Below are 57,671 nucleotides of genomic sequence, written 5' to 3' on the forward strand. Positions count from 1 at the left end.
TATTATTGAGTTCGAAGACAGAATTGTGAAGCATATTAACTAAATTGCAGTTACACAGAATCTGTTACACCCTCAATTACCAAGCATTATGCTTCCAAAAGTGTTTTGATGCGTTGACCATAATCGCTATCAGCTTTTAAGAAATGCTCAACCATTCTCAATTGCACATCTTCACTTGCTTGGCTCAATGTACCTGCAATGGTTTCAACTAAACGCTGCTTTTCTTCTTCACTAAAGATGCGGTACAAATTACCCGCCTGAGTATAGTCATCTTGGTCATAACGGCTATATCTTGCAGCCTCGCCATCAAGTCTTAGTGGCGGCTCAATAAATTGAGACGACTCTTGAAGTGCTGCCGTTGCAGTGCTTGGGCCGTAATTAGCACTTGAATCTGCACCAGTTTGACTGCCGTTATATGGGCATTGTGTCCCTGCCATAGCCCCTGCACGTTGATGATGGTTAGCTTTAGCGGCATGAGGACAATTTACCGGTAATTGGTTGTAATTAGTCCCAATACGGTAACGCTGAGCATCTGCATAAGAGAACAAACGCGCTTGCAACATTTTATCAGGTGAAGCGCCGACACCAGGAACCAAGTTACTTGGTGCTAATGCAACTTGCTCAACTTCAGCAAAGTAGTTGTCTGGCATACGATTTAACTCAAGTTCGCCAATTTCAATTAATGGATAATCTGCATGTGGCCATACTTTGGTTAAATCGAATGGGTTTATTGCATAATCATTGGCGTCTGCTTCAGGCATTATCTGCACTTTTACAGCCCACTTAGGGAAATTACCATCGGCGATAGCCGCCACCATGTCACGTTGTGACGAGTCAGGATCAATACCTTTTAAAATATCAGCTTGTTCTGAGGTTAAGTTCACCACACCTTGCTGTGATTTAAAATGGAACTTCACCCAGTAACGCTCACCTTTGGCATTCCATAATGAGAAAGTATGTGAACCATAGCCGTGCATTTGACGGTAATTAGCTGGGATACCGCGATCTGACATTAAAATAGTCACTTGATGCATGGCTTCTGGGTTTAATGACCAGAAATCCCACATTGCTTGCGGATCTTTCAAATTAGTCTGCGGGTTACGCTTTTGGGTATGAATAAAGTCAGGGAATTTAATGCCGTCACGTAAGAAGAATGTCGGGGTGTTATTCCCCACAATGTCATGATTACCGCGGGCAGTATAAAAACGTAAACCAAAACCACGAGGATCACGCTCTGCATCGGCACTACCCATCTCGCCGCCAACAGTTGAGAAGCGAATAAAGGTCTCAGTTTGCTTGCCCACACCATTAAAGTGATCAGCCAAGGTGAAATCACTTAGGTCTTTAGTTAAGGTAAAAGTACCATAAACACCGGTACCTTTTGCATGTACTACTCGCTCAGGAATACGCTCACGGTTAAAGTGGGCTAATTTTTCAATTAAGTGCCAATCTTGTAATAATAATGGACCACGCTCACCTGCTGATAATGAATTTTGGTCATCAGCTATTGGGGCACCATTTTGGCTAGTTAAGTAATTGCTATTATCCATTTGTTACTCCTGATTTGCGGCATCTAGCCACTGCTCAATTAAATCAAATACTGTCGCCACGATATTTCTCCTGGCTGCGTTTCATTGAAATCATAATAACCGCAGCGAAAATAAAGTAAAAACGATTAAGATGAATTGCTACAATCTATTTTTACGATTCACCAGCAAAAAAAATGGCGAAGCATTCGCCTCACCATTTAATGATATTTAAATACAATTGAGTCATTACTGATCTCACACCAAATTAAGTGTAAATATTGCATCAATAGTTTACAAGCTGATTACCTGTGCAACTAAAAGGCAACTATATACGTAGATAAAACGACAAATACTCTCCACCAAAGAAAAAGTAAAGGGTTTATTCTGCGCTAGCTTCAGGTTCTTTATACAGTTTTATTAAATAATAAATATCAATCAATACAATAAAAAAATTCACTAATGCCACTGGGATGGCACCTATCGCCAAACCATAAGCGACAAAAAGCGCTGCACCAATAAGGTTCCACCAGCGTAATTTTTTTATATTAGCCATCATCAATGAAATAGCCACCACGGCAGAGGCTAAATAACCCACCCATTCCCATAGTGTTGCAGCTTCCATTTATGATTCCTTTTAAGGGGTTTGACTTTATTCAGTGTAGTTAATAATTGCCTATTAAGCGCTGACTTTTCTAGCTACTACAGCCGCAGTCATCCGAGAAATACAACATAACTCACCTGCAGAATTATTGATTAGCACTTCCCATACCGAGCTACGTTTACCGATATGCACTGCTCTTGCCGTCGCAATTAACTCACCATTTCGTGACGCTTTTAAGTGATTGGCATTAATTTCTTGGCCAACACAATAAAAATGCTTAAAGTCGACCACAAAGTTAGCCGCATAACTGGCAACGGTTTCGGCCAGTGCCACATTAGCGCCGCCATGAACTATGCCTAAAGGGTTATGTACTGAAGGGTTAGCTGGCATAGTCGCCACCATATAATCTGCGCCAATTTCAGTGATTTTAATACCAAGGGTTTTCATTAATGTGCCCTTCCCATGGAGCCCACTATCCATTTTAGCGCAATCTTCAAGGGTGACTTCTCTAAACCAAATACTCATTTATCAACTTCCAGTAATACGTAATTAATTCAGTCTACTGCCAAGCTATTTAACTTTAAAGGATTTCCATAAAAAAGGGATGGCAGCTGCCATCCCTTTTTAAACTTCGTTTTAATTTTTTAGGTTAACACTACTAAAAAATAGCTACGATTGGGTCTGAACATAATGTTGTGTCTGTTTCACAGATTTTATAAGTCACCTCTGCTGGTGCATTAGTGAAACGATCTCGGTAACGGCCATCATTCGACGTTGTTGATACCATTACATCATCACGGTAAATATTAACACTTTCACCGTTTGCACCGCTCCATGATAAGTCCACCGCCGCACTACCACGACGTGAAACCATAGTACGTGTAACTGCAGCGTCTATGCTGTAATCAAATACTTCGATATCCATAGCAGTTGTATCAGTTAAACCTTCACTGTCTGTTACCACCAATGTCACAGAGTAAATTCCACCTGCCGCATAAGCGTATGTAGGATTCATATCTGAAGAGGTAGAACCGTCACCAAAGCTCCATTCATAGCTAACAATGTCATCATTAACGTCTGAACTTAAGTCGGTAAAATCAACCGTTAAGCCATCAATAGCATATTCAAAGCCTGCCACCGGTGCTGTAGGACTCGCATCCCCCAGAGCCGATAAAAGTAAGCCCCAATGATTTAATGAGCCACTATCTCCACCCGCTAAATCACTAACCGTTAATGTCCAAGTACCCAATGCTATTTCACCATTGAATTGCTCAGTTGCCCATGTCTGTACAATATCATCAGCACTGCCACCAGTTTGATTGTGCAACATAGCTTCTGTGCCATTTGGTGATGTTAGTGTTACGACTAAATCTCCTATCCATGTATGGGTAATATCAACATTCACATCAAGGCCAAAGATTTGTAATTCATCCCCGATTTCAATGGTGCTGGTGATAGTAGTATTATCCGAAATATCCACAGGAGTATCATTGCTATAACCAAAATCATTCAATCCCGCAGGATAGACTTCTAGGCTAACAGCTTTACTTTTCGAAGTGATGCCGTCATCAGCATGAACGGTAATGACATAATCTCCCCAAATAGCAGACTCAAGCGTCGCAACATCAAGCGTAAAACTGTCACCGACTACTGCAGTGTTAGCAGAAAGACTAATGCCTTCTAATGCTGGTGATACATCAAATGACAGCGTGACTTGATCATCCCAACCAGCAATACTGCCCAGACTAAAGTCATAACTAACGGCACTGCCAGCTTCAACTGATTGTGAAGATGGCGTGACACTTAACGCAAATGATGGATCTGGATCTGCATCTGCCAGTGCGTTTGCGACATTTAAACGTGTTCCAGCCACTGTTAGGCCAGTCAATGCTGCATTAGCATCACCAGAATCCATTAGTAACTGCTTCATAGTGACAGGGTCAATATCAGGTGCTATTGACCACACAAGTGCTGCAGCGCCGGTGATATGTGGTGTAGCCATTGAAGTACCTGAATAGGTACCATAACTATTTCCAGGAAGGGTTGATAAAATCGCAGAACCAGGCGCGCCCATATCGACACTTGTTAATCCCCATTGAGAAAAACTAGACATATCGTCATTGTGATCGGTACTGGCAATCGACAAAACAACATCAGAGTCATAACTTGATGGATAGTGTGGATTTGCATCATTATCAACAGCGCTATTACCTGCTGCTGCAACAAATAAAATTCCTTCATCACCAGCCGATTCAATAGAATCTTTTAATGCTTGGCTAAATCCGCCGCCGCCCCAAGAATTATTGGTCGCTTTAACATCAACACCATGGTTCACTTTTAAATTAGTGAAATAATCAATACAAGCTATCGCAGCTTCTGTAGAGCCTGTTCCACTATCACTTAAAAATTTACAACCAATGATAGTGACATCCCAGTTAACCCCAACAACACCTACGCCATCATTACCTTGTGCGCCAATAGTTCCTGAGACATGGGTACCATGACCATTGCCATCCATTGGATCACCAGTTCCGGTAATAGCGTTAAAGCCGTTAACATCATCAATGACACCATTGTTATCATCATCAATACCATTTCCGGGTATTTCATTAGGGTTAACCCAAAGGTTTGCAACTAGATCTGGATGATTATAATCAACACCAGTATCAATTACGCCAATAACCACATTTTCACTACCTGTAGTAGTGTCCCAAGCGGTAACGGCATCGATATCAGCACCAGAAACACCACCAGTTTGACCGGTATTATTTAAGCCCCATAACTCCACGAAATTTGGATCGTCTGGCATACCAATTGCCGTATAAGTATAATTAGGTTCGGCATATTTTACTGCTGGATGCTTACTAATTAACTTAATTGCACTTTCAACATTACTACCGCTTTTAAGTGATAACTTAGCCAATCGTCCAGATAATAGGTATTTAAACTTATCATCTATACCATCAGCATTTTTATCTGTGACTGTTCCTGCGACTAGATTTTGCGCTGACAACCGTTCAAAGATTGACACATTTTCTTTATAAACAACGAGAATTTCATCTTTTTTATACTTTACACTTTCTTGAGCAATAACAGGGCTTGCGTTTAACGCAAATAGAGATGTTACTGCTAATGCAATTGGGGACATTTTGTTAATCATGATGTGGCTTCCTATCTTCCATTAATAATTCCCGGAACCGGTAATGCAGCACCTGTAGCTTTTCCATTAGCTATTTTTAAAAGCGAGTTGATTTTCCACGAAGTGAAACCCGGAATTTGTTGTTGCCATCAAATTGTTGCCACAAGCTGTATAACAATAAAAGCACTGAAACTTTAATTAGTAAGTAACTACTAGGCTTATTCGACTAGTCAATATTAGTGGTAAGCGAAAATAGCCAAATATAAGCATGATATTCAGTAACTTAAACCTTTGTAGCACTAAAGGTTTAATCTTAACCCCCTAAAAAAACTAACCTTTTATACGATTGAGAAAAATCAATGGGCACCGTAAGTTAATCTTGTAACGCGCTGCATCAGCAGAATCATTTGAAATTCTACCAACCTAAAACCAAACAGTTTTAGGGTTAATAATCATAAACTTAAAAGCAAACCCTGCTCTTAAGTTATTGGTGTTTATTGAGGGTTTATAGTGCTTCAAATACTGTTAGATCTTTAAAAGTTCACGCTGAAGTTACTTCTTGATCGCATATTAGTACTCAGTTACCTAAAGCTAAATTATGCACTTTGGCGACACAATGAGTTAACTAGGAAGCGAAATACTTTATCAAACGATTATTTTCTAATAATCAGATAAATCTATATTTAAACAGGGAGCGTAGAATGAAATCGCAAAAGAAATTATCGTTAGTATCACTTGCTATTGCAGCAAGCTTAGCATTACCCGTTTCAGCAGCAGGACTTTCATTACCAGAGGTGACAGCTGCAGAGAAATCGGCATTCGCTTCGAATACTAACGCAACAGTAACTCAAACGGGCATGGAGCAGGATGCCACAGTAAGCCAAACTGGCACGCGTCATATTTCAACCGTGACACAAATTGGTGATTTACAGTTTGCCGAGGTAACCCAGCAAGGGGACTGGCAAGAATCTTATATTAGCTCTGAAGGTAATGGAAACTCTGTCATTACTAACCAGGTTGATGATTGGCATATTTCAAACGTTGGCATCATAGGTGACCAAAACCAAGTTACTATTCAGCAGGCTGACTTTTATAACACTAGTGACGTATCGCTAACGGGTAATAGTAACACTGCTGATGTTATTCAAGATGGAGCTCAAAACGAAAGTATCATCGAAGTTATTGGTAATGAAAACGCTGCAGAAGTAACCCAGTACGGTGCGATTAACTTAGCGGTATTCGCTGTTGAAGGTAATAGTAATAGTGCAACCATAATGCAAGATGGTGTAAATAACCAAGCAGGTATCGTTTCCGATTCAGGCAGCCTAAATGCTGGCGATGGTAATGAACTATTTGTAAACCAACTTGGTGATAACAACTTTGGTGCTGCTTTAGGTGTATTTGGTGATAATAATACATTCGATTTTAGCCAAACAGGCGATGATAACACTGCTGTAGTAGCAAGCTTATCAGGCTCTTTAAATGATATTACTATCGACCAAACTGGCATTAATAACGGCGCAACAATAGAGTTTTCTTTTGGAGACGATAATGACGTTACTATTAGTCAAGATGGTTTTGGTAACCAAGTGGGCGGCGCTAATATTGCTATTTTAAATGGCTCGCTTAACGATATTGAAGTCGTACAAACTGGTGATGCCAATTTAACTGAGTTTATTGTTTATGGTGATGAGAATGTTATATCTGTAGATCAAAGTGGTGCAGATAACTACACTGCTTTTGTAGCTGATGGCTTCTATAATGAGGTCACTATCACTTCCTCAGGTGAACTTAACTTTGCATATTCAGAAACCGTTGGAGATAACAATACAGTTGATATGAGCCAAACAGGCAATGATAACGAAGCCGTTATTTCAAATGTCGGTTCAAATCAGACTGTTGATATCAGCCAAGAAGGTGATTTTAACTTAACTGATATAGTCGCCTTTGGTGATGACCACTCAATTACCGTTTCTCAGCTAGGCGACGGTAACTGGGTTGGTGGAGATGATGGTTACTTTGCAATTGATGGTACTATGAATACATTAAATGTAACCCAAATTGGTAATGATAATACGGTTACAGGCATGCAAATTGGCACTAATGATATTGCCACTGTAGTCCAAACCGGAAACTTTAATTCTGCAGCAATTTACCAGAATTAATTTATAGAAAATTTTCTTACTGAATATAGGGAGCACATTGCTCCCTATATATTTACTTTAATATCTCCTCCACTGGCAAAGCTTATTGTTTTCATTACGTTAAGCTAATTCTGTGCAATTTTATGACATAAGCTCATAAATTAATTTTACACGATGAAATAATTGCCGAAACAAACAAAAAAACCAGTTACAGCTAGCAACTGGCTTAATAACATCTCTAAATTATTTTAAAGCGGGTAAATAACCTAAGTTAAGCGAACTCAAAATGGGCTTGATAAGTTTGTGCCCAACGCAGTAACTCGACCCGATTGCGAGATTGGGTTTTCCTAAAGATGGAAGAGATATGTGCCTTTACCGTGTGCTCACTAATGCAAAGCCTGTGGGCTATTTCTTTATTCCTTGCACCGCTTGAAACTAGCTGAATAATGGTTCTTTCACGATTAGTGAGCATTTGCAGCATTGCGATAGTATCTGGGGGGATTTCTGTATTAGCATCAAGTTTTTGTACTAGTCGGCGGAAAATTTTGCTAATTAGCGGTCGATCATACCAAAGCTCATCAGCTACCATTTTACGTAACCCGGTCAACATTAAATCCATACGTTGGTCGGCATAAAGTAAGCCTCTTACACCTAACAATAGTGCAGACTCCTGATCTAACGAGCCCCGTTCAACTTGATATAAAGCGACAGGGACATGATTAACTAGCCGTGATACCAACAACGGAATGCCTTTGCTATCCAGCGCGGCCCCCTTTTGGGCGATCAAATAGAAACAATTAGTATTATGTTCTACTTCAAGTTCACTAGGGTGTTTCACTACCCTGGTTTTTAACCCTATCGACTCAGCTAAAATAGCCAAGTTGCAAGGCGCTGCAACCTGGTGTAAGAAGACTAATTCATCAATATTCGAATTCATCACTTTTCTCCCTGAAAAGTATTCTGTATCTCTCGGCTATACGAGTTTCTTCCTGAAACATTGATAACATAATAACAACATAATGCAATAATAGTACATTTTAACTAGCCCATAAGGCATTTTAGCTAGTCCATAAAGTATTTCTGCAATACTTAAGTACTCATTAATAGATTAAGTGCTCGCAAACCAAGCCGTTACCAAAAATAAAACAAGTAAAAATAAACTTAACAGTCACAAGATCTATAAATGTAGCTGATTAAAGTGATGCTAACTGCTTATTATGTACCTTTGTGAGCAAGACTAATGCACTAATACCACCTATAAGTGCCATAAACATATCTGACTGTGTATCCCACACATAGCCTTGAGTGCCTAAAAACGCCTCCGCATTCTCACCTGTTGCAGCTGCAACCCACCACTCAATAAGTTCGTAAAAAGCAGAAAATGCCAATACAAAACAAACTGATAGAAACTGACACCAATAGCCCGGTTGCAAGACGTGATTTCTTAGCATCACCTCTCTTGCCAGTATGACCGGAATAAACCCCTGAGCAAGATGGCCGATTTTGTCATAATTATTACGTTCGCTACCCATCACATCAGCCAACCAATCAAACAGTGGTACTTCGGCATAGGTATATTTAGCTCCGACCATGAGCACGCAGCAATGTAACAAAATCAATAAGTAAGCTAAGGGTGTTAGGGGGAATTTATTACGGGTAAAAAATAAGATGGGTAAGGCGATTAATGCTGGCAGTGCTTCTAACCACCAAGTAAACATATCTTTAGGTGAACTCACCGACCAAACGAGCACGACAGCAAAAATAACCACCCATATAACTTTCTTATTCACTATACATTCCCTTTAGATGATATTGTTCTAAACCAAGATCACAGTCTTTAGCCATCTAGCCCTCTACAATGGCAATAAATAATGCTATTTTGGTTGCGCATTAATGTCAGCATAACATAAGCATAACTATTGATAAGAGGGTACCCACACCATGGCAAAACACTCGCTTGACAAGGATAAGATTAAAATCCTGCTGTTGGAGGGCGTCCACCAAACTGCAGTCGATGTACTTAAGCGTGCAGGTTATACCAATATTGAATATCACAAAGCTTCCCTTCCTGAAGACCAGTTGCTGCGCTCAATTAAAGATGCTCACTTTGTCGGCCTGCGCTCGCGCACCCAATTAACCGCTGAAGTGTTGAACCATGCTGAAAAACTAGTCGCGATTGGCTGTTTCTGTATTGGTACTAACCAAGTTGATATTGCCGCTGCTGAGAAGTTAGGCGTACCCGTTTTTAATGCGCCATTCTCAAACACTCGCAGTGTTGCTGAGCTAGTGTTAGGTGAGATCATCATGCTGATGCGCGGTATTCCTCAGCGTAACGCCCTTGCCCACCGTGGCGGTTGGTTAAAAAGTGCCAATGGTAGCTATGAAGTGCGCGGTAAAACCTTAGGGGTCATTGGTTACGGCCATATAGGTACTCAGCTGGGTATTTTGGCTGAAACCCTCGGTATGCGGGTGGTATTTTTCGATATTGAAGACAAGTTGCCACTGGGTAATGCCAGCCAAATCCATTCAATGGAAACACTATTGAATGAAGCAGACGTTATCAGCTTGCATGTACCAGAAACTGCGCAAACTAAAAATATGATTGGTGCGACAGAGTTTGAACAAATGCGTTCAAAAAGCTTTTTTATCAATGCATCACGGGGCACTGTGGTTGATATTGATGCGCTTTCTGATGCCCTAAAGTCAGGCCATATTGCAGGCGCTGCAATTGATGTATTCCCAGTTGAGCCTAAGTCAAATGATGACGAATTTATTAGCCCACTACGTGGACAAGATAACGTCATTATTACCCCGCATATTGGTGGTAGTACTGCTGAAGCTCAAGAAAATATCGGTATTGAAGTCGCGGGTAAGCTGGCTAAATATTCTGATAATGGCTCAACTGTGTCTGCGGTTAACTTCCCTGAAGTGTCATTGCCACAACATAAAGGCACCTCGCGCTTATTGCATGTTCACCACAACCGTCCAGGTGTGTTGATTAAAATTAACCAAGCGTTTTCAGAAAAAGGCATTAACATTGCTGCGCAATATCTACAAACGACTGCAGATATTGGTTACGTGGTCATGGAAGTCAATTCAAACCAAGCCGAACAAGCGCTGGGCGAGTTAAAAGCAATTGAAGGTACTATTCGTACCCGCGTATTGTTTTAATTCAAGCTAAGTCGGTGAACGATTTAACCTTAGGCTTATCTCGCAGTTAAATTGTGAATTAAAGCTATCTTCAATTAATTGAAGATAGCTTTTTCTTTTGAGCCTCACTGAATTCCGTTACACTCAAAGCTTATCTTTGTTGCTCACCTTAGGGATCATTTTATGACACTCGCAACCACACAGCCAAACTGGGATTACTTAACTTCAACGCCCGACTTACTGGTTTCAAACTTAAGCCACTTAGGTTTAATTGAAGTGACCGGTGAGCAAGGTAAAACCTTTATTCACGGCCAAGTCACTACCGATATCGTATCGCTGACAGAAACTCAGTGGCGCTGGGGCGCACATTGCGATCCTAAGGGTAAGATGATTGCTAGCTTTAGAACCTACACAATTGCTGAAAGCCTTTTTATTTTAATGCCAGCATCAGTATTACCGCTAAGTTTGGCCTCATGGCAGAAATATGCGGTGTTCAGTAAAGCGGAATTAACTGATGTCACTGCTAAGCAAGTTATTTTAGGCTTTGCTGGTACGAAGGCTGCAGAGTTTATTGAGCAGCAATTTGGACGGATTGAACATGAAGTTACTCACGCTGAAGGCGCTATTATTTTAAAAGATGCTGAGCGCTTCATAGTGATTACATCAGCTGAAAAAGCGCAGCAATTAGTCACAGCTTCAAATCAACCACTATCTAGCCACCAAGCTTGGCAAGCATTAGAAATTCAAGCCGGTTACGCCAATATTGACGACAACCACAGCAGTGAGTTTGTACCACAAATGTGTAATATACAGGCGGTAAACGGTATTAGTTTTGAAAAAGGCTGCTACATGGGCCAAGAAACCATTGCCAGAATGAAGTACCGCGGTGGTAATAAACGCGCCCTGTATATTCTATCCGGTAGTGCCTCTGAAACTGTCAGCAGTGAAACTCAAATTGAAATTGCCTCAGAAGATGGCTTTCTTCGAGCGGGTAAAGTTATCGAAGCGGTTGAATTTAATGGCCAAGTGCTATTAACCGCAGTATTGGCTAACGATACGCCAAATGATGCAAAACTAAGAGTAAAAAATGACAACCAAAGTGAGCTAGTGGTGAAGCCGCTACCTTATTCGTTAGAAGATTAACTTAAACGGTTATATGGGTTAAAGCCAACAAAGGCTGCTAACCGTAACATTAAATAAAGGCTGATGGATGAGGTTACTTCTCATTCTTCAGCCTTTTTTATTATTTCAAAATCAACATATAAACGGGTTATTTCAATGAAAAGTCGATCTAAGTAATTTTATTTGTCGTATGATGATGTAATTACAAGTAATACCAGAGACGCTAATGACAGCAGTGATCACCCAACTATCGCAAGTATCCAAAGGCTTTAACGATGGCGATAGACTCCATCAGGTGCTTAACTGTGTCGATTTATCCCTGCATCGTGGTGATACTATTGCCCTAACCGGCCCCAGCGGCACGGGCAAAAGCACCCTACTTAATATCATTGCCGGTTTTGAGAAAATTGATTCTGGTCAGTTACAACTCATGAACCAACAAGCAGCGCAGTGGCAAGATAGTCAATGGAGCCAGTTTAGGCGCGCCCAACTTGGTATTGTCTTCCAACAATTCAACTTACTCACCCCGCTTAATGTTATCGATAATATCCGTTTTGTATTACAGCTTAATAATCAAAAGTGGAGTGATTGGGGCGATGAGCTTATTACGCAGCTTGGGATTAGTGACATTATAACAAGACCTGTTGAAACCTTATCGGGTGGTCAGCAGCAACGCGTTGCCATTGCCAGAGCGTTAATCCACAAACCGGCATTATTACTAGCAGACGAGCCAACCGGTAATTTAGATGAAGCTGCAGGTCAGCAAGTAATGGAGCTAATGTGCCAGCTTACCATGGCTGCAAATACCACGGTGTTGATGGTAACCCACAGTGAAACCTGTGCGGGCTATATGAAACGCAGGTGGCATTTAGAAAAAGGCCATATTCATGAGTAATCAGGCTCAAGACATCACTGTCAAACAATGGCTGTTGTCACTAAAAATCTTCTTTGCCCACTACCGCCATTCGCCATTACAAGCTGGTGCCATTCTTCTCGGTATCCTCCTCGCAGTCACCTTGCTAATAGGCGTCAAGTCTACCAATGAAAATGCAGTAAGAAGTTACAGCGAAGCCACCGAACTATTAAGTCAACGGGCAAGCTTGCTGATCACCCCAGCCGCAGGGCAACAACTCATTAATGAGCAGGTCTATTTCCGATTGCGTCAAAGCGGGATCAGTAATGCTTTAGCTGTGATTAATGGCCTTGCAGTCGACGATAAGGGGCGGCGCTGGCAAATTCAAGGCAGCGATTTATTTGCTGCAGTTAACTTACAAAACCATTCATCTGAAGCTCAAACGAATACCAAGAGCAAAACGCCCATTAATATTCCACTGGATAAGCTATTAGCAGGCAGCAATGTGTTGTTAATGAGCCAATCCCTAGCGGATAACATAGCAAAAGACGGGTGGTTTTATTTAAAAAACCCACAAGATAAAGCCGCTAACACTATCAAGCTCGAAGTGATCAGTGTCGATGATGATTATGGCTTAGGTAATGCCATTGTCGCTGATATCTCTTTAGCGCAAATCCTATTAGACCAACCCAATAAGCTGTCTTATATTGCTTTGTTTGATCCTGCTGAGCCACTGATTGAGCAAATCAATAGTCAAAATCTATTACAGCAACAGGCGAGTATTACAGAACAAGATCAAGGCCAGGCGCTACAAGAGCTTACCCGTAGTTTTCACTTAAACCTTAACGCCATGAGTATGCTGGCTTTTGTGGTAGGGCTATTTATCGCTTATAACGGCGTGCGCTACAGTTTGATGAAGCGGCAAAAATTATTAGTACAATTACTGCAATTAGGGATTAATAAGCATAATGTGATGCTAGCACTGGTCGCTGAGCTCATTGTGCTGGTGATCATTGGTGCAAGCTTAGGCTTTATTCTGGGGCTGCAACTCAGCGTCTGGCTACAACCTATGGTCGCCATGACACTAGAGCAGCTTTATGGCGCTCGGCTAATGCCCGGCAACTGGCAATGGCAGTGGTTTGCCCAAGCCATAGTGTTAACCTTGTTTGCCGGTTTACTCGCCTGCCTGCCACTGTATCGACAATTAACGCAACAACCCCTCGCCCGAGCTGGCACCAAACATAATCAAGCAAGCAGTTTGCTGGTCACCCAACGCTGGTTGTTTGCCATCGCGATAGTGGCATTAACCATTTGCGCTGCACTGTTTCCGTTTACTGAGCAATATCAATTTAGCCTCGCACTGATGGGGATTGTTATTGTCGCTATCCCACTATTGCTGCCATTAACACTGCATTATGTCAGTAGTAGTTTGGCTAAGTATTTTCCGGCAGGATTATGGCAATACATGATGGCAGAAACCAAAGAGTTAATCGGGCCGTTATCGTTAGCCATGATGGCGATGCTATTGGCGCTAACCGCGAACATTTCGATGAATACCCTAGTGGGCAGTTTTGAAGTCACCTTAAAAACCTGGCTTGAAAGCCGCCTTCATGCAGATTTATACATGCGCCCGTCAAGCGAAAACATCACTGATATTGCGTCTTTCTTAGAGAAGCAGCCTAAGGTCACTGGTATATATTCACAGTGGACAGTAAATAGCAGTTATCAAAATATGCCCGTTGAACTTGTGAGTCGCGATTTGTATTCAACTAAGATTGTCAGTTCGCTAAAACAGCAATCAGATGACTTCTGGGCTGAATTTACTCAGGGTAATCAGTTGATGATAAGTGAGCCCATTGCGATTAAATACAAGTTACAAATTGGCGATAGCTTTACATTGCCAATCATGTCAGCAAAAACGAATCAACACCCCGTGACCATTGGCGCTATCTTCTTTGATTATGGTAACCCTAAGGGTCAGGTCGTAATTGGTAATACACTATGGCAACAATTACAATTGCCTAAACAAGCTAAAAGTATCGCTGCCAGCTATGATGGCGATATAAACGAGCTTGAACAATCACTCGTTAATAGCAAGCTAATTTCAACAGCGCAAATGTATAACCAAGCCAAAATTAAGCAGCAAGCCATAGCCATGTTTAAGCAAACCTTTTCTATCACCATGGTGCTCAATAGCCTCACCTTAATGGTGGCTGCCATTGGATTATTCAGTGCATGCTTAATGCTAACTCAAGTAAGGCAAGCACCACTAGCCAAACTATATGCCCTTGGGGTGAGCAAAGCACGCTTGCGATTTATGATGTTCATTCAAATGCAGTTTATTGTATTACTCACCTGTTTAGTGGCGCTGCCAACAGGTGCTGTACTGGGTTACTTACTTATCAACAAAGTCACTTTACAAGCCTTTGGTTGGAGTATTGCCATGCTATGGGATTGGCAAGCTTATGCCCGAGTGGTGTTAATTGCGCTGTCTACCAGCGCCGTTGCCATCGCGATCCCACTTTACTGGCAAACCCGTAAATCACTTATTCATAACCTTCAGCAAGAGGCTTTATAATGTATAACGCCCCGATAACCAGCGCCAACATAAAGCGACAGATTGACCCAGTGCTAAAGCTACGACAGTCAGCTTTTATCGCAATATGGTTACTGTTAGCTTGTCTGAGCCAAATGGGTTGTCAGCCTAATTCAACAGCAGAGTCAGATAACAAAGCCAGTATGGGCAGCCTATTAACGCAAGACGCTGACAGCCTTGAGCAATACGCCAAAGTACTGCCAGATCATCAACTCAATTTCCCGCAAGATCATTTAAGCCATGATAAATTTAGGCAAGAGTGGTGGTATTTAACGGCCAATATGACCACTGAGGCGGGTGAAGAGCTAGGGCTTCAATGGACTCAATTCAGAATTGCGTTGTCTGCTGCTGATACTGCCGCGCCAAACAACTGGGCTACTAATCAAATGTTTATGTCACACGCTGCATTAACCTCAGCATCCAAGCATCAAGCCAAAGAGAAATGGTCTCGCGCCCATCCACAACTGGCTCATGTTAGCTCTAACCCTCTCACCATCGTGTTAGATGACTGGCAGTGGCGCAGTGAAACAAATGCGTTATTTCCGGCAAATTTAACGGTTAACACTGAAAAATTTGGCTACCAATTATCATTAACCAGTAACGCGCCAATGAACCTACAAGGCGATAACGGCTACAGTATTAAAAGCCCTAACGGCGAAGTTGCTTCTTACTATTACAGCCAGCCTTTTATTGATTTAACAGGTTCTATTAACCGTGATGGTAAAACTGAAATAGTCACAGGAAAGGCTTGGCTTGATAGGGAGTGGAGCTCGCAATTCCTTACTAAAAGCCAGCAAGGCTGGGACTGGTTTTCTATTCGCTTAGATGATGGCTCTGCGCTAATGCTTTTTCAACTAAGAAACAGTAATAGTGAGGCCTTTTTTAGTGCCCGCAGAATGTTTTTCGACGGTAACGGCAGAAATATTAATAGTAAGTCACACCCAAACGACATAAAAGTTACCCCGCTTAGCTGGCAACAAACTGACAGTGGTCGCTATCCAATTAGTTGGCAGGTTAGCATTACTAGCGAAGATATTGATGTCACCGTTAAAGCACTTAACCCCAACAGTGATATGCCACTGACAATCTCTTATTGGGAAGGCCCGATCAGCGTATCAGGCAGTCATTCTGGTAATGGATATATGGAGCTAACGGGCTATTAGCACCATTGATGTTCAAAGTTAATTTTGCCTCTTCCTCGCTTTTTAAAGCCTATAGAAGCTTCTACTTCTATAGGACGGATTTATCTATATCTGTCCTATACTTTTACCATTAACTATCAATAATCCGTAAGAATTAAATTTACATTTGCTAATTAAGTAATTGAGCAAATTGAAAAATGTGCTTTAGATCACACTTACTAGTGTGATCTACAGCAATAAACAGCCCGTATACTCAGTCTGGGGTATACCCATGAAAAATGCGCGGTTTAGACTCAATGATAGTTAAGTTTTTTGTTAATAAAAACCTTGGTAAATAAAAACAAAGATAGTTTTAAAAATACTGTCTACATACATTTAAGAGTGAGGAAACACCATGAGCATAAGCCGTCGCGAGTTTCTAAAAGCCAATGCAGCTACCGCAGCCGCTTCGGCAGTTGGACTTGCTTTACCAATAAAAATGGTTCAAGCAGAAGAGCAGTCTGCAGAAATAAAATGGGACAAAGCCCCTTGTCGTTTCTGTGGTGTGGGTTGTAGTGTTTTAGTGGGTACCAAAGGTGGCAAAGTTGTTGCGACTCAGGGCGACCCAGAAAGCCCTGTCAACAAAGGTCTTAACTGTGTTAAGGGCTACTTCCTCTCTAAAATTATGTACGGCAAAGACCGCCTTACGTCGCCATTATTAAGAATGAAAGATGGCAAGTATGACAAAGAAGGTGAATTTACCCCAGTAAGCTGGGATGTTGCCCTTGATACCATGGCTGACAAGTGGAAAGCCAGTATTGCCAAAAAAGGCCCTACATCGGTAGGTATGTTTGGCTCGGGCCAATGGACTATCTGGGAAGGCTACGCGGCATCTAAATTACACAAAGCGGGCTTCCTTACCAACAACATCGATCCTAATGCCCGTCACTGTATGGCATCTGCGGTAGGTGGATTCATGCGTACCTTTGGTATTGATGAGCCAATGGGTAGCTATGATGACTTCGAAGCTGCAGATCACTTCGTGCTTTGGGGCGCCAATATGGCAGAAATGCACCCTATTCTATGGTCACGCTTAACTGACCGTCGTTTAAGCCATGAAGGCAGTAAAGTCCATGTGTTATCGACATTTGAAAACCGCAGCTTCGAACTTGCCGACAACCCTATGGTATTTAAGCCGCAATCTGACTTAGTTATCTTGAACTTCATTGCCAATTATATCATCCAAAACGATGCGGTTAATAAAGACTTCGTCAGCAAGCATACTAACTTCGCAGAAGGTGTGACTGATATCGGTTACGGTCTTCGCCCTGAGCATCCTCTAGAGCAGAAAGCGAAAAACCCAGGTAACGGCAAATCTAAGCCTATCTCTTTTGAAGAATACGCAAAATTTGTCAGTACTTATACTGCTGAATACGCATCTGAAATGAGTGGCGTACCAGTTGAAAACCTTATCGAAATGGCAAAAGCGTATGCTGATCCTAACATCAAGATCATGAGCTTATGGACTATGGGTATTAACCAACATACTCGTGGTGTGTGGGCAAACAACATGCTTTATAACATTCACTTGTTAACAGGTAAAATTGCCACGCCAGGTAACAGCCCGTTCTCATTAACAGGTCAACCTTCAGCTTGTGGTACAGCACGTGAAGTGGGTACTTTCTCGCATCGTTTGCCTGCAGACATGGTTGTAGCAAACCCTAAACATCGCGCAATCACTGAAAAGTTATGGCAGCTACCTGAAGGCACGATTCCGCCAAAACCTGGCTACCATGCTGTACTTCAAAGCCGTATGCTGAAAGATGGCAAACTAAACTGTTACTGGACTATGTGCACCAATAACATGCAAGCAGGTCCAAACATTAACGATGAAATTTACCCAGGTTTCCGCAACCCAGAAAACTTCATTGTGGTATCAGACCCATACCCAACAGTGACAGCAACAGCTGCTGACTTGATTCTTCCTACTGCGATGTGGGTAGAAAAAGAAGGTGCTTACGGTAACGCTGAGCGCCGTACTCATATGTGGCATCAACAAGTTAAAGCCCCTGAAGGCGCTAAGTCTGACTTATGGCAGCTTGTTGAGTTCTCTAAGCGCTTCAAAGTTTCTGAAGTTTGGCCTGCAGAGTTAATTGCTAAAAAGCCTGAGTATGCAGAAAAAACCTTATATGACATCTTATTCGCTAACGGTGTCGTTGATAAATTCCCGTCATCAGAGTGTAAAGGTGACTACAACGATGAAAACGATGCATTCGGCTTCTACCTGCAAAAAGGGTTATTTGAAGAGTATGCTCAATTTGGTCGTGGACACGGTCATGATTTAGATGCATTTGACAACTATCATGAAAACCGCGGTAAACGTTGGCCTGTAGTCAATGGTACCGAGACGGTTCGTCGTTTCGTTGAAGGAAGCGACCCTTACGTTAAAGCTGGTGAAGGTTATAACTTCTACGGTAAGCCTGATGGACGCGCGGTTATTTTTGCACTGCCATTTGAGCCCGCTGCTGAAGAGCCAAATGAAGAGTTTGACCTATGGATGTCTACAGGTCGCGTACTTGAGCATTGGCATACAGCAAGTATGACAGCTCGTGTACCAGAGCTGCATAAGTCTTACCCTGATGCACAGGTATTCATGCACCCTAAAGACGCGAGTAGTCGTGGCCTGAAAAATGGTGATGAAGTGAAAGTGATTTCTCCACGTGGTGAAGTGAAAACGCGTGTTGAAACTAAAGGCCGTAACAAGCCACCTGTCGGCGTGGTGTTTATGCCATTCTTTGATGCTAGACAGCTGGTCAACAAATTATTACTTGATGCTACTGATCCGTTATCGAAAGAAACAGATTTCAAGAAGTGTCCAGTGAAGATTGTTAAAGCCTAATTTGACTTACAGTGATGCTGAAAACAAATTTAGCATCACTGAATCACTATTTATCTCTATCCATTTAATCAAAAAATAATGGATATGAAGGAGTGTAAACCATGAAGAAATTACTTAGCCTTGCTGCGATAGTGCTCAGTCTTAGCGCATGCTCAGGTCAACAAGCAGCAGAAACTGCTGCACCAGTAAATGTAAAATCACTAGCTGGTGATGTACAGATTACTGACACCATTCCTGCAGATGCAAAAGCGACTTACCCAAGCCGCGGAACTGCGATTGAAAGAACATTTGTGCATCAACCACCTATGATCCCCCATAGAGATAGTTATCCTATCACTATGAAAAAGAATGGTTGTTTAACGTGTCACAGTACTGAAAAGGCAGCGCGCATGAAAGCCACGCCAATCGACAAGTCACACGTAAAAGCCGATGGAAAATTTGACGATAAATATTATTTTTGTGTTCAGTGCCATGTTGCACAAGCAGATAATAAAGAAGCATTAGTTGAGAATTACCACACAAACTAAGCTTCTACATCCAGCTTGATATCGATGTAAAATAAAAATGCCACTGGATCTCAGTGGCATTTTAGTTTGTCGCTAACATGACAACATTAGCTAAGGCTCAAAGTCTAAAGCCTTTACGGCGTCACAATATTAAACCAGAAGTTATATTCATCAAGCATGCCTAAAAACGCAGTGAATAAGCTTTCATCGCCACTAATTTTTACATCGCCTTTTTTAATGGCCTCATCAAAGGTTATCTCTTTTAGCTGGATGCTATTCATGGTTTCCATGCTCATAACTAAGCCGACATCCGGGTCTTCAACTTGATTTGAGCTGTGGTGTAATACCGCATTCTCAACTGTTAAGCTGTAACCCTTTTTAAGATCAGTGAAATCAATATTGATATCAAACTGTTTACCCGCCGCTTTGGCAGAATCCAATCTTACCGCTAAATAATCAAACAGCAATTCAGGTGTCATCGCGCGAATAGTATCAGGTGTTGCGGTTTGAGTTCCCCCTGCCGACGGAATACCATTTCGCAGCTCATAAGCACCTTGTAAATATACTGAACGCCAAGGCCCTGACTCAGCTTGATAACCTAATTGCTCAAAGGCATCGGCCAATAACTCTTTAGCCTCAGTAGATTGAGGGTTAGCAAAAACAGCATGTTTCATCACCTCAGCAACCCAGCGATATTCACCATCAGCGAAAGAGTTTTTGGCTTTTTTAACCACTTCAGCTTCGCCACCCATGTACTGCATATACTTTTTAGCAACCACTTCTGGCGGCAGATTATCAAGGTTAGATGGATTACCGTTATACCAGCCCATATAACGTTGGTACACTGCGCGGCTATTATGTTTCAGCGTACCGTAATAGCCTCTGGTAGCCCAGTTCTGCTCTAATTCAGGTGGCAGTGTGATCATTTCAGAAATCTCTTCGCCTGTGTAACCTTGGTTCATCAGTCTTACTGATTGGTCATGGGTGAATTTGTAGATATCACGCTGCTTTTTGAAATAAGGAATAATGTTGTCACTGCCCCATAAAGGCCAATGATGACTTTGGAACTTAACTTTTGCTTCTTGGCCCCACAGGCTAATAGTCTCGTCAAGGAAACTGGCCCAAATCAGCGCATCTCGCACTTGCGCCCCACGAAGGGTTAAGATGTTATGCATGGTATTAGTCGTGTTTTCCGCCATCCACAAGGCTTTATATTGTGGAAACCAAGTGTTCATCTCAGCTGGTGCTTCAGTGCCGGGGGTTAACTGAAACTCCATTTCAACACCATCAATAGTTAATTTAGTCCCCGTCTGTTTGATTTCCTTATTAGGCACTAATAAACCCGCAAGCCCGGTCGATACTGTCATACCTAGACCGCCATTTACACCGCCCTGGGCATTTCTAGGCAGTAATGCGCCGTACATAAATACCGCACGGCGACCCATGGCATTACCGGCAATGACATTTTCTGACACCGCATGCTCAGTGAAATGCTCCGGCGCTATCACCTGCACTTTACCGCTGGCGACATCTTCAGCTGTGGCTAAGCCGGTTGCACCGCCATAATGGTCAATATGGCTATGACTATAAACAATCGCCACCACTGGACGCTCTCCAATATGCTTATTAATTAAGTCTAATGAGGCTTTAGCTGTTTCAGGGGAGATTAATGGGTCAAATACAATCCAGCCCTTGTCGCCTTTAATGAAAGTGATGTTACTTAAGTCAAATCCACGTACTTGGTAAATATTATCAGTCACTTCAAATAAACCATGATGAAGTACCAATTGGCTATTACGCCATAAACTGGGGTTGACCGTATCTGGGGAGGCTTTGTCATCACTAATATAAGTTTTGTATTGCTCTAAATCCCATACCACATTGCCATTGGCATCTTTAATGGTCACCACATCAGGCTTAGCAATAAAACCCCGTTTAGCATTGTCAAAATCTTGCTTGTCGTTAAAGGGAAGCGCCTTTAGCACTGCGGCATTGGCTTTTTGAGTATGTTCAGTAGCAGGTTTAGATTGAGTAGCGGCGACACTATTAAAACACACCGCGACAGAAAAAGCCGCGGCAAGCAGATAAAGCGGTTTCATATAAGCTCCTTTTAAACACGATTAAATACTTAATTCGTTATCCTAGGAGTAAAGTTAGCTGCTTATTTAACCAAGCGCTAGCGCTATTAGTTTTATATTTATTAATAATTTTTATTTTTTATCCTCAAATTTAAAGCATAAAAAAACCGCTGTAAGCATTAGCTTGCAGCGGTTTTTATTAAAGCTTAAACGCTAGAATTACTTCTTAGCAGCAGCTTCACGTTCTTTAACGTCAGCAATTACTTTTTCAGCAACACTGTTAGGACATGGGTTGTAGTGAGCGAATTCCATAGAGAATTGGCCACGACCTGATGTCATAGTACGTAGTGAACCGATGTAACCGAACATTTCTGATAACGGTACGTCAGCTTTAATACGAACGCCAGTAACACCAGCCATTTGGTCTTTAATCATGCCACGACGACGGTTAAGGTCACCAATAACATCACCAACGTTGTCATCTGGGCTGAATACGTCAACGTTCATGATAGGCTCAAGAAGTTGTGCGCCAGCTTTAGGCATAGATTGACGGAATGCGCCTTTAGCAGCGATTTCGAACGCGATAGCTGACGAATCAACTGCGTGGAAAGCACCATCTGTAAGTTCTAGTTCAACGTCTAACACAGGGAAACCAGCAACAGTACCGGTATTCATCATGCTAGCAAAGCCCTTCTCAACTGCAGGCCAGAATTCCTTAGGAACGTTACCACCAACAACTGAAGACTTGAAAGTAAAGCCAGTATTTTGCTCGCCAGGACGGATAACATAGTCAATTTTACCAAACTGACCAGAACCACCAGACTGTTTCTTATGCGTGTAGCTATCTTCTGTAACCTTAGTGATAGTTTCACGGTAAGCAACTTGAGGTTCACCAACGATTAAGTCAACACCGTAAGTACGCTTAAGGATGTCTACTTTAATGTCTAAGTGAAGCTCACCCATACCTTTAAGGATGGTTTCGCCTGAGTCTTCGTCAGTTTCTACGCGGAAAGATGGATCTTCTGCAATCATTTTACCGATAGCGATACCCATTTTCTCACTGCCGCCTTTATCTTTTGGCGCTACAGCGATAGAGATAACTGGCTCTGGGAATACCATTGCTTCAAGAGTACAAGGATGTTTAACATCACATAAAGTGTGACCAGTTTGAACATTCTTCATACCAACGATAGCGATAATGTCACCAGCTTGCGCTGAATCTAATTCGTTACGCTCATCAGCTTGCATTTCAACCATACGACCAACACGCTCAGTTTTACCTGTAAACGAGTTAAGGATGGTGTCACCTTTGTTGATCTTACCAGAGTAGATACGTACGAAGGTTAGTGCACCAAAACGGTCATCCATGATTTTGAATGCTAACGCTTTGAATGGCTCGTCAACTGAAACTAAAGCGTGTTCGCCAGTTTCGTTACCTTCTTCATCAGTAAGAGGTTGTGGGTCAACTTCAACTGGGTTAGGTAGGTAGTCAACAACAGCATCAAGAAGAAGCTGCATACCTTTGTTCTTGAACGCAGAACCACAGTATGTAGGGAAGAATGACATATCACGGGTACCCTGACGGATACAACGCTTGATTTCTTCCATAGATGGCTCTTCGCCTTCCATGTAAGCTTCCATTAGGTCATCGTCTTGCTCTACAGCAGTTTCGATTAGCATTTCACGGTATTCTTCTACCATGTCTACCATGTCAGCTGGAACGTCTTCGATTTTGTAGTTCTCAGCTTCGCCAGTTTCGTCCCATACCCAAGCTTTACGAGTTAGTAGGTCAACAACACCACTAAACTCATCTTCGATACCAATAGGAAGAACCATAACTAGTGGGTTAGCAGCTAGAACATCTTTAGTTTGCTTAACAACACGTAAGAAATCAGCACCCATACGGTCTAATTTGTTTACGAAGATGATACGAGCAACTTCTGATTCGTTAGCATAACGCCAGTTAGTTTCTGACTGAGGCTCAACACCACCAGATCCACAGAATACACCAACACCGCCATCAAGCACTTTTAGTGAACGATAAACTTCAACAGTGAAGTCAACGTGACCAGGAGTGTCAATAACGTTAAAACGGTGGTCATTCCAGAAACAGCTTACTGCTGCTGACTGAATAGTAATACCGCGCTCAGCTTCCTGTTCCATGAAGTCAGTAGTAGATTCACCATCATGAACTTCACCGATCTTATGGATCTTACCGGTTAGCTTTAGGATACGCTCGGTGGTCGTGGTTTTACCCGCGTCAACGTGAGCGAAGATACCAATGTTTCTGTATTTGGATAATTCGGTCATGATTCAACTTTAATGATTAGTTAAGAGGTAGACGGAGCGTGTAAAAACTTAGACACACCGCACATCAGGTTATTTAAGGCGCATATTGTAAGTTGGAACCTGCAATAGCGCAAATAGGACTTGCAATTTTTATCGCATTTTACGTAAATAAATTCGATAAAAATACACATTTCTTATATAAAACAGAGAAATAAAACTTATCGTTTATTTTTCGAACAATAGTGTTTTTTTACTTCTAAGCTGTTTAAATTGACCTTAGGTTACTACAACAAGGTTAATATTGACTTAATAGCCTTCATTTAGGTGAATTTAAGTTGTTCTTCGTCGACTGATGCAAAAGTATTTAATTCGCTGTCGGACATAAAAAAATCCCTAAAAAAGCTTTAGGGATTTTTGTGTCATCAAGCAATCAAGCGTTAAGCTTATTCGCCATCAAGGGGCAAAATCACAAACAGTAAGTCACCTTGAGAAACTTGCTGACCATTACCGTTTAGAATGCGCTCAATGCGATACTTTTTATCTTCAGGGTACAGCACTGCATTTTGACGGTTAAAGCCGGCTAAGCTTACTTGAGAGAACATCTTCATCGCTTCAGTTAGCGCTAATGTTTGCTCTACTGTGACTATGTCACCTTCTTTAACAAAGTCAGGCTCACCCGGTGCTGGTGAGGTATAGAAAATACCAGCGCCTTGGGCTAACACTTTAAGCTCGTTACTTTCAGCAACCCGTAAAGACTCGGTATCTAAACCAACAGTTTCGGCCGCCGCTTCCATTTCAGCAATCAAGGCAGGTACATCTAACTCAGCCATCAAGCGTGGTAGATAGTTAGTATCGTAAACACCTTGATTGAAGGTCGCATCCTTAAGGATAAGCTTCAATAATGGAATGTTAGTGGCAATACCTTTGATGTAAGCTTCATCTAAGTAAGCAGACATCTTAGTGATCACATCTTCACGAGACTCACCGCGAATAATAATTTGCGCGATTAAGCTGTCGTAATATGGCGATACTTCTTTACCCGTTTCAGCAATTGAGATGATTTCAACATCGTCTCTTTCAGGCATGAAGCACTCACTGATCTTGCCAGGGTTTGGCAACAACTGCAGTACACCATCACTATCAAGGGCTGCTTTTTCAGCAGTAATACGCACTTCCATGGCGTAACCTTGTTCAACTGGCTCTAGATCTTCAATTGAGCGACCCGCAGCAATATCAAACTGGGCACTAACAATATCGATTCCTGAGGTTGCTTCAGTCACTGGATGCTCAACTTGCAGACGGGTATTCATTTCCATGAAGTACACTTCGTTAGCATCAAGGTTGTAGATAAACTCAACCGTACCCGCACCCATGTAATCAGTGGCATCACCTAATGCACGAGTGTATTCAAGTACCCGTTGCTTAAGCTCTTCAGGCAACATGGTTGAACCCGATTCTTCAATCACTTTTTGGTTATTACGTTGCACTGAACAGTCACGAATACCCAACACTTTGGTGTTACCAAACTTATCACGCAGTAACTGCACTTCGATATGACGCAATGAGGTGACGTATTTCTCAAGGTAAAGGTCACCGTTACCAAATGCTGCAGCCGCTTCAGTTGAAGTCTTTTGGAACAAACCAATCATGTCCTCAGCTTTAGTTACCACTTGGATGCCTTTACCACCACCACCTTGTACCGCTTTAAGCAATACAGGGTAACCAATTTCAAGCGCTACGTTTACCGCTTGCTCGGCGTTGGTCAAAATACCGTGGCTACCCGGCACAACAGGCACGTTTTGGCCTTGTGAGGTTTTAATCGCGTTTGATTTGTTACCCATAGTCGTCATCGAATGCACGCTTGGGCCAACAAAGTTTACGCCATTGTTAACACATAAAGCAGCAAATTGCGGGCTTTCTGACAAGAAGCCAATACCAGGGTGAAGCGCATCAACGTTTTCGTAATCTGCCACTTTCAGGACAGAGTAGGCATTTAAGTAACTCTCATCAGAGGTGTTACCACCAATACAAACCAGCTTATCGTTCACTTTAAGCATGTCTGCAGGCACTGAGGTCATATCAGGATCTGATGCCACCAAAACAACATTAATTTTGTTGTCATGGGCTTTACGGATCAACTTAACCGCAGTACAACCACGTGCATGGATAAGCACTTTATCAATCGGCTTCATTAACGCACGAGGATCGTCTTGAACAATCTTCTCTTCAATGGCTTTAACTTCAGGCACTAAGGTTGATACCGCTTTAGCAATGATCTCTTGGGCATGCAATGTTGGCAGTGGCATTAACGGATCAATACTTGATAATTGGCTATCAAGAGTATCGGTGAATGGGTTATGCACTAAGCCCGTCATCGCACCCGGTACTTTAGATAAGTAGTTAGATAGCGTTGCTGTTGATGGCAAGTATGCAGGCACCACCATTTGACCAGCAAATGGCATATTAGTGCCTGATAGGTAATAAGTTTGCACTAACGGATGGGTCACAAAACTTGCCTGTGCGCCACCGGTACAATCACCAAAACCAAACATCAATACCGGTAATTCATTATCACGTACAAAACGGGTGATACGGTCATTAACCACAGCCATTGAGAATAGTGCCGCTGCACCTTCTTTGGTTTGCATACCACCAGAACTGATAAAACAAACCACTGGCAATTTACGCTTAGCACATTCAATTAATAGCGCGCTGAACTTCTCAGCACTGGCCATATCAAACGCACCAGCCTGGAAGGCAATGTTTGATACCGCAACACCGACACGCAGTGTTTGACCGTTATTATCAAAGTCAGCTAAACCGGTAATTAAACCACATGGGCGAATGCCTTTGTCTAATGCATCTTCAATAGATAAACGGAAACCTGGGAAGTTGAGCAAGTTGGCAGACATCTTATCGCCATTAAGCTCTTCAAATTCGGTGAAGAACTTACCAATAATATTTTCCCAACCCATTTTCCCTTGGCGCTTTTCATCACGAAGGACTTTTTGGATCAGTAGATCTTGGTAGCCCATGGTGAGGCGGTTCCAGAAATCTTTACGACGACCAATACGCACAGGGTTGATAGCACCTGTGTACTTAGATTGATCTTCTTCACTGTCGAAATACTCTGGCAATAAACGCTCAAAGAAGTAGGTTAAGATAACAAATAAACTGTCGTTTAATTGCGGGAAACCGACACTCTTCCATTGCTCTACACGGGTTAACAGTTCTGCACGGTTAGATTGCGCCATGAAGAATTTAAGCCATTTATAGAACTTGCTCTTATCGTTGGCTTCATCATTATTTGATAACGCAGTATCGATGGCGTTATGCAATAACTTATCAACTGATTCACGTGACAAGCTCTTAGACATCATCGCTTCTTTGGAAATCGACGCTAAGTTAACCACCACATTGTCGTATAGTGCATTAAAGATTAATACGTTATGACATTGCCAAATGAAGTCTTCACGCAACTCATCATTGACCACAATATCAAGTACAGTCAGTTGATTCAGCTCAGGCCAAGGCGCTTGAGTAGTAGATGATGGCAATGATTCAAGGTGCTTAATTAAGCCTTTGAAGTTGTTAGCTGAGTTACCTTTCCAGCGATGATACAAAGACCAGCCGATGTTAAAGAGCAATGCCTTACGGGCTTTCTTATAGTTCTCTTTCGGCTCACCTAAGATGAAACGAGTGATCACGTTACGTTCAGCTGAAATCTCGCTACGTTTGGCATCAAAAGTGCCCCAAAGCTTATTCAACTCTTCGTCGTAAACTAATTTATCAGGCGTCGCTAACCAAGATTGAAATACACTGTCTTGCTCTTGCTGAATACGCGCCAGTAAATCACCTTCAGGTACACTCACTTTCGACAAACGGCCATACTGTTCAACCGAAATTGAATGAATACGACTGCGCACAGTGAGATAACGCAAATAACGATAGGCACTACCAAACACATTGTGGTGCATGGTTGGACTGTTCGCCACAGCTAAACCTTGGTTATTTTCTAAGGCTGAAAGGTTTTTAGAGGGATCTAAATAGCGCGCTAAACTACGATCATAATGCTCTCGTAAATCGTCAGATTCACGTACAAAAGTGATGGCTGCATTTTCTACCGCTTCAATACCACTGATAATCGCGCGGCGCAGGTTATGCTGACGCTCGTCTTTATCATAAGGAGAAAAATCAACTATACCGTCAATACAACCAGCAGAAAGCAACTCTTCTGGTGATACCCCCACAGACTTAGCACATTCTTGCCATGACAAGTTGTACTTGCGGGCAATGCTTTGTAAGCCTTGCGGTTGAATAGTGTTAAAAATACCGTCACGTAATGACAATAAGATGTTTGCCGCCGCTAATGGAATCGCGCCACCAGAGTAACCTGCGCCGATCACGATACCGACAGTTGGGACGTCAACATTGGCACTTTCTGCAATGGCTTTTGAAATGGTATGGGCTTGGTTTTGGCTGTTAGCCACTTCCCCCGCATCGGCGCCAGGAGTATCAATTAAGTAAACGATTGGCATTGATAACTCAGCAAAGTGACGGATCGCTTTACATGCAGCTAAATGATGCTCAGGCATCCACGCACCGTTTGCCGAGGTTCTTTCTTGGGCGATAAAACCAATGCGGCGAGTACGTGAACCGAAATTTAATTCAATTTCAGCACTGTAAAAAGAACCTAAGTGAAACTCAGTGATCAACTTACCTTTTAGATCAGCGATAACACGTTTTGCACTTGGGCGGTTTTTATCTAAAGTCGGTTGAATAACTTTAGCCACATAACTATCGACATCTAAGGTCGACAGTTCTTTTAAATTTGCTTGGATCGCATCTTCAGATAACAATCCTTTGATTTCTTCAGCTAAAGTTTGCTTACTGTGAGCTGGAAATAATGAAAAATCTTTAGCTAAATGCTCCGCTTTAAGAAAGAGCGGGTCAGCCGATTGTGCCGATGTCTTGTGTACGGGCTGCTTTTTGCTAGTCATCCTTAGATCCTCTGCTTATATAGCCTCTAAAATTTTTAGTCGGTAAATATAACTTTGTTCCCTGTACAATTACCATTAAACTATTGGGGACGCTTTGTTCCATTTTTGAGACAGTGAGGCTAAGGTGCCTGATTTAAACGGTATGATGCTGTTTGCAGCAGTAGTTAGAGCAAAAGGTTTCTCCCAGGCGGCCAGAGATATTGGCCAGCCAAAATCAACCATAAGTCGTAAAGTCGCTCAGCTAGAAGAGCAACTTGGTGTACGCTTGCTGCAACGTGATACCCGTAATTTAAGTCTGACTCAAATTGGTGCTTTGTTTTATCAACATTGTGATTCTATCCGCCAAGAAATTGAAGCCGCCAAAGCCATTATCGAAAATACCCATAGCGATATCTCCGGTTCATTGCGGATTGCCATTCCGGTGTCATTCTCTCAAGACGTCATTGCCACCCTTTGCAGTAGCTTCATGCGCCTTTATCCCAACATCGAGCTCGACGTTCAATTCACCGACAGTAATGTTGGCTTAGTCGGCGAAGGTTATGATATTGCCATAAAATATGGCCCATTAGAATCTTCTGACTTAGTGGCGCGGTTATTGTTTGAACGCCAACCTATATTAGTTGCAAGCCCTGGATATCTCAAAAAATCAGGCACACCAGCAACCCCTCAAGAGCTGGCCCAGCACAGTGGCATATTATTAGGCACCAGCATGTCGGCGCCTATTTGGCCGGTAGGTAAAGGCAATCGCAAAACCATGGCCACCTTTAAACGCAAGGTCAGGGTCAATAGTGCCAGTATGGTCAAACGCCTCGCTCAAGATGATTTTGGTATCGCCATGCTATCCAATAATAGCTGTAAGCAAGAACTGGCAGCAGGCAGTTTAGTGCCATTACTGCAAGAGTGGCCTATGGAACCCTTCAAAGTGTACGGGGTGTATTCAAGTAGACGGCAATTAGCCAGTAATATTAGCGCCTTTTTAGATTTTTTCGCGAAACGATATGGTAGCCAAGAGTCATTACAATCAATAATGAATTAGTGCTAAAGCCGTGTTAAATTAAACTCATAAAAATAAAACATCCTAAAGGAATAGTCATGTTCAAGCCCTTGTTTGCCCCCTTATTTAACCGTACTGCTTTGGCAGCTTTTACTGCCTTATTGCTAACTTCAGCCCCTACTGTTGCCCAAGGCTTCAGCATACAACGAGACGTTGAAGAGTTACGTTTACCCACAGCGCTGAGCTCAATGCCTGCCGTGGTTAATCAATATGAACACTTTAATAGCAGCTTAGGTAACAAGCTGGTTAACTCAACTGATGAGCTAGTCATTACCCAAATGGTCGCAGCCCAAGGCACCCAACTATGGCAGCAAGCGGTAGCCGATGTTCAGTCAGGCAAACACGATGATCGCGGCCTATATTGGAGTCGCCTTGCTATGCGAGAGACCTTAAAAACCGCCCATGCGGGTTATAATATTGTCCCTTGGCAGCGTGACATCTTGATTAAAGCGTTTGAGAAGTCTTCAAGAGGCTTAAGCGACATTCAGTTTTTACCCGAAAGCCAAATTAAAATTCTCGTCACAGGTTTTGACCCATTCTTTTTAGATAAGCATATTGATCAAAGTAACCCATCAGGATTAACAGCCTTGGCTTTAGATGGCGTCACTTTTAATGTTAATGGCAAACAAGCTCAAATCGAAACTGTGATGATCCCGGTGCGTTTTGCCGACTTTGATAACGGCATGATCGAATCACTATTAACGCCTATGTATCGTGATAATAGTGTTGATATGATTTTTACTGTCAGTATGGGGCGTGATAATTTTGATTTAGAGCGCTTCCCCGCAAGAGGTCGCAGCGCAGCAGCACCTGACAATTTGAACGTTTATACTGGTGCAAATAAAACCACCCCAATGGCTCCACTTTTTAATGGCGGTAACTTAAACGGTCCCGAGTTTGTGGAGTTTTCACTGCCTGTCTCTGCCATGAAGCAAGCCCAAGGTGACTGGAGCATCAATGACAATCATCAAGTGACCAGCATTAGCAGAGGTCAATTTGATGCTAAGTCCATTTACGAACTGGCTAACGAGCAATCGGTAGAAGGCTCTGGCGGCGGTTATTTATCTAATGAGATTTCATATCGCAGTATTTTATTAAAGCAACAATTTAACCGTACTTTACCGGTTGGCCATATTCATACTCCCAGAGTCGCAGGTTTTGATGCAGAAATGGAATGGAAAATGGTGCAGCAAATCCGCGAAATGGTAAAACTTGCTGCGGGTTCGCTTTAGCATTAGTTTTATGCCCTGCTGATAATGCTATTATAGCCTTATCAGCAGGCGATTTCGCCTACAGCAACTTACAACTCTTTACGATTAGCTTATTATGTTCAAATCTATTTTCGCACGCCGAACATCAACCCCCATAGCAAATACCTGTACTAAACATCTTGCTTCAGAGGCTCGTATTCCATTACCGAAAACCGAAGCCCAACAGCAAGTATTATTGAAAATAGAATCCGACTATCAATTGGCCGAGCAGCAACTGCAGCGAAAATTTCCCCGTCCGAGCATTCTATTTAGCTTAAGAGGCAAAAGCGCTGGCACTGCGCATCTACAATTGAATAAACTGCGCTTTAACCCAGTGTTACTAGAAGAGAATGTCGATGCATTTGTAACCCAAGTGGTGCCCCATGAAGTTAGTCATTTATTGTGCTTTCAACTGTTTGGCAAAGTGAAGCCCCACGGTAAAGAGTGGCAACAGTTAATGAACGGCATTTATCAAATACCTGCAGACACCACCCATCAATTGGACACTAAATCCGTTGCAGGTAAACAGTTTCAGTATCATTGTCAGTGCGGCCCGGTCATGCTCAGTATTCGCCGCCACAACAAAGTCACTCGCAATCAAACTCAATACCGTTGTATCCGCTGTTCACAGGTACTAACAGCCAAAACATAGCCGTAAATAATTTTACTTTATCCTAATATTTATCATTCACTTATAGTGATATTTGCCATTGTTAGCATTGAAATAACACAATTGATTGCATCCCCAGTTTCAATCCCTTACCATCCTTCGCAAATATCAGGCTATACCACCCGTATAACGCCTGTGCCGTATATAAAAATCAGGGTCTTTTGTGCAACAGTATTTAAAACATATTTTACAGCCTCTGTGGCTGTTAGTGCTTTTCACCGCTATCATTTTAACGTCATCAAATTTACACGCAGCTGAACACCCGAAAAGTTTTCGAAGTGCTAAAAAAATTGCTCAGCAGATTTATAGTAGCTCGCTCCCCATGAGCAGTTTTTATTGTGGCTGCGACATTAAGGTGGTCGGTAAGCAGTGGAAACCCGATTTAGAAAGCTGTGGTTATCAGGTTAGGAAACAAATCCCTAGAGCTAACAGAATTGAATGGGAACATGTGGTTTCAGCTTGGGAGTTTGGCCATCAGGAACAATGCTGGCAAGATGGTGGCAGAAAAAATTGCGGCAGAGTTAGCCCAGAATTTAAGAAAATGGAAGCCGACTTACACAACCTCACTCCAACCGTGGGTGAAGTCAACGGCGACAGAAGCAATTACCGTTTTAGTCAGTGGAATGCAAAGTCTACCCTATATGGCCAATGTGATATGGTAGTCGACTTTAAGGGCCGAAAGGTGCAACCACCTGAGCAAAGCCGCGGCGCTATTGCCAGAACCTATTTTTACATGCAAGACACTTATGGGTTGTCGATTTCATCTAGCCAACAACGCTTGTTTGAAGTTTGGAACAGCTATTACCCTGTCAACGAAACAGAATGCCTGCGGGATCGTTTAATTGCAGAAAAACAGGGTAACCATAATAAAATTGTCTTAAAACAATGCCAAACCCTCAGCCTCATTGATTAAGGATTGTTATTTATGCGAGTTCCAAGAATTTATCAGCCCGTCAATGAGCTAGCGCTCAACCAACAAGTAAAGCTTGATGAAGACGGTGCAGCCCACATTGGCCGAGTGCTGCGTATGACACAAGGTGAGCAAATCAGTTTATTCAGCGGTGATGGTTATGACTATTTAGCCAATATCATCAGCGCCAATAAAAAGAATGTCACTGTGGAAATCATTACAAAAACGGCAAATGATTCAGAGTCACCGTTAGATTTACATTTAGGCCAGGTTATTTCTCGTGGTGACCGCATGGACTTTACTATTCAAAAGTCTGTTGAATTGGGTGTCAGCACCATAACCCCGCTATTTTCAGATCGCTGTGGAGTCAAACTTAATGGCGAACGGCTCGATAAAAAAATCGCTCAATGGCAAAAAATTGTCATTAGTGCTTGCGAGCAATCAGGGCGAAGTGTGGTCCCTGTTGTGCGCCCAGCCATGACCTTAAGTCAGTGGTGCGCTGAGCAAACCGATGCGCTAAAGTTGAACCTACACCCAAGAGCGGCACATGGTATTAATGGTCTGTCATTGGATGAGAGTAAAGATAGCCATAAAGTTCGTTTGCTAATTGGTCCTGAAGGCGGTTTATCAGAAGAAGAGATCGCCATGACAGAAACCCAACAATTTACCGATGTATTGCTCGGTCCAAGAGTATTACGAACAGAAACCGCTTCGCTAACGGCTATCACCGCCTTGCAACTTAGGTTTGGTGATATTGGTTAATCAATGATGCATGCATTGAGAATATAAGGATAAAAGTATGATTAAGCTCGGCATAGTAATGGATCCAATTAGTGAGATTAACATTAAAAAAGATTCTAGTTTCGCCATGTTAATGGCAGCGCAAGCTCGCGGTTATCAGTTGTTTTATATGGAAATGAATGATCTTGCTATGGTTAATGGCGAGGCTACTGCCACCATGCGTTCATTGACTGTTGCAGCAAATTCTGAAAAATGGTTTGAATTAGGCGACAGTATTGATACGCCACTGGCTGACCTTGATGTCATCTTAATGCGTAAAGACCCACCATTTGATACTGAGTTTATCTATGCAACTTATATGCTTGAGCGCGCTGAAGAGCAAGGTACACTGATCGTTAATAAGCCACAAAGTTTACGTGATGCCAATGAAAAGCTGTTTACTGCGTGGTTCTCAGAATTCACCCCAGAAACCATAGTCACCAGAGATGAGCAACGCATCCGCGCTTTCCATAAAGCCAAAGGCGATATCATTTTAAAACCACTTGATGGTATGGGTGGCAGTTCAATTTTCCGCGTTAAGAAAGATGATCCTAACTTAGGCGTTATTATTGAAACCTTAACCAATGAAGGTCAGCAATACGCCATGGCACAAGCCTTTATTCCAGATATTACTTCTGGTGATAAGCGCATTTTAGTGGTCGATGGCCAGCCAGTGCCCTTCTCACTGGCACGCATTCCACAAAAAGGCGAAACCCGTGGCAATTTAGCCGCTGGCGGCCGTGGTGTGGCGCAGCCGTTATCGGAATCTGATTGGCATATTGCTAACACTATCGGACCTGAGCTTAAAAAGCGTGGGCTTATCTTTGTTGGTCTTGACGTGATTGGCGACAAGCTAACTGAAATTAACGTCACCAGCCCAACTTGTATCAAAGAAATTGAAGCCGCATTTGATGTGGATATTACTGGGATGTTGATGGACTCAATTGAAGCGCGTATCAATAAAAAAGCATAAATCAAAAGGATAGCAGCAGTGGAGATCATTGCTGCTGATATTGTCGAACACATTTGGGACTACACATGCATTTAAGACGTACGCTAGGCTTACTGCTTAGCTTAACCCTGTGGTTTTCTAATACCACTGTTGCCAATGAACTTATCGCTGAAGCCGCCATTAATACTGATACTGCTAGCCAAACTCAAGCTGAAGCTGCTGTTACTTCCGAAGCCATTTCGGAAAAAGCAGCAATTGAACAGGTTGTAATTGATGACCCCGTAATCGTCGCGCCAATTACAGCACTAAAAAGCACTAACAAAGCTTCAACTACAGCAGCTAAACCTAAAAACATGGTCATCATGGTGGGAGATGGCATGGGCCCAGCTTACACCAGCGCCTACCGCTACTTTAAAGACAACCCCAATACCCAAGAAATCGAGCAAACCGTATTCGATCGGCTGTTAGTGGGCATGGCAAGTACCTACCCTGCTCGCAGTAGCGGTTATGTGACTGACTCTGCCGCCTCGGCAACCGCGTTAGCCACAGGATTTAAAACCTATAATGGCGCGATTTCAGTCGATGAAAATAAACGCCCACTGACCACCATTATGGAACTTGCCAAAGCGGCAGGCTTATCCACGGGTGTCGCGGTATCAAGTCAGGTGAACCACGCTACTCCTGCGGCGTTTTTAACGCACAATGAGCACCGCAAAAACTATAAAGCCATCGCACAATCATATTTAAACACCGATGCTGATGTCATTTTAGGCGGCGGCCAACAGTATTTTTCAGCTGAACTGTTGCTGCAATTTAAAGACAAAGGCTATCAACACATTACCGAGTTTGAGCAACTTGATAGTATCACTGAGCCAAAAGTACTGGGTTTATTTGCCCCAGTGCAACTGCCATGGGTCATTGATGATAAGCAAGGCCATAAACTTAGCAGCTTAACGAAAAAGGCCTTAGAGCTATTAGCTCAAAACGACCAAGGCTTTGTGTTACTGGTTGAAGGCAGCCTGATAGATTGGGCTGGACATGATAATGATATCGCCTCAGTGATGGGCGAAATGGATGAATTTGCCAATGCCATTGAAGTGGTTGAGCAATTTGTTCGTCAACGTAAAGACACCTTGATGGTGGTTACCGCCGATCACAACACCGGCGGACTTTCTATTGGTACTAATGGTGAGTATGAGTGGCAGCCACAACTCATTCACGCCATCAATGCCTCACCAACGAATATTGCTCAGCAGTTAATTGCTACTGATGACTGGCAAACTAAGTTTAATCAACTGATTGGCTTTGACGCCAGCCAAGAAGAATTGACTCAATTAAGTAACGCCCGTATGCAGGGTGAAAAGCAGCTTACTGCCACTATATTAACAATCATTGATGCCCGCACTAATACCGGCTGGACCACACTGGGTCACACTGGATTAGACGTGCAGGTTTTTGCCGCAGGTCCAGGAGAAAGACTGTTCAGTGGCCATCAAAACAACACTGATATTGCCACTAAGATGATGAGTTTATTACCCCAAAGCCAAACTGTTATTATCAGTAATTAATTACTGATGAAGAAAGCTTAAAGGGTGACAATTTTGTCACCCTTTTTATTGCCGGTATTTGCTATAATCGACAGATTATTTTTTCAAAGGTTAATCTCGTGCTTACTAACGCTTCTCAAGTCATTTTAAGAAATGCTGAATTCATTGAAAACCAAGATGTTTTAATTCTAAATCATGAAGCTGATACCTTGGCGGCTGAGTTGCTTAACAGCGCTGCATCTGTGACGAGCTTAGCATTAGACTTTAACCATTATTTATTATTGCCGCAAAAACAACAAAAAGGCTTAAGCAGTCACTTTGGTCATCAGCTGCCAACTACCGATGCAGAAAAACGCTTTGATGTCGCTATTATCTATTTCCCAAAAGCTAAGCCCCTAGCGCCTTATTTATTTAACCTCGCCGCCAAGCATTTAAAGCAGGGCGGACACCTAATTGTCGTAGGCGAAAATAAAGGTGGGGTTAAATCGTTAGCAAAGTTACTACCTGAGTATTTCTCAACCCCAAGTAAGCGCGATAATGCCCGCCATTGTTTATTATTTGTCAGTGAGTTAATCGCCCAAGCACCTGTATTTGACCTTAATAATTGGGTCAGCCAATACTCATTATCAACCCCTCAAGGGGAGATCACCATTTGTAATCTTGTGGGCGTGTTTAGCGAAAAGCGTCTCGATCAAGGTACAGAATTATTGCTATCGCATTTGCCGACATTAGAAAAACGCGTATTGGACTTTGGCTGTGGTGCTGGGGTTATTAGCGCGGCCTTACTAAAAGCAAACCCAAGTTTATCCGTTGAGTGTATTGATATTAATGCCATGGCTTTAAAAGCCTGTGAACTCACCCTTGCCGCAAATGGCATGCAAGCAAAAGTGTATCCCTCTGATGGCTTTAACCAAATTAGCGGTCAATTTAATGGCATCATTGCTAACCCACCATTTCATGATGGCTTAGCCGCAACCACCCAAATTGCCAAAGACTTTGTTAAATCAAGTGCATCAAGCCTTGCCAAAGGCGGCGTCTGGCAAATTGTCGCTAACCGAAACTTGCCGTATGCCGACACCATAGCCGCTGAATTTGGCCAAGTAAATGTGCCAGCAGAAAACAATAAATATAAATTATATCAATTTAATAAATAACAAAAATGGCTCCACGGCTATGGAGTTCACAAATTATTTGATTTAGTTATAAAACAACCAATTACTGACTAGTTTTTATCCCTAAAAAACGCTACATTTTGTTAGCTAATAATAAACGTCATCTAAGGCGTATCGTTCTACCCATTGGGCAGCCTAATAAGCTCAAATGTAGAACGTAAAAATAAGGGATTTTATGCTAGCATCAGATTTAGCGGTTTTTAATGTTGATCAAACTCAAGTTGAGCTTCGCGTTACGCCTAGCCGTCACGGCCCCATCACTGAAGATGATATAACCCAGTTACTTAATCAGCCTGAATTTGCCATGCTGCGGCCCTTAGAGCAAAACATTGCTAAGGCGACCGCTGAAGTAAATAGTCACTGCAGTGTCGATAGCGGTAAACACGAATTATTTTTTATTATTGCTGAGCGCCTTGATGGTAAAGTCATCATCGAGATCAGCGAAGATAAAATGTCAGCCTCAATGAGCTTGGTGTCTGCCTATGGCGGCCAAGACCCAACACTGCCAACCATTTTAAATGCGCTTAAATTCCATAAGGTTAAAATGGGCTTAAGCAAACCCAACATCCTATCGCTACTACAACAATTAGACACCTTACCGCCAGGTGAGCAATGTCGCTCGCTGATCGCCCACGGTAAACAGCCCCAAAATGGCACCAATGCCAGCCTAGCAAGGCAAGTGCCATTAGCCCGCGAGCGCTTATTGCAACCCCAAGAGCGAGAAGATGGATCGGTGGATATGCGCGATTTGGGCGCCATGATCATGGTAAAACCAAACGATGTATTAATGATTAAAACCCCTGCTACAGATGGTGTTGCAGGTTATAACGTCAATGGTGATGTTTTGCCGCAAATCCCCGGCAAAGACATGATTATGCAGCCAGGTAATGGCACTCAACTGGCCGTCAATGATCCTAACTTATTAATTGCGACAGTTTCAGGTCAGCCAGTTGAAACCCGCCTTGGCATGCAAGTGGATGATGTACTACAAATTAAAGACGTTGATGTCAATTTTGGCCATGTGAACTTTGAAGGCAGCGTGTTAATTAGCGGTGATGTCCATGAAGGCATGCAAGTGAAAAGTAGCGGCGATATTACCGTCATGGGGTTTGTGGACTCAGCAACACTGGATGCCAAAGGCGATATCATTGTCAGTAAAGGCATCATTGGTCGCCAAATTAAAGAGCATCAACTTAGCACCACCATTAATGCCCAAGGACAAATTTGCGCACAATTCGTGCAATACTCAAGCCTTAATGCTGACAATGATATCTTAGTGACCAAGCAATTACTTCATAGTCACGCATGTTCAAACGGTGTCATCACAGTGAGTGATCCTAGCGGCAAACGAGGCGATCTGGTTGGTGGCAAGGCGAGCGCTAGCAAAGGCATTCATGCGGTGGCAATTGGCGCTACAGCAGGCACTAAAACCGCATTATTTTGCGCCATGGATCAAGCTCAAATTCGCGCAGAAGTCAAAACTACCCATGATAAAATCAAACAGCTTGTCATTGCAGGCCTTGATATTGAAGCTAGATTACGCAAGCTGCCACCTAAAAGCGAATGGCAAACCGATGCAGGCATGATAGAGCAAGTAAAAATGATGCTGGATGAAAAGAAACAACTCGCCAGCAATCGTGCGCAGTTAGAAGCGCAGTTCAAGCAATTACAGCAAGATGCCGATGGCTACTATAATAAGCATTTTATTCAGGCCAAAAAGCATATCTTTACCAACGTTAAAATTAATATTGGCCCGTCTAAAAATACAACCCAACGGGAGCACGGCCCTTGCCTCGTCATGAATAAGCAAAATGAAATTAGTTTTGATTATGGCAACCGATAGTTGCACTATGTAACGGGTACATACTTCAAGCGGCAATAGTGTGGCCTTAAATCATTGAGTTTATCAATGGTTACTCAGTGTCACCGCCTACAGGTTTTATCATGCAAAGTATTTGTTGGCCCGCAGTCATCAAGCAGCAAAGCTGTGACGAGCTTATTTATCTAGCTAGTGATAGAGACTGGCTAGAGTTTTGCTGCTTAACTCCTCATATTGCAGGTACCTGCGATAAGTTACTCGACAGTGAAGGCAATACTTTCGATATTTCCATCAACTCAGCAACAGATACCAGCCAACCTATAACCGTAGCCGCATTGCCTCAATTAGCATTAAGCACTCAGGCTATCGACTTAATGACTTTCATTCATTATGTACGCCAACATGCCCAGCTAAATGGTCATTGCTGCAGCGCAAAGCTTATTTTCAGTACTATTAGACAAGGAATTGAAACGGTTGAATTTCTTGAGTCTGAATTTTCTTGAGTCAGCCTCACGACTCAGGCAAAATGCTGTTCCACATTTTATCCCGTAATACGAGTATCAAGCATGGAACTGTTAAACATAGAATGCCTAGGAAAACGCCTACGATTAGAGGGCTCCATGGCTGGCTGGCAACAGCTCTATTGGGATAATCAACTGGTTTCGCAAAAGTCGGCTTCTGCTGATAATCAAAGCTTTACTATCCACGAATTTGAGTTGTCTAGACCGAGTTCACTAGCAGAACCCAGTCATGATGATGTCATCACCCAAACCAACCGCCAAGTCATGAAAGTGCGCTTAGAGTCTGATGTGCAGTGGCAACCATTTATCATCAACTATACGGTTTTGGTGGACAATAACACCATTGCCGATGGCCAGCGTAACAGCAAGGACATAGAACGACAAACCCCTGAAGTGGCCCCAGTTAAACAACAAAAATTCAGTTTTGTTGGCTTAGCCTCTCTAGGTTTTAAGTTACTTAAAAGCGCCAAAGTGATTAAAGCCATGCTCGCTGCAGCCAGTGTGGCGGCCTACTCTTGGCTATTTTCAATTGAGTTTGCATTAGCCTTGATTGCCTGTTTGGTTATCCATGAATATGGTCATATCAAAGCAATGAAACACTTTGGCATGAAAACCAAAGGGATTTATTTGATCCCATTTATGGGCGGCCTTGCTGTTAGTGACGAGCGTATTAATACCCGTTGGCAGAACGTGGTGATCTCTATTATGGGGCCGACTTTTGGCCTGTTTATGTCCATCGGCTGTATGCTGGCTTATTGGCTGACGGGTAATATCTTTTTTGCCGGACTGGCCAGCTTTAACGCCCTATTAAACCTCTTTAATTTATTGCCGATACTGCCTTTAGATGGTGGTCATATTTTAAAAAGTATCACCTTTTCGATGAATAGCATGGTGGGTCTAATCGCCTGTATCGCAGGCGCAGCCGCTGGGGTATTCATTAGCTACAGCCTTGGACTGGCATTACTGGGCTTCTTATTATTAATTGGCAGTCTTGAGATTGTATTTGAATGGAAAAGCCGTCATCAAAGTCATTTATTGCCCCTTGACCGTTATGGGCAAATCTTCTCGACCTTGTGGTACTTCATTACGGTTGGCTTACTGATTGCTATTATTTGGTATTTTGCTGCATCTGGCGATGAAATGCTGTCGATGCCATTAGAAATATTAAGAAGCTAGTCAAATAAATAGCAGTGCTTAACATCAACTAAGCTAGCAAGAACTAAGCCTGAGAGAACTAAGTCCGTAAAAACTAAGTCCGTAAAAACTAGCTACGGGCTTAACTTGCTGAAAAAACGAAATTAACTTATCTATTTAGCTTATGGAATTTCAAATACCTTAGTCATGACTTTATACAGCTCAGTGCCTTGATGGACTGAAGCTGAAGCAAAATGCAGCACTGGCACGCAATCTATCGGCAAACTCACCGAAGTGACGGCATTATCACTGCCGTACTGATCTAACCTTAATAAGGTCACTAAAGGCTCGCCAGCAGCTAACGGCTCACCAACCGCTGCGCAGTATTCCACTAAACCCGCTTTAGGGGCATGAAACTTTTTATAATCCTTTAAGTAACAGCCCCAGCGTTTCATGCTGGCAGGAGCAACATGCTCTTTGATCACTCCCCGATGGCTCAAATAGGCCAAAATACCTAGGGCATCATTTTTAGCATCTGCCATATCAATACGTTCTTGGCTTGCTAGCTCTAAGGTAAAAGCCGCCACAGGCACATCGAATATGCGCCCTTTTAACGCTGCATATTCAGTTAATTGCCACCATGGACAAAAAACCGCTTCATCCATGGCGCCGCCAAATTCATTGGGGATAATTAACGATAAGGGGATCGAGAAAAACGCGGCTGCGGCTGCATCATACTCAGGGCAATAAAGGTGCTTTGCAGATTTAGGCCCGGTATGTAAATCAAGCACGATATCAGCGCCATGGGCCATATGTTGTAATGTCACCGCTAAGCGATGCCCGGTACTAATACCCCAAGGGTTGGCTAAACGTTGCTGGCAATTATTGACTAAGGTTTGCCTAAAAGCACTAAACAAGTCCTTGTCGGCAAAGTGTTGATGCTCAGTGAACCAGCTCGCAATATCAAGTGACTGATCATAATACTCTCGGTTCCAATTCACCCCAGTGATAGGATCAAATCGCCCTAAGGTAAACTCGCCACTTTTTTGATTAATGCCTAAAGGGTTGGCTAATGGCACGCAGTGAATATCGCCTAATACAGTGTAGTCTTGCAGTAAAGTCATCAGCTGATGTATCACCGCATTACCCTGCACTTCAGCCCCATGAACATTGGCCTGAATATAAACACTGGGCGCGGCGTCATCTGAGCCTTTAAAGCTAAACAGTGGCGCCGTTAAAGCTTGGCCTGTGGCAAGCTCTCCCACTTCAACCCGAGACATGGTGGCTGAATAATCGTTAGCCTGTTCTGTAATTGAATTCACTGATGTCATACCTGCCACGTTAGCAATTATTCAAATAAGTTTTGGTGCAGAGAGTTAACCACATCTGCGGCTTCAGATTCAGCGACGAGAACACATAAGTTATGTGGGCTAGCCCCTTGGCAAATCATGCGCACATTATGCTGTTCAAGTACCCCAAAAACTCGGCTGCAAATACCTGCTGTTGACGCTATTTGATTACCAATAATCGCCACTAAAGCTAATTTATCTTCCACTCTTACACGGCAATTTTGTGATAGTTCTTGCAGTAATGACTCGCTTAATAACCCCTGCCCGCTGGAGTCAGAACCGGTTTTATCAAGCGTTAGTGACACATTAACTTCTGAGGTGGTAATCAAATCAACTGAAATTTTATGCTTAGCAAGCGTGGCAAAGGTGTGCGCTAAAAAGCCCTGAGCATGGAGCATTTGTAAGCTATGCAGGTTTAATAAAGTTTGATCGCGTCTTAGAGCCACAGCTCGATAAACCGGGGCATCTTCTACTTGATGACGGATCCAAGTTCCACCTTGTTCAGGTGCTTTACTGGAACCAACAAACACCTGAATTTGTTGACGCACGGCCGGTAAAATCGTCGCAGGGTGTAATACTTTAGCGCCAAAGGTAGCCATCTCAGCCGCTTCATTAAAGCTAATTTCAGGGATAGGTCTCGCATTAGGCGCTAAACGTGGGTCAGTGGTATAAATTCCCGCCACATCGGTCCAAATCTCTACCGCATCAGCTTTTAACGCTTCTGCTAATAACGCAGCTGAATAATCACTGCCGCCGCGGCCTAAGGTGGTGGTGTTGCCTGCTTCATCTGCGCCAATAAATCCTTGAGTCACGATAACTTGCTGAGCGAGTAACGGCTGTAAATGCTCAGCGGCTAACATCGATATTAGCTCAATTTGCGGCTCTGCTTTGCCGAAGTGACTGTCAGTTCTTAATACTTGGCGCACATCAAATGAACTTGATGGCGTGCCTTTTTGGCGAATAACCGCAGAGAACAATAATGATGAACATTGCTCACCCATGGATAACAGCTCATCAATGATGGCTTTGCTTCTATCGAGCACTAACTTATCACTAAGCACTGCCATTCTGCTTAATAGCTTATCAATCGTAGCAGCTACATCTTGTGGACGCGCCAGCTTATCAACAATGTCATATTGAATTTTAGCAATTTGAGTGACTAAACTTAAGCGGCGTTGGTCGTTCACATTGGCTTGAGTTAACTCAACCAGTAAATTAGTGACACCGCTAGAAGCACTAACAACAACGACGCGGGTATTGGCATTGGCTAAAATAATGTCCGCACAGCGGTTCATGGCGTCAAAATCAGCAACTGAGGTGCCACCGAACTTAGCAACAACTAAACTCATGCTGATACCTCCACGACATTCGCAGACGAACTTTTACTAGACAAAGTTTTAGTAGACAAAGTTTTAGCAGACAAACTTTGACTAAACATACTTTCAGTAGACATGGACTGAGTAGACATAAACTGAGTACACAGTATTGGAACAACTTGAAATTTAATACGTAAAAACATGATTACACTCCGAACTTACTTCGTTCGAAGAGCCTGGTGCAGTGATAACGCACCCTTAAAGAAGGGAAACAGCAATCTTTCACCAGAAGCTCTCCACCAAAAAATAGGTGACAATCGCTAGGATTCAACCTAAACGACCGATACCGAATGCCAACCAAACATACCAGTACCTCGGCGCTAATCTCCCTCATAAGCTGTCATAGGAATTGGTTTTCCTCGAACTTACTACCTAGCTAACGCTCCTCTTCTGTTTCTTCCCACAGGAAGAGCATGAAAATACCAATAAATAACAACTCAAGTCAATTGGGATATGCCATAAAATCGTCAAATAACACAATACGTAAATAGAGACACTGAGCTCAAAATAGTATCATGTAAGCTGTTATTTATAATTTGAAACAAAAAAGTGATATAAAACAATAGTGATTAAAAAATAAAAAGTAATAACCTCAATGTAAATTCGAGGTTATTGAGTTAAAACCTTCAACTAAACTGCACAATTAAGCTTCAATATTAACAATCAAGTTTCAACAGTATATAAATAGCCATTGCCCTAATAAAAATATAAAAATAACAATAAAAAAAGGCACTTAACTAAGTACCTATAGAAGGAGTTACTGATATTAAACATCCTCGATAACTGATACAAATGTCACTTAATCGCCGATCATGTTATTCATCGTGCAAATCAGGTAATTCATTAACTAAAACCGTTCGTGGGCCAAACTCGCCAATTAACACTTCCTTGTCAGGTGCTTCACCACAGGCAAGTAATGACAACACCCCATTATCAACATAGTAAATAGCGAGCTGTTTAAACTCTCGGCCTAACGCTAACGCTTGGTCTTTTTCTATAAAGACTGCCCAACTTTTTTCCATATGAGATAAGTCTGGCGCCGCGCCAATTAAGCAACGATAGGGGCTATTAAATTGCTGAATTTTCCGTTGAAGTCGCCTATCTAACAAACGGTTTTGACACGGATTCAATTGGCTGCCTAAGGGATTATGGGCGGTGACAATGGCGAAGGGGACAGCGTAAGAAAGGCGCTGAGTAAGTAGAAATTGGGTCCCTTGATACTTAAACCAAAGGTTATCTATTGAATTATTCATCATTTATTTTTCTCAATTAAGACCAATTCAGTGTAGCAAACCAAGACTTGGACCAACACCCTGTGTGATGTAAGTCACAAGAACAATAATTATATTTGACTTAAAAATCATAAGCTTACACCAAAAAGCATTTTTGTAACAAATCTTCCCCGTAAATTTGTTAACATTTCATTTGTTAACAAATGCCTAAAACGAGTACAATATCTCACACTAGCTAGATTTTGCTACATAACGCTAAGTTGTGACACAAGCGACTACATTTACTGAAATTAAATCTTGGTAAAGTGTTCAAGCTTTTAAAATGTGTTCTACATTTTAAAAGACTGAATATAAATGTAGGACAAAATTAGGTTGCGAAGGAACTTTAATCAGCAATTTAATCTCTTAGTTTATATGAATCATCGGTTTTACAGATATTTTGACAGGTTGTGAGCTTACTCAAGCTCAGCATACGATCTGAATATTGATTTTTTATGATCAAAATTTACGTCACGTATAACTCTTTTATAGAAGTGCGATAAATATTAGTGCCTTAAACTGGTTTATATAATGTAGTTAGTCATGAAGCGTGTTTTGTTCAGGGCAGACATAGATAAACACCTATCGTGAATTTATAAATTATCGGCGTTTTCTTAGCTATATAACGCCACAGCCCTAGTGCAACATGACTAGAATCGAATTGTTTTTAATTTAGGTAAATGACATGCAAAACCCACACATTCTTATTGTTGAAGATGAAGCTGTAACCCGTAATACTCTACGTAGTATTTTTGAAGCCGAAGGGTATGTAGTAACTGAAGCAAACGATGGCGCAGAAATGCATAAAGCCATGCAGGATAATAAGATTAATCTTGTTGTTATGGATATCAACCTTCCTGGTAAAAACGGTTTATTATTAGCCCGTGAACTTCGTGAAATTAATAACATTGGCCTTATTTTCCTTACTGGCCGTGATAACGAAGTTGATAAGATCCTTGGTTTAGAAATTGGCGCTGATGACTACATCACTAAGCCATTTAACCCACGTGAATTAACTATCCGTGCTCGTAACCTATTAACTCGTGTAAACAGCGCTGGCGCTGAAACCGAAGAAAAAGGTTCAGTTGAGTTTTACCGTTTCAACGGTTGGAGCTTAGAAATCAACAGCCGTTCTTTAGTTAGCCCACAAGGTGAGTCTTACAAATTACCTCGCAGTGAATTCCGTGCGATGCTTCACTTTGTAGAAAACCCAGGCAAAATCTTAACTCGTGCAGACTTGTTAATGAAAATGACTGGCCGTGAGCTTAAGCCACATGACCGTACTGTTGACGTGACTATCCGTCGTATCCGTAAGCACTTCGAAAGTTTACCAGACACGCCAGAAATCATCGCAACTATCCACGGTGAAGGTTACCGTTTTTGTGGTAACTTAGAAGATTAATTTCGTCTGCAATTAATGTGCTTATTTGATTAAGCTCATTGGGTAGCAAATGAAAATAAAAGCCAAGTCAGTGACTTGGCTTTTTTATGGGCTATTAAAAATGAACTATCCCTCATGGACGATAACAAGTGATCTATAACTAATGGGCTATTATTGCCAACCCATTACCTATTACCCATTTGCTATAAACAGCGCTACTTAAGCTCGCGTTCTAAAAAGGCAGCTAAGGATTTATACAAATGATTCCTCACCTTTTCACCGCGCATAGAATGCTTTGAGCCAGGGTAGTCTATCATTTGAAATAACTTGCCTTCATCTTGCAGCGCTTTATATACGCGGGTGCTATTTTCAAACAACACATTATCGTCAGCCATACCGTGATACATCAGCAAACCAGACTGATAATTTTCCACATAAGGGGTAATGCTGCTGGCATCGTAACCCTGTTTATTCTTAGCAGGGTGACCCATATAGCGCTCGGTATAATGGGTGTCATACAAACGCCAATCGGTCACGGGCGCACCTGAAATTGCCGCTTTGAAATAATCAGGGGCTTTAAACTGGCTCATTAACGCCATATAGCCGCCATAACTATGACCATAAATAGCGATATTATCGCCATCAATAAATGGCAGACTTCTTAAGTAATCTACGCCCACTTTTTGATCGTTAACTTCTGCATCACCCATATTCTGGTAAATAACGTATTCAAACTTAGTACCACGATGGGCTGAGCCGCGGTTGTCTAATTGAAATACAGCAAAGCCTTGTTGTAATAGATATTGGGTAAAGTAATCCGCTTCACTCCAGCTATTAACCACTAATTGCGCATGTGGCCCACCGTATACTCGAACAACTACTGGGTATTTTTTGCTGGCATCAAAATCAGTGGGTTTAAATAATCGGTACTGCAGATTTTGGCCATCTTCAGCCTTTAATTGGCCAAAATCTGGTATTTGCCATAAACCCGCAACGTCATACAAAGGATGGGTTTGGTTAATTTCATTTTGTTCTACCCACATTAAATGCTCGCCAGTGTCATTGTGCAAACTCACCTGTGGCGGCTGAATTAAACTATTGAAGTAATCTAAATAAATTGGTTTTTTATCAGCAAAGACTGCTGAGTGCATCCCGGCTTTAGTTGATAGTTTTTCAATCTTGTCACTGGTTAATGACACTCTATATAAATGGCGTTCAACAACTGTGTCTTTTCGGCCTGAAAAATACACCCAGCCCGCCTGCTCATCCACAAACTCAAGATCATCAACCGCCCACAGCCCTGTGGTTAATTGCTTTATTTGTTTACCCGACAGGTCAAATAAATAAAGGTGCTTAAAACCATCACGCTCTGAGGCCCAAATAAACGCTTGTTGTTGCTTTAAGAAATGTAAGTCATCGTTAAGGTTTACCCATGCTTGGCTGCGCTCTTTGACAACCGTGTTAGCTTTAACGTCTGAACCAGGTTTTGAACCAAGGTTAATGATGCGTAAGTCCAATGCCTGCTGATCGCGGCTTTGCCATTGAAATGATAACTGCTTGCTATCTGGCAGCCATTTTACTCGCGGTAAATACATATCCTTCTCTTTACCTAAATCAATCCACTGCACTGCTTTACTCGCCAGCTCAATCACGCCAAGTTCAATCTCAACATTGGCTTTACCCGCATAAGGATAACGCTGCTCAGTCAGTTTTATACCGTCAGCATAAATCTCATTACGGGTGACTAATTCAACACCTGACTCATCAATACGAGTAAAGGCGATAGCTGATTCATCTGGCGACCACCAGTAACCTGTCATTCGGCCCATTTCTTCTTGGGCGACAAACTCTGCCATGCCGTTTTTAATCGGCCCTTTACCATCAAACGTCAGCTGAGTTAGCTTTTCTGTTGCCAGCTCCAGTACAAAAATATTTTGCTCGCGCACAAATGACACATAACGGCCTTTAGGGGACAAACGCGCATCAGTGACAAAGCCTTCACCGGTATTTAATGCCTGCGCCTTTTGATCCGCCAAGGTATAAAAATACAGCTTGCCTGCAGCTGGAATTAATAACGCTTGGCCATCATCAGCCCAAAAGTACTCCATGATCCCTTGACCATAAATACGTTGACGTTCGCGGCGGGCTTTTTCTTCATCAGATAATTCGCCCCCAGCCAGCTTATCGGCATTAAGCAACATACTGCGCTTTGCAGTGCTGATATCCATTTGCCATAAGTCATAAAAATGCTGGTTATCTTCACGGCTAGCAAGATACGTCACTCGGCTACCATCGGGAGACAGTTTTAATCCCCGAGGGCTAGCGCCGGCCAAGGCTGGTGATGCATGAATTCTTTCTATGGTCAGTGGAGTGGTATTGCCGGATATTTTCATGGTAGAGGCCATTGCATGATCTGAAATAAGAGCGCCAGTAAACACTAGCGGAATTGCCGACAGCATCAACGCCGCGGTCGATTTCCATTTTTTAGTCATTATCAATCCTTGGGAAGCCATAAATTTATATTTATCGTTATTATTATTTTCGCTGCCAATATTAATTTAACCAAAAATCAACTGAAAGCATTATTTACCAGCGAGTTTATAACAAATCTACTGCAAGTCATATATTGCTCATCTTTTTCACGCTGTAATATGGACAAATCTGAGGTATTATCCTTGATAATAAAATAAAACATTAACCACTGGTTACCGACCTTAACCTCTACTGTCTTAGGAACAAGCATGCAAACTTTGACACAAACCCTGACCAACCAAGCAGTATCAGCTTCGCTTTCACAATTAGTACTTAGCCTTGCCGATTGCTCAAAAGCAATTAGTAAAGCAGTGCAACATGGTGCATTAGCTGGTGTTTTGGGCGCTACTGAACAAGAAAATGTTCAAGGCGAAACCCAAAAGAAACTCGACGTGATTACCAATGACATGCTCAAAGATGCACTTAAAGCTGAAGGCAATGTTCGCGGTCTTGCATCTGAAGAAGAAGATTATGTTGTTGAAGTCAATCAAGACGGCGAATACTTAGTTTGTTTTGATCCTCTAGACGGTTCATCAAATATCGATATCAACTCACTGGTAGGGACGATTTTCTCAGTGCTACCTGCTGGCGAAGGCGAGTTTAACGAGCAAAGCTTTTTACAAAGTGGCCGCAAACAAGTTGCCGCAGGTTATGTGCTTTACGGCCCATCAACCATGATGGCGCTCACCACAGGTCAAGGTACTCAACTTTATACCTTAGATCCTGACACTAACGAGTTCCTGCTCACCACAGCAGAAGTGAGTATCAGTAAAGATACCGCTGAATTTGCGATCAATATGTCCAATCAGCGCTTTTGGGAAGCACCAATGCAAACTTACATTGCTGACTTAGTATTAGGCACTATTGGGCCCCGTGAAAAGTCATTCAATATGCGCTGGATTGCTGCAATGGTGGGTGATGTTCACCGCGTATTATGTCGTGGCGGTATCTTTGCTTACCCAACCGATAATAAGAACCCTGAAAAGCCGTACAAGCTGCGTTTAATGTATGAAGCCAACCCTATGGCTTTATTGGTTGAACAAGCCGGTGGTAAAGCATCTACAGGCTATGGTGATATCCTAGATATCGAACCAACAGCTATCCATCAACGTGTTGCTGTTATTCTTGGTAGCGCCAACGAAGTGGATACTTGCTTAAGCTACCATGATGTTGATTACAGCCAAGAGCCGACAATTGATTAATTGCGCTTTTAGCTACTATTAAAAAACCGCCTGCTGGCGGTTTTTTTGATCTTGCTAGCTATTAGTGATTAGTAATGATTGAGCTAATAGATAACTAAGTTTTAAAAACAACATGGCCTGCAATTGCAGGCTATGTAATGTTAGCGCTTTAGCTACGATTAAATAGCGAGCTTATGCCTCAGCATTAAGCTGATGTGGTTTTTCCGTTTGATCCACTATGGTTAATACCGCAGTATCACCCACTACGTTACAAGATGTCAGTACCATATCAATAATACGATCAAGTGCTGCCACAATGGCAAAGGCTTCGACTGGTAAACCTAATTGGTAGATAAGCACACCAATCATCACCATGCCGCCGCCGGGTACGCCACCAGCGCCCACTGACAATAAAAACACACTAAATAACAATGCTGGAATTTGCTCTGCTGTAATTGGCATACCAAAAGCATTGGCCACAAAGAAAATCGCGATAGTAATGTAAATTGACACTCCGCCCATGTTCATCGTTGCCCCGAGTGGCACCCCGAATCCAGCGACAGCGCGGCTAACAGCTAACTTATCGGTTAAGGTACGCATGGTCACAGGGATGGTCGCATTTGAACTGGCGGTAGAAAGCGAGAATAAAATCTGCTCTTTGGTTTTTTCACGAAAGCTCGAGGCTGATACCGGGGTGAAAATCGACACTGCTGTAGGGTAAACCACAAAAATCCATAACAACAGCAATGCTAAGATGATAACCAGGTATTCAACCACGCTGACAAAAATAGCCGGCTCAAGGGTTGCCGCTAATTTAAACATCAAGGCAAACACACCAATTGGCGCAAGGCTCATTACCACAGTGATTAAGCGCATCATGATTTTATTGGCTGTTTGAAAACCTTGCACTGCGCCGCTAACGCTCTCACCCATTGATTTAATCACGCCGCCTAACAGCAAGGCCATGAAAATAACTTGCAGCATATTACCTGAAGTAAATGCGGCAAATGGGTTATTAGGCACTATGCTAACAATCAGCTGCATTAAGTTAGGTAACTCAGTTGCAGTAATGCTCACGCCGCCATCGCTAGACATATCAACGCCTTTACCTGGCTCCAGTAACATGGCGACTAAAAATGCCGCTGTGATAGCCACCAAGGTATTAATAATATAAAAGCTAAAGGTTTTACCGCCCAAACGGCCAAAGCTCTTTAAATCTTGCAGTTCACACACGCCGCAAACAATACTGACAAATACCAGTGGCACCACTAGCATCATGATCATATTAACGAACATGGTACCAATACCGCTGGCAGCATTGACTAAGGTGCCTGAGAAGAAGCTGACATCATTGAGGGCAAATTGGACAATACTGCCCAATATTAGTCCAAAGAATAATCCGATAAAAATGCGGCTTGATAATGATTTGGTCATATCGCGAACGTTCCTAATAAAAGTCAAATTAACGCTGATTTCGCTGTTGTAACGACTTACACAGGCTCAATACTGAGGTTAATTCGACTGAAAATTTGTTTTAATTATTTTTAACGACAAGGATACTGGGACAAGAAGCAATTTAATTCAATGCTATCGATCAATTAGTTTGAGCGGCCACTGAGCAGCAGCATTTACAACTACCACCAAACTGTTGAATTAAAACAACTTAAACTAAAACAGTTGAATTATAAATATTTTTAGCAGGATTCAAGACTAAAAAACACAACACTAACAGTATTATACACTACCGTAAGAGTACTAATGAGTTGAGAACACTACAACTCTGACGACAATTTAAGCTAATAACTAGCGTTTTATAAAAGCGCAACATTTGCTTCTATTTATCCCATGCTGGCAGCATTAACCAGTGCCCAACAAAGGTAACATTAATGCAAACAAGACGCTTAATTACCACAACATTACAGCTTATTCTATTATCGGCTAATGCAGCTTTGAAGCTCGGGCTGTAGCGCTAATGAAATGACATAAAAAAGCTGCTTGGTTGGCACCAAACAGCTTTTTTGTAAATCAGTTCTGGGATGATTCACTTATCAAGTTTAAGCCAGCCATAACTCCACATCATGGATCATAAAGTTACCGTTATAAACAGGATCAGGATGGCCTATGGGCTCAAGTTCAAAATAAGCTTTGTGCTCATCGGGCAAACCTTCGTAGCCGCCAATCACTTGATAAAGCCAATTCTCAGATGCCCAGTGCAACTTATGCTCTTCTAAGTATTCCAGTGCTGATTGACGAACTCCTGAATCAATCACGGCGCAGAAGTATTCATCTACCGCTAGCTTTAGTGGATTATCAGGAATATCAAAATCCTCCACCGCAGTCATGGTCATGGACACATCGTGCTCACGCACTTTTGCCGGCAATAAGTCGCGGCTAATGGTTTTAATTCTCGCCACCGTATCGAGCAAGATAAGCTCATGGCTGGCGTTATTAACGTCGACACTGGCAGGCTTAATGATGGCTTCAGCGCAGTTAAACAATTTCGGCACAAACTTATGCGCCACATGATCATCAGGTTGATAATCAGGATGCAAATCTGTGTGCAGTAAAAAGCCTTTTAATAATCGAGTACGCCCCTGAATTTGACGAAAACGCCCCAGTAGCTCTAGCAAGCGCCCTTGCACTGCACTAATTTCTTGAATGCACTGACTTAAGGTTTCTTGCAGATTGGTCACCAGTAAGCGTCTTAGCTCGCGAATATCACCGGCGGTATCACTAAGCTCACTAAACTGGAACATTTCTAAGCCGTTGAGTAATTCAGACACCTGACTTTGGGCTAATTCATTTTCACGAATTTTGGCACTAATACTACCAACATAACCAAACTCATTATTAATACGGCCCCACAATACCCGAATGGAGTAGCGCAGGCTGTCGGTAAAGCTATAAACGTGCTCGTTTAAGTCAGCAAGGTAAGCCTCTGCAGCGCCATAATTAATATTGTGTCTTGCTTCTTTGTAATGATCGGCCAGTGTCTTGATGGTGCTAAACGCCGAGCCGACATTGGCATCAATTTGCCGATTACGCTCATCACTTAAAGCTTCTTCAAGTAACGCCCGTACCGAGCGTTTTAAGCGCAGTTCTTCATCGGGCTCTGGGCGCCATAAAATGCCACTTTTTCTGAGTTTCTCAATCACTGCTGCGTCATGGGTTTGCTCATTCACTGAGCCAGCAAGATAGGCATCCATAACCACATCAGAATGGCGACTCAGCTGTTTTAGTAGCTTAACCCCCGCTTGATGTAAATTATTGCTCATAATAAATCCTTTTGGGTAGCCGTTTCAGCTTGCGCTTCAAGGCTTAACCCTTCAGTTTCATCAATAAAGCGAATCACTTCGTACAAATAATCAAGCTTGCCGGTGGCAATATAAATTTGTTTCTCGCTATTAGGTTTTACCAAATACCCCAACTCCACTAAGCGCTTAAACACCAATTTAATTTGGTTGTCGGCATTGCTACTGGTTGAGCCAAATAAGCGATATTGGCTCAACTTAGCGAGCTGCTCCATAAACGCTGGCGTATCTTCAATACGCGCTTGCAGCTCAGTTAAGCGTATTGGCGCACCTTCACTTAAAGGCGCATCTTGGCCGCTACTTTCTTGTACTAGCACCAACCATTCCACCAGCGGAATAAGCGCCGAGCAAATATCTTTAAACTGGCTAGAAATCACTTTACGTTCTTGCTCACCCAGTTGCTGATAGCCACAAAAGAACACATCACCTTCTGCTGCAGAAGAAATCGTGCGGTTGATTTGATTTAAATACTGCTCCACTTTATCAAAGGTGGCACTGCTTTTCAGGGCGCGCCAGCCATCTTCATTGGTGGTGCGACAAATAAACTCACCACGAAGCAGTTGCTCAATCAGCATGCCAGTGCCAACCAGTGTTGTTTCGGTACTTGCCGTAACCTCAGACATTAAATAGCCTCCTTATTGGCATGTTGACTTAAGCGTGCAGCCAATGGGTTGGCTTTAGGTTTCACCACTTGTAATTTACGGGTTTGCTTATTGATAATGTAGCGATTAGCAAACAAGTTCAGCACTTCAGATTCTGGGTTAGGAAACGCCCCTAATACGCTGATATTGTTATTAACGCAGGCATCAAATATCTTCTTCACGTTGGTGTGGTGCAAGGTGCCCAACTCATCAATAGGCCAATGAATAGTGACATCGGCTTTACCCCGTAATAGGCGAGTAAAGGCCAGTAAGAACTTACATAAAATCAGATAAGCCATACCATGACTTGAAGATTCATTAAGCTGTCTATCGGTGCGAATAATTAAGTCGCTGTTGCCTTCTTTTAAGCGCAGCTCAATTTCCAGCAGTTTAGCAATGCCGCCACTTAACGCCGAGCGACCAATAATATCTAAGGCGCGGCGCATACTTGAGGTGTAATGCTCATCAGGCAGCTCACTAAAGCCATCTGCTTTCCACTGTTTAAAGGCTTTAACAAACACTTCAAGCTCAGGCCAAAACTCAAGTTCGCTAATGCGAGAACGAATCTTAACCGCGGATTCAGATACGCCATCAAGGAATAACTCTTCACCCACTTCGCGGGTAATACGCGCGCTTTGGGAGGCGATGCGGCGGTCAATATCTGCTAATACATCGTAATAAGCAGTTAAGTCGATACCAAAAATACGCCCTTGTTCGCGAATGGCCATCAAAGATTGCGGCACCATCACATTTAATAGCTGTTCAAGTTGTGGCACTAATTTACGGTAATCCAGTAGGCGGATACCTTTATCATTGCTAAAACTTGATTCATCTCGGGCGCGTTCCCAAAACTCAGCTAAGCTCGAGCCTGACTTACTGGCAATAACCGAATCAAAATGCTCAACGTATTGTTTTACTGAGCCCAGTAAATAATCACGCTGTAGTAATAATTCTTCACCTTGTCTTAAACGCTCACCGATGCCTCCAGCTGCTTCATCTTTACTTGGCGGCAATTTAAGCTCAGCCAGTTTACGCATCACCGAACGCAGTTTGGTGAGGTTTTCAGAAGCGTCAACTTGCGCAGCATCCGAGGCTTTTTTCAAGCTTTCAAAGTGTTGTTTACGTTGCTTCACATCGGCGGTTTTATTGGCAAGCTGCTGCTCTAACTCAAGGGCTGCTTGCTTAACTTTGGATAAATCGGTTTGCAATTTCGGCTTGGCAATTAGCCAGGCATTTTGATACCAATGCTCATATCGCAAGACATCACTGCGACGCTTTTCCGCATTACTGATTTGGGTTTCAAGATCGCGAATTTGCCCTTTTAGCGCCACGATAGCCGCTTCATCAACCCCGCGAGATTTAAGCTCGTTTTTGTACCATGACTCACAGGCTTTTTGCTCTTGCTTAGCATTACTACGGCGGGTGTCGATATTGGCTTTAATTTGCCCTAGCTGATTATCTAGCGCACCGACCACATCTTGCCAATAGGCATTTTTTTCCATGCGGGCTTCAAGAGCTTGCTCTTTTTGCTCACTAAGCCACTCTAGGTGCTTATTGTGCTGCTGCTTGAGCTCGTTTTCTAATTGAATCAGACGCTTGCTGGCATGGGCTTTACGCTCGGATAACGCTTGATTGATTTGCTCTTGTGAGCTGCGCTTTTCATCAAATAAACGCCGCACATCTTCACGGCTATTTTTATAAGCAGTGCGAGCAAAAGTCAGCTCTTTATTAAGCGTGTCTAATTGATCGTTAATGGCTACCAGTTGATCTTCGTTTTCCGACTTTAACTCTTCAGCTTGAGCTAAGGCTTCTTCAGCTTTAGCTAAGCGCAGGCGTAAATCTTGCTCTGAGGCAGCATAATCAGGCACATCAATGGCTTTAAGATCTAAGCCAATACCAAATAATACCTCGCCATTACTGTCTGCAACATGGGGATGGAGATCGGTGCGGTGTAATAGTTCAGGGGCAATAACCTTACCAAAGCTTTGCTCCCAACCTGAGGACTCTTTACGCAAAAACTCTAATAGAGTGTGTGATTGTGGAAATAACACCCCTTTGACATCATCAACATCAGCTAAGCGCTCATTCACTCTCACACTGGCGATTCGAAGTGCCTCAGAGACTTGATCGCGTTTGGCGCGCAGTTTTCTTTCTTCTATTGATAAGCGATCGACTTTTTGATTACAGCTTTCTTGTTCTTCATCAGCGCGGCTAATGCGCTCATCAAACACTGCTAAGCTCATTTTCTCTTCTTCGGTGTAGCTGACACCGTCGATTTGATGTTTCAGCTCACCTTGGCTGAGCTTGAGTTTAAATTCTTGTTCAGCAAACTGCGCTTTACCGGCATCGGTTTTTTCACGCCATAAGCTGTCGAGTTGAGTTAAATCATCGTTAGCAGATTCACGCTGGGCATCACGGGTTTCACGAATGCTATCTTGCTCTTGATGCAGTGACTCAAGCTCTCGGTGTAACTGCTCAGCAATTTTACTACGGCGGGTACTGTAAGCCGCTTCAATGTCTTGGTGCTTTTCAGTTTGTAACTTATGACGCTCTGATAAGTTTTCTAAATCACTGCGCCAATTATCTAAACTGTCTAAGTCGGCTTTAGCTTGTTCAATATTGGCATTTAAAAAGCCTTCATATTGATCTTCAATGCCATCAAGCTCAGCTTCATATTTACGAATATCACCTTGGGCGAATGACAATTCTTGGCTGATCTCATCGCGGGCTTCTTTCCATTCTTCGTCCAGAAGGCGCAGTTGTAAACTGGTCTCTTTAGACTGATTTTCACTGCGCTCTTGGCGCTGTGCTTCAAAGGTTTCATCGGCGCGATAGCCTTTAGCTAAACTGCCTAGTCGAAGCTCGGCGCTCAGTAACTGATTAAACTCTTGTTCTAGCTTTTCAAATTCAGGGCGAATTTGCTCAAAACCTTGAACTAACTGACTTTCACGGATCCAGCTTTCTACTCGCTGTGGGTTTAAGCGTGAGGTTGGCGGGTTAACACCATCTTCTTCTAAAATGGCGGCTACCATCGACTTAACGGTTTCCATTTTGCCTTCTTTAGAATGCACCGCTTTGGCCAGTTTTTCGATATGACGTAGCGAGTATTCGCTATCACACAATGAGAACTGATGGGCGTAATTACGTAGCTCGCTTTTATTGCCGCCGGTGGACAATAAACTGCGATCATGTTGAATAATCGCGCGGTATTCTCGGGTATTCAGCAAGTTAGTATGCGGCACCGACTGGCGCTTCATTTCACGGCCTAACTCCGCCATGGTATGACAAATGATGGTATCGCCATTACGGTTTTTAACGTAATCATCAAGCTCGAAACCTTTGGCAATAAAGCGGTAATTCACCCCTTTACCGTCACCGGCGGATGCCATTAGCGCTTGATAAAGCTGGCCGTCACTCTTTTGATATTCATAGATGATGTAACTTGAATCATGGGGAAGATACCAACGCTCAAAACTATCACGGGTTGAAGGCACGACTCGGCTAGGGTACTCACCATAAAACACTGGGACTAATCGCTGCAGTGTGGTTTTACCTGAAGCATTGGTACCACAAATGTTGGTGTGTCCATCTAGCTGCAGTTCCACCACACCAGGAAGGTGAGTATTAATTAACACTATTCTGATCAAGCTTGGCATTGGCATCCTTTTGCGTACTTTCCGCAACGGCTAAAAACAAGATTTTAGGGAATTTATTTTAATGAGCTATAAGTTAAATCAAAGCGCTGAATGAAGCAATTTAGCTGATAACAAAGCGTGAAATAATAACCGATAAA

Annotated in this window: 38 protein-coding genes and 1 riboswitch; of the genes, 21 read left to right on the forward strand and 17 right to left on the reverse strand. The window is 42.6% G+C overall.

Annotated elements, in window-relative coordinates; all coding sequences use genetic code 11:
- Positions 1-86: 86 nt before the first annotated feature.
- The 4 genes from katB to Q4546_RS14955 form a co-directional block, all read right to left on the reverse strand.
- Positions 87-1,550 carry a catalase KatB gene (gene katB / locus Q4546_RS14940; RefSeq protein WP_303446508.1) on the reverse strand — a complete coding sequence of 488 codons (1,464 nt, stop codon included), beginning with the start codon at positions 1,548-1,550 and terminating at the stop codon, positions 87-89.
- 358 nt (positions 1,551-1,908) lie between these two features.
- On the reverse strand, positions 1,909-2,151 hold the full coding sequence (locus tag Q4546_RS14945) for a YgjV family protein (protein WP_303446509.1): 243 nt from the start codon (positions 2,149-2,151) through the stop codon (positions 1,909-1,911).
- 54 nt (positions 2,152-2,205) lie between these two features.
- Positions 2,206-2,655 carry a PaaI family thioesterase gene (locus tag Q4546_RS14950; protein WP_102436759.1) on the reverse strand — a complete coding sequence of 150 codons (450 nt, stop codon included), beginning with the start codon at positions 2,653-2,655 and terminating at the stop codon, positions 2,206-2,208.
- A 133-nt stretch (positions 2,656-2,788) separates the two neighbouring features.
- Positions 2,789-5,290, reverse strand: coding sequence for a S8 family serine peptidase (locus tag Q4546_RS14955; protein ID WP_303446511.1), 2,502 nt, complete (start codon positions 5,288-5,290; stop codon positions 2,789-2,791).
- A gap of 680 nt (positions 5,291-5,970) precedes the next feature.
- On the opposite strand from Q4546_RS14955, the gene Q4546_RS14960 reads away from it, so the two are divergent.
- Positions 5,971-7,434 (forward strand): curlin, encoded by a 1,464-nt coding sequence (locus Q4546_RS14960; protein ID WP_102519417.1) that lies wholly within the window; start codon positions 5,971-5,973, stop codon positions 7,432-7,434.
- A 250-nt stretch (positions 7,435-7,684) separates the two neighbouring features.
- Here the strand turns inward: Q4546_RS14960 and Q4546_RS14965 are convergent, their stop codons facing one another.
- Together Q4546_RS14965 and Q4546_RS14970 are read right to left on the reverse strand one after the other, a co-directional pair.
- Positions 7,685-8,350, reverse strand: a complete 666-nt coding sequence (locus Q4546_RS14965) for a response regulator transcription factor (RefSeq protein WP_102436757.1) — start codon at positions 8,348-8,350, stop codon at positions 7,685-7,687.
- A gap of 256 nt (positions 8,351-8,606) precedes the next feature.
- Entirely contained in the window at positions 8,607-9,203 is a 597-nt protein-coding gene (locus tag Q4546_RS14970; protein ID WP_102436755.1) for a DUF2238 domain-containing protein, read from the reverse strand.
- A 151-nt stretch (positions 9,204-9,354) separates the two neighbouring features.
- Here Q4546_RS14970 and serA point away from each other — a divergent pair, with 151 nt between their 5' ends.
- The 7 genes from serA to Q4546_RS15005 all read left to right on the forward strand — a co-directional run bounded on the left by serA (position 9,355) and on the right by Q4546_RS15005 (position 19,681).
- The gene (serA, locus tag Q4546_RS14975) at positions 9,355-10,584 is read left to right on the forward strand and encodes a phosphoglycerate dehydrogenase (RefSeq protein WP_102436753.1); all 1,230 of its coding nucleotides are present in this window, start codon (positions 9,355-9,357) and stop codon (positions 10,582-10,584) included.
- 162 nt (positions 10,585-10,746) lie between these two features.
- A complete protein-coding gene (ygfZ, locus tag Q4546_RS14980; protein WP_102475336.1) occupies positions 10,747-11,706 on the forward strand; it encodes a tRNA-modifying protein YgfZ in 960 nt (319 codons plus the stop codon).
- Between the two features lie 205 nt (positions 11,707-11,911).
- Positions 11,912-12,580, forward strand: a complete 669-nt coding sequence (locus Q4546_RS14985; protein WP_303446513.1) for an ABC transporter ATP-binding protein — start codon at positions 11,912-11,914, stop codon at positions 12,578-12,580.
- On the forward strand, positions 12,573-15,116 hold the full coding sequence (locus Q4546_RS14990) for an ABC transporter permease (RefSeq protein ID WP_303446515.1): 2,544 nt from the start codon (positions 12,573-12,575) through the stop codon (positions 15,114-15,116). Before Q4546_RS14985 ends, Q4546_RS14990 begins: the two co-directional genes overlap by 8 nt.
- A gap of 113 nt (positions 15,117-15,229) precedes the next feature.
- Positions 15,230-16,297, forward strand: a complete 1,068-nt coding sequence (locus tag Q4546_RS14995; RefSeq protein ID WP_102475375.1) for a lipocalin-like domain-containing protein — start codon at positions 15,230-15,232, stop codon at positions 16,295-16,297.
- Between the two features lie 373 nt (positions 16,298-16,670).
- Positions 16,671-19,154, forward strand: a complete 2,484-nt coding sequence (gene napA, locus Q4546_RS15000; protein WP_102436745.1) for a nitrate reductase catalytic subunit NapA — start codon at positions 16,671-16,673, stop codon at positions 19,152-19,154.
- 101 nt (positions 19,155-19,255) lie between these two features.
- A complete protein-coding gene (locus tag Q4546_RS15005; protein WP_102436743.1) occupies positions 19,256-19,681 on the forward strand; it encodes a nitrate reductase cytochrome c-type subunit in 426 nt (141 codons plus the stop codon).
- Between the two features lie 113 nt (positions 19,682-19,794).
- Here Q4546_RS15005 and Q4546_RS15010 read toward each other — a convergent pair whose 3' ends face one another.
- From Q4546_RS15010 to Q4546_RS15020, 3 genes are all read right to left on the reverse strand, one after another.
- Positions 19,795-21,759: an alkyl/aryl-sulfatase gene (locus tag Q4546_RS15010; protein WP_102475339.1), complete on the reverse strand. Its 1,965-nt coding sequence runs from the start codon at positions 21,757-21,759 to the stop codon at positions 19,795-19,797.
- 198 nt (positions 21,760-21,957) lie between these two features.
- Positions 21,958-24,048: an elongation factor G gene (fusA, locus tag Q4546_RS15015; protein ID WP_102436739.1), complete on the reverse strand. Its 2,091-nt coding sequence runs from the start codon at positions 24,046-24,048 to the stop codon at positions 21,958-21,960.
- Positions 24,049-24,470: 422 nt separating this feature from the next.
- Complete coding sequence (locus Q4546_RS15020; RefSeq protein ID WP_102475340.1) at positions 24,471-29,027, reverse strand: biotin carboxylase N-terminal domain-containing protein; 4,557 nt, start codon at positions 29,025-29,027, stop codon at positions 24,471-24,473.
- A gap of 124 nt (positions 29,028-29,151) precedes the next feature.
- Here Q4546_RS15020 and Q4546_RS15025 point away from each other — a divergent pair, with 124 nt between their 5' ends.
- The 11 genes from Q4546_RS15025 to Q4546_RS15075 all read left to right on the forward strand — a co-directional run bounded on the left by Q4546_RS15025 (position 29,152) and on the right by Q4546_RS15075 (position 40,878).
- Positions 29,152-30,063, forward strand: coding sequence for a LysR family transcriptional regulator (locus tag Q4546_RS15025; protein ID WP_102436735.1), 912 nt, complete (start codon positions 29,152-29,154; stop codon positions 30,061-30,063).
- A gap of 56 nt (positions 30,064-30,119) precedes the next feature.
- Complete coding sequence (locus Q4546_RS15030; protein ID WP_102436733.1) at positions 30,120-31,313, forward strand: hypothetical protein; 1,194 nt, start codon at positions 30,120-30,122, stop codon at positions 31,311-31,313.
- 94 nt (positions 31,314-31,407) lie between these two features.
- The gene (locus Q4546_RS15035; RefSeq protein ID WP_102436731.1) at positions 31,408-31,983 is read left to right on the forward strand and encodes a SprT family zinc-dependent metalloprotease; all 576 of its coding nucleotides are present in this window, start codon (positions 31,408-31,410) and stop codon (positions 31,981-31,983) included.
- A 220-nt stretch (positions 31,984-32,203) separates the two neighbouring features.
- Positions 32,204-32,914, forward strand: a complete 711-nt coding sequence (locus Q4546_RS15040) for an endonuclease (protein WP_241901138.1) — start codon at positions 32,204-32,206, stop codon at positions 32,912-32,914.
- 12 nt (positions 32,915-32,926) lie between these two features.
- Entirely contained in the window at positions 32,927-33,673 is a 747-nt protein-coding gene (rsmE, locus tag Q4546_RS15045; RefSeq protein WP_102475341.1) for a 16S rRNA (uracil(1498)-N(3))-methyltransferase, read from the forward strand.
- Positions 33,674-33,710: 37 nt separating this feature from the next.
- Positions 33,711-34,664, forward strand: a complete 954-nt coding sequence (gshB, locus tag Q4546_RS15050; RefSeq protein ID WP_102436726.1) for a glutathione synthase — start codon at positions 33,711-33,713, stop codon at positions 34,662-34,664.
- A gap of 65 nt (positions 34,665-34,729) precedes the next feature.
- Positions 34,730-36,211 (forward strand): alkaline phosphatase, encoded by a 1,482-nt coding sequence (locus Q4546_RS15055; RefSeq protein WP_241901135.1) that lies wholly within the window; start codon positions 34,730-34,732, stop codon positions 36,209-36,211.
- Positions 36,212-36,309: 98 nt separating this feature from the next.
- A complete protein-coding gene (locus tag Q4546_RS15060; protein ID WP_102436724.1) occupies positions 36,310-37,344 on the forward strand; it encodes a methyltransferase in 1,035 nt (344 codons plus the stop codon).
- A gap of 193 nt (positions 37,345-37,537) precedes the next feature.
- Positions 37,538-39,205, forward strand: coding sequence for a DUF342 domain-containing protein (locus Q4546_RS15065; protein WP_303446518.1), 1,668 nt, complete (start codon positions 37,538-37,540; stop codon positions 39,203-39,205).
- 101 nt (positions 39,206-39,306) lie between these two features.
- Complete coding sequence (locus Q4546_RS15070) at positions 39,307-39,684, forward strand: DUF4144 family protein (protein WP_102436720.1); 378 nt, start codon at positions 39,307-39,309, stop codon at positions 39,682-39,684.
- A gap of 63 nt (positions 39,685-39,747) precedes the next feature.
- Entirely contained in the window at positions 39,748-40,878 is a 1,131-nt protein-coding gene (locus Q4546_RS15075) for a site-2 protease family protein (protein ID WP_102436718.1), read from the forward strand.
- Positions 40,879-41,018: 140 nt separating this feature from the next.
- Here the strand turns inward: Q4546_RS15075 and Q4546_RS15080 are convergent, their stop codons facing one another.
- From Q4546_RS15080 to Q4546_RS15090, 3 genes are all read right to left on the reverse strand, one after another.
- Positions 41,019-42,167 (reverse strand): succinylglutamate desuccinylase/aspartoacylase family protein, encoded by a 1,149-nt coding sequence (locus Q4546_RS15080; RefSeq protein WP_303446519.1) that lies wholly within the window; start codon positions 42,165-42,167, stop codon positions 41,019-41,021.
- A 17-nt stretch (positions 42,168-42,184) separates the two neighbouring features.
- On the reverse strand, positions 42,185-43,534 hold the full coding sequence (gene lysC / locus Q4546_RS15085) for a lysine-sensitive aspartokinase 3 (protein WP_303446520.1): 1,350 nt from the start codon (positions 43,532-43,534) through the stop codon (positions 42,185-42,187).
- A 248-nt stretch (positions 43,535-43,782) separates the two neighbouring features.
- A riboswitch (Lysine riboswitch) is annotated at positions 43,783-43,959 on the reverse strand.
- Positions 43,960-44,376: 417 nt separating this feature from the next.
- Complete coding sequence (locus tag Q4546_RS15090) at positions 44,377-44,814, reverse strand: DUF3293 domain-containing protein (RefSeq protein WP_102436771.1); 438 nt, start codon at positions 44,812-44,814, stop codon at positions 44,377-44,379.
- A gap of 703 nt (positions 44,815-45,517) precedes the next feature.
- Here Q4546_RS15090 and arcA point away from each other — a divergent pair.
- Positions 45,518-46,234, forward strand: coding sequence for a two-component system response regulator ArcA (gene arcA / locus Q4546_RS15095; protein ID WP_076540527.1), 717 nt, complete (start codon positions 45,518-45,520; stop codon positions 46,232-46,234).
- Positions 46,235-46,428: 194 nt separating this feature from the next.
- Here arcA and Q4546_RS15100 read toward each other — a convergent pair whose 3' ends face one another.
- Complete coding sequence (locus Q4546_RS15100) at positions 46,429-48,705, reverse strand: S9 family peptidase (RefSeq protein WP_303446521.1); 2,277 nt, start codon at positions 48,703-48,705, stop codon at positions 46,429-46,431.
- A 249-nt stretch (positions 48,706-48,954) separates the two neighbouring features.
- Here Q4546_RS15100 and Q4546_RS15105 point away from each other — a divergent pair, with 249 nt between their 5' ends.
- Positions 48,955-49,947, forward strand: coding sequence for a class 1 fructose-bisphosphatase (locus tag Q4546_RS15105; protein ID WP_102436710.1), 993 nt, complete (start codon positions 48,955-48,957; stop codon positions 49,945-49,947).
- Between the two features lie 171 nt (positions 49,948-50,118).
- On the opposite strand, the gene Q4546_RS15110 is transcribed toward Q4546_RS15105, so the two are convergent.
- The 4 genes from Q4546_RS15110 to Q4546_RS15125 form a co-directional block, all read right to left on the reverse strand.
- Complete coding sequence (locus tag Q4546_RS15110; RefSeq protein WP_102436708.1) at positions 50,119-51,360, reverse strand: dicarboxylate/amino acid:cation symporter; 1,242 nt, start codon at positions 51,358-51,360, stop codon at positions 50,119-50,121.
- A gap of 620 nt (positions 51,361-51,980) precedes the next feature.
- Positions 51,981-53,201, reverse strand: coding sequence for a phosphoenolpyruvate carboxylase (locus Q4546_RS15115; RefSeq protein WP_303446523.1), 1,221 nt, complete (start codon positions 53,199-53,201; stop codon positions 51,981-51,983).
- Positions 53,198-53,860, reverse strand: coding sequence for a hypothetical protein (locus Q4546_RS15120; RefSeq protein ID WP_076540535.1), 663 nt, complete (start codon positions 53,858-53,860; stop codon positions 53,198-53,200). Before Q4546_RS15120 ends, Q4546_RS15115 begins: the two co-directional genes overlap by 4 nt.
- A complete protein-coding gene (locus Q4546_RS15125) occupies positions 53,860-57,534 on the reverse strand; it encodes an ATP-binding protein (RefSeq protein ID WP_303446525.1) in 3,675 nt (1,224 codons plus the stop codon). The genes Q4546_RS15120 and Q4546_RS15125 overlap by 1 nt, the downstream gene beginning before the upstream one ends.
- Positions 57,535-57,671 lie beyond the last annotated feature (137 nt).

This window comes from Shewanella sp. 4_MG-2023, assembly GCF_030548015.1.
GTDB lineage: Bacteria > Pseudomonadota > Gammaproteobacteria > Enterobacterales > Shewanellaceae > Shewanella.

Excerpts from the sequence above, each read along its gene's own strand:
- katB (WP_303446508.1), bottom strand. The coding sequence starts at position 1,550 with ATGGATAATAGCAATTACTTAACTAGCCAAAATGGTGCCCCAATAGCT.
- Q4546_RS14945 (WP_303446509.1), bottom strand. The coding sequence starts at position 2,151 with ATGGAAGCTGCAACACTATGGGAATGGGTGGGTTATTTAGCCTCTGCC.
- Q4546_RS14950 (WP_102436759.1), bottom strand. The coding sequence starts at position 2,655 with ATGAGTATTTGGTTTAGAGAAGTCACCCTTGAAGATTGCGCTAAAATG.
- Q4546_RS14955 (WP_303446511.1), bottom strand. The coding sequence starts at position 5,290 with ATGATTAACAAAATGTCCCCAATTGCATTAGCAGTAACATCTCTATTT.
- Q4546_RS14960 (WP_102519417.1), top strand. The coding sequence starts at position 5,971 with ATGAAATCGCAAAAGAAATTATCGTTAGTATCACTTGCTATTGCAGCA.
- Q4546_RS14965 (WP_102436757.1), bottom strand. The coding sequence starts at position 8,350 with ATGAATTCGAATATTGATGAATTAGTCTTCTTACACCAGGTTGCAGCG.
- serA (WP_102436753.1), top strand. The coding sequence starts at position 9,355 with ATGGCAAAACACTCGCTTGACAAGGATAAGATTAAAATCCTGCTGTTG.
- ygfZ (WP_102475336.1), top strand. The coding sequence starts at position 10,747 with ATGACACTCGCAACCACACAGCCAAACTGGGATTACTTAACTTCAACG.
- Q4546_RS14985 (WP_303446513.1), top strand. The coding sequence starts at position 11,912 with ATGACAGCAGTGATCACCCAACTATCGCAAGTATCCAAAGGCTTTAAC.
- Q4546_RS14990 (WP_303446515.1), top strand. The coding sequence starts at position 12,573 with ATGAGTAATCAGGCTCAAGACATCACTGTCAAACAATGGCTGTTGTCA.
- Q4546_RS14995 (WP_102475375.1), top strand. The coding sequence starts at position 15,230 with ATGGGTTGTCAGCCTAATTCAACAGCAGAGTCAGATAACAAAGCCAGT.
- napA (WP_102436745.1), top strand. The coding sequence starts at position 16,671 with ATGAGCATAAGCCGTCGCGAGTTTCTAAAAGCCAATGCAGCTACCGCA.
- Q4546_RS15005 (WP_102436743.1), top strand. The coding sequence starts at position 19,256 with ATGAAGAAATTACTTAGCCTTGCTGCGATAGTGCTCAGTCTTAGCGCA.
- Q4546_RS15010 (WP_102475339.1), bottom strand. The coding sequence starts at position 21,759 with ATGAAACCGCTTTATCTGCTTGCCGCGGCTTTTTCTGTCGCGGTGTGT.
- fusA (WP_102436739.1), bottom strand. The coding sequence starts at position 24,048 with ATGACCGAATTATCCAAATACAGAAACATTGGTATCTTCGCTCACGTT.
- Q4546_RS15020 (WP_102475340.1), bottom strand. The coding sequence starts at position 29,027 with ATGACTAGCAAAAAGCAGCCCGTACACAAGACATCGGCACAATCGGCT.
- Q4546_RS15030 (WP_102436733.1), top strand. The coding sequence starts at position 30,120 with ATGTTCAAGCCCTTGTTTGCCCCCTTATTTAACCGTACTGCTTTGGCA.
- Q4546_RS15035 (WP_102436731.1), top strand. The coding sequence starts at position 31,408 with ATGTTCAAATCTATTTTCGCACGCCGAACATCAACCCCCATAGCAAAT.
- rsmE (WP_102475341.1), top strand. The coding sequence starts at position 32,927 with ATGCGAGTTCCAAGAATTTATCAGCCCGTCAATGAGCTAGCGCTCAAC.
- gshB (WP_102436726.1), top strand. The coding sequence starts at position 33,711 with ATGATTAAGCTCGGCATAGTAATGGATCCAATTAGTGAGATTAACATT.
- Q4546_RS15055 (WP_241901135.1), top strand. The coding sequence starts at position 34,730 with ATGCATTTAAGACGTACGCTAGGCTTACTGCTTAGCTTAACCCTGTGG.
- Q4546_RS15065 (WP_303446518.1), top strand. The coding sequence starts at position 37,538 with ATGCTAGCATCAGATTTAGCGGTTTTTAATGTTGATCAAACTCAAGTT.
- Q4546_RS15070 (WP_102436720.1), top strand. The coding sequence starts at position 39,307 with ATGCAAAGTATTTGTTGGCCCGCAGTCATCAAGCAGCAAAGCTGTGAC.
- Q4546_RS15075 (WP_102436718.1), top strand. The coding sequence starts at position 39,748 with ATGGAACTGTTAAACATAGAATGCCTAGGAAAACGCCTACGATTAGAG.
- Q4546_RS15080 (WP_303446519.1), bottom strand. The coding sequence starts at position 42,167 with ATGACATCAGTGAATTCAATTACAGAACAGGCTAACGATTATTCAGCC.
- lysC (WP_303446520.1), bottom strand. The coding sequence starts at position 43,534 with ATGAGTTTAGTTGTTGCTAAGTTCGGTGGCACCTCAGTTGCTGATTTT.
- Q4546_RS15090 (WP_102436771.1), bottom strand. The coding sequence starts at position 44,814 with ATGAATAATTCAATAGATAACCTTTGGTTTAAGTATCAAGGGACCCAA.
- arcA (WP_076540527.1), top strand. The coding sequence starts at position 45,518 with ATGCAAAACCCACACATTCTTATTGTTGAAGATGAAGCTGTAACCCGT.
- Q4546_RS15100 (WP_303446521.1), bottom strand. The coding sequence starts at position 48,705 with ATGACTAAAAAATGGAAATCGACCGCGGCGTTGATGCTGTCGGCAATT.
- Q4546_RS15105 (WP_102436710.1), top strand. The coding sequence starts at position 48,955 with ATGCAAACTTTGACACAAACCCTGACCAACCAAGCAGTATCAGCTTCG.
- Q4546_RS15110 (WP_102436708.1), bottom strand. The coding sequence starts at position 51,360 with ATGACCAAATCATTATCAAGCCGCATTTTTATCGGATTATTCTTTGGA.
- Q4546_RS15115 (WP_303446523.1), bottom strand. The coding sequence starts at position 53,201 with ATGAGCAATAATTTACATCAAGCGGGGGTTAAGCTACTAAAACAGCTG.
- Q4546_RS15120 (WP_076540535.1), bottom strand. The coding sequence starts at position 53,860 with ATGTCTGAGGTTACGGCAAGTACCGAAACAACACTGGTTGGCACTGGC.
- Q4546_RS15125 (WP_303446525.1), bottom strand. The coding sequence starts at position 57,534 with ATGCCAAGCTTGATCAGAATAGTGTTAATTAATACTCACCTTCCTGGT.